The organism is Azospirillum picis (assembly GCF_017876115.1).
Lineage (GTDB): Bacteria > Pseudomonadota > Alphaproteobacteria > Azospirillales > Azospirillaceae > Azospirillum > Azospirillum picis.
Map to the genome: position 1 here is coordinate 1 of NZ_JAGINO010000035.1, position 57,372 is coordinate 57,372.

The window sequence follows — 57,372 nt, forward strand, 5'->3', positions numbered from 1 at the left end:
AGCGGGAACGGCGGCTTGGACGGGTAGAACGCCTTCATCGCCAGGTGCAGCAGCACCGAGCTGTCCTTGCCCACCGAGTACAGCATCACCGGGTTCTGGAACTGTGCCGCAACCTCCCGCATGATGTGGAGGCTCTCGGCCTCCAGCCTCTGCAGATGGGTGAGCCGGTCCCTGGAAAGCGGAACGGCGGGCTCGGCGGCAACGGGCTCGGGAGCGGTGGCGTGCCGCGGGACGAGCGTGTCGGGCAGGGATTCAAGCAGCATAGCCGGCCTTCTTCTGCATCTCTCCGGCCACGGCGTCGAACACCGTCTGACGCTTGCGCGGCCATTCGATCGGGCGCTTCGATGGGTCGAAGCCTTCGGGTTTCTTGACGGGGGTCCAGCTCACTTCGCCGTTGTGGCGCGAGGCGCGGGACGATCCCAGGATGGGAAGCTCGCTGATACGCTCAAAGGGGTAGCGCGCTTCATCCAGCTTCAGGAAATGCAGCAGATCGCGCGCCGCCCCATCCGGGTTGGCCACCGCATCTTCGAAGCGGATCAGGCGGCAGGCATCGGGGCTCATCCGGCTCTGCGCCTCCAGCGCCGCCGCGGTGCCGAAGCTCCATTCGCGGCAGACGTCGGCGAAGGTGCGGCCGAGGAAGCGCAACGGCCAGGTGTCGATGGTGGACTGCACCGCCCGCTTGCCTTCGCGCAGCACGATCAGGCACTGCTCGGCCGGGAACAGGTAGGGAAAATACCGCATCATCCGGGTGTGAGGCGACTTGATCACCACGGTCTTGTCGGCGGGGAAGTCGGCCTCGACACGGCGAAGGAAGCCGCTCACCATGTAGCAGAAGGTTTCCAGGTCGCGGATGCAATCCCGATTGCGATGGTAGTACCGGTAGAAGCGCCCTTCGTAGAGGCGGGCCTCCTCGATGGTGTTGAGGAAGGGCAGTTCCCGGATCCCATAGGGGTTGACCGCCACGTCGGGGTGCAGTTCGAGCAGGCTCTGGAGATAGTTGGTGCCGCTGCGCGGCATCACCCCGTGCAGGAACACGATGCGCGGCGCGCGGCGTTCGCCGGCCGGCGCATCGGCCGAAGCCCCCTCCCGCGGCAGTCCCCGGATCGATCGCGCCACCTCCCTCAGGTGACGGGCATTCTCTTCCGAGAACCAGGGATCGAAAAAGCTGGACTGCTCCGTGCTAGGGAGCCGAAGAAGCCGCTTCCCGACAAACCCAATCTCCTTCTGCAGGCGATGAGTGACGCCATCACCAAAATGATTCTTAAGAGATGTGGCGTAGTGATCGGCTGTCAGGGTCTTCGCATTCCAAAACACAAAAGCCTCCTTTTCGGCACTTCTGTGCCAGACTTCTTCGAACCTTCGGGGTATTGCCCGCTTGTGTTCAGGTCCTTCGGCGGCCATCCAATGAAGCGACCGCCACAGCCAAGCCTTGTTATGGCCCTATCGATTGAGGATTTTTAGGTCTAATAGGGATCTGGGTCTCTATTCTTAAGTATGATCCTGCAACCCATCCAATGGTGGAGCGGGCGTGATGCAAGGGATCGCTCCTAACGGAAGATTTTATATTTCCAGCGAATAAGGCGCGATGGAAATCGACTTAATGGTGGTTGAGGCGTGATTTGTTCGGGTCTCAAGTGTTTTCGAGGGAATTAGCCTGAATAATGAGAGATAATTATTTTAGACTTCTCTCCACGCTCCTCGGAATGTCCGAAAATCTAAAAGTTTTCTCTAGCAATCCGATATTTCGGATAGTGTCTACCTCAACCGCTGGCGGAAAACCTCTCCCATGCGGTGAGCAGGCTTCGCAAGGTACCCTCAAAGAACACCGGAAGCCGCTTGGCGTCAGGGAGTTGCCACCGGCCAGGAGCGTTGCTTTTGCGCCCAACCGGCTCCGAGCAGGCTTGCACTGAAAGGATGATTGCGGGAAACCACGGTGTCCCGTCACCTTTCCGGCAGGTGCAGGCATGACCTCCTCCAAGCTGCCGGCCCTTTCTCTTGAGTGCGACGCCTCGACATGGAAACGGCACGATGACCTCAGCGACCGCAGCCGGCCTCGACATCCCGGCTCTTGAGACCGCCTATCGGAGCCGCCAGGCGCGCATCGCGGTGATCGGGCTCGGCTATGTCGGCCTGCCGCTGGTGCTGGCCCTGGCCGGGGCCGGCTTTCCCGTCACCGGCTTCGACATCGACCCGGCGAAGGTCGAGGCGCTCAACAGCGGCCGTTCCTACATCCGCCAGATCGCCGATGACCGCGTCGCCGCCGCCGTGGCGACGGGGCGCTTCCAGGCGACGGCCGACCCGGCCGGGTTCAAGGCCTGCGACGCCGTCATCATCTGCGTGCCGACGCCGCTGTCGCCGCAGCGCGAGCCGGACCTGAGCTTCGTGGAGGCCTCCACCCGCCTCGTCCGCGACCGGTTGAGGCCGGGGCAACTGGTGGTGCTGGAATCCACCACTTGGCCGGGCACCACCGAGGAGGTGATGCGGCCGATCCTGGAGGAGGCCGGGCTGGCCAGCGGGCGCGACTTCTTCCTCGCCTATTCGCCCGAGCGCGAGGATCCCGGCAACATCACCTTCACCACCAGCACCATCCCCAAGGTGGTCGGCGGCGACGGCGAGGCGGCCCGGACATTGGCGGTGGCGCTCTACGAGCAGGTGGTGCCGCAGGTGGTGGCGATGTCGAGCACGCGCGCGGCGGAAGCGACCAAGCTGACCGAGAACATCTTCCGCTCGGTCAACATCGCCCTGGTGAACGAGCTGAAGGTCGTCTTTGAGCCGATGGGCATCGACATCTGGGAGGTGATCGAGGCGGCCAAGACCAAGCCCTTCGGTTTCATGCCCTTCTATCCCGGTCCCGGCCTGGGCGGCCATTGCATCCCGATCGATCCCTTCTACCTGACTTGGAAGGCGCGCGAGTACCAGATCTCCACCCGCTTCATCGAACTGGCGGGTGAGGTCAACACGATGATGCCGCGTCATGTCGTCGACCGGCTCGCCCAGGCGCTCGACCGCCGCTGCGGCCTGGGGCTCAGCCGCGCGCGCCTCCTGCTGGTCGGCATGGCCTACAAGAAGAACGTCGACGACAGCCGCGAGTCGCCCGGCCTGCGGCTGATGGAGATGCTGCTGGAGCGGGGTGCCGCCGTCGAGTACCACGACCCCTACATCCCGGTGCTGCCGGTGACGCGCGAGCACGCGGCGCTCGCCGGCCGCACCTCGGTCGCCTGGAGGCCGGCGGTGCTGGCCGGCTTCGATGCGGCGGTGATCGTCACCGACCATGACGGCGTCGACTATCAAAGCCTCGCCGCCCATTGCCCGCTCATCGTCGACACGCGCAATGCGATGCGCGGTGTCGAAGGCTATGCCAACCGCATCGTCAAGGCCTGAGGGCTGGGCTGAGGAGCGGCCCGTCGCCGCCGGCCGGGAGAGGCGGCTGCACAAACGGCAGCGCCTGCGCTATAATCGAGCGACAGACCAGCCGAAGGAAGAGAGTGCTTGCCGATGCCCGCCCACAGCCGTTTCACCCGTTGCGCCGCCGTTGCGGTGCTCGCGCTGTCCACGCTGCTCGCCGGTTGCCAGACCGGCTCGATGGGCAGCAAGGAGGGGTTCGGCACCGTCGGCGGCGCGGTGGCCGGCGGCCTGATCGGCTCGCGCTTCGGCGGCGGCTCGGGCAAGCTGGTGGCGGTCGGCATCGGCACGCTGCTGGGCGCCTTCGCCGGGCGGGAACTGGGCGCCTCGCTCGACCGTGCCGACCAGGCCTATGCTGACCAGGCCGCCACCCGCGCCTACACCGCGCCGATCGGCCAGCGGATCAGTTGGAACAACCCGCAGTCGGGCAACCAGGGTGTCGTCGTGCCGGTACGCGACGGCTATGACGGGTCCGGAGCCTATTGCCGCGAGTTCCAGCAGACCATCGTCGTCGGCGGCCGCAGCGAGCAGGCCTTCGGCACCGCCTGCCGCCAGCCCGACGGGGCGTGGAAGATCGTGGGCTAGGGGAGTCCTCCCTTCTCCATCACCTCAGGTCCAGTCTGACGCCCTTAGGCTGATCACGGGATGTTGTGGGCTTCTGCTGAAACAGCCCCATCGGGTTGTACCTGGAAGAAATTATCAGACAAAACTAGAAAATCAATCTTTGCAACAAAAGTTATTTCCCCCAAATCTTCATCAATAGAAACGATTTACTCGTTTGGTTTTGTATAGAATAGCCCATCATTTTCTAGCAGAATTCTTTATGGTGCGCCATGATTTTTCAAGAAATAATTTCATGCTATAAAATTCATGAACTCGTATGAAAAAGACGGCATCAGTGACTGTATTGCGGGAGAAAGTACCCCCCCCCGAGTTCTGAGAAGAAAATTTTTGAGGTAAAATTTGGAGGGCTTTAAAGGATTATTCACGAAAATAAAATCTCTATCTATTTCCTATGATCTCATGCCGCGGCATTCTGAAGAATGGAGTACCGGACGATATGGATTGGATTGACCGCAACGCCTTCCGGCTTTACGAGGCGGAGGTACAGGCTCCAGTAACAGCAGTGGCGTCGGTCGATATTTTTGATACGTTGCTTCTACGAGGCCTAAAACCAGAACCACACCGCTTTCTCGACATGGCCCGCCGTCAACTCCGAGTTCTGCGTGACACCGGTCACGCCCCGGGCATCAATGCCCGCACACTGATGCAGGTGCGGCTGGAGGCGGCTCGGGCGGTATATCGCCATTGCCAGCCCGTGAGCGGCATACGTGAGGCAACTTATGCAGACATCGCCGGCACCATGCTTCATCTGCTCGGTCTTCCTGCCGACCCGGCGCTCGTCGCCCAGCTTCTAGACGTGGAACAGAAGTATGAAGTCACTGTGCTGCGCCCCAACCCGGTGCTGGTCGGCATCCTAGAGCGCGCCCGCAAAGCAAGCCGCCAGGTGATCTGTATCTCCGACATGTATCTGCCAGGAGAAACACTGCGACGACTGGTGGAGCGGCGCGTCCCAAACGGTCTGATCGACCGCGTCTACAGCAGTGCCGATTTCGGTTTCGGTAAGGCAAGCGGACTGCTTTACCGCGCCGTTCTTGACGATCTCGGTGTAGCCCCCGAGGTCGTTGCTCATTGTGGGGACAATGAGCTGGCCGACGTTCATCAGGCGCAGACGGCAGGTATTCGCGCGATCCATACGCCCCGCCAGCCGGCCTGGCAGGGGTTGACCAGGATGTGGAGAACCGCCTTTCACGCTCTGCACGGAATCGCAGCATGACCATCCGTGACCCTTATGCATTTGGGCGAGATACCCTTGGCCCCATCTTTGCGCTGTTTTGCTATCGGCTCTATGCACATCTCTCGGTTTACCGCGAGGGCAACGGGGCAGCGCTGTTCGTGGCGCGGGGTGGCCTGAGACTCGGCCACTGGTACGGGCTGTTCCTCAAAGCGCATGGGCTGACCTCTCCAGTGCCCACCGGTGCCATTCATATTTCGCGTCTGGTGGTTATGAAGGCGGGCCTGAAGAACGCTCCCAATCACATGGCCGCCCAAATTGCCGCGGAGTTTTCGGGCTGGAGCACCGAGGACGCCTTGCGCTGTATCCTGCCGGAGGCGGTATGGCAGGACTGGCGCAGCGTCACAGAGGAGGACGCGTTGCGTCGTTCTTTTACCGCCGACACCTTCTGCCGCGCGCTCGCGACACGAAACGCTGCCGGAACGGTGCTGACAAATTATTTTGGCGAGCAGAACACTCTTCTGCGCGAGCATCTGCGGGGCGCCTGCAACGGGAGCCGACCAAAGACGCTGCTGCCGGTCGACACCGGCTGGTCCGGCTCTATCGTGGCAGCACTCAAGGCTGCAGTGCCGGAACAGACGATCCGCGCCCTGTTCTTCGGCCGCTACAATTACGGCCGGCCGCCGCCGCCTGTCTTCGCCCATATTGTCGGGCTGATGGCAGAAGGTGAGGGCTATGACCCGCGCAGCCCCATAACCGCCGTGTTCCGCCACCGTCACCTGATCGAAGGTCTGTGTGAGATCAAATGGCCGAGCGCGACTGGGTTTCGCCGCGATGAAAATGGCCAATGCCTACCGGAAACTGGCGTGCCGCCGGCTGGGATTGTCGCCCCGTCAGACGATGAGCCGATGGCACGTGGCGTTTCCGTTTATCTGGAGGGACGTGGGGCAGGCCGGTGCCTTGACCCTGGCCATATCGTCCACGCTGCGGCTGGCGCCGCCCGCCGTCTGCAACGGGCCATCCGTTACCCGGCAGCAGCAGAAGCGCCTTTACTGACGGTGCCTGTGCGCTCGGCTGACTTCGGCAAGACATTGCTGGTCCCGGTGCTGCTCCCTCCCGCCATGGATCCGGAGGGCAAGCAGCGCAACATAGCCCACAGCCTATGGACGGAAGGCCAGATCGCCTTGGAATTTCCCTGGAGGCGCCGGCTTTATCAATGGCGATGTCGGCGTCACACCGGAGACATGGCGCCCCCAGCATCACCTGCCGCTTCCGCGTCCCAAACCGTGAGCCTGGAGCACAACATGTCCCTGTCCTTGCCCCTCAGTGAGCATGAACCGATCCTGCCGCGCCTCTCGGCTGCGGCGCGTGACCTGTTGCCCGTTCCAGAAACAGCGCAGACGACCCTAAACGTCGATTCGATGGTCAATTTCCTCCCGCTCATTGATCCCGTGCTGGAGGCCGCCCAGCCGAAAGCGGTGTGCGAGATTGGAATGGGTGCGGGCGCGCTGACGCGGGCACTCGTCCCCTGGTGCCGAGACCACGGCGCAACCCTGGCCGTGGTCGATCCGGTGGCGAGCCCAAAGACCCTTGGTATGGAGCCGCCAGAGCACGTCGCCCTGTGCCCGGAGATTTCAGAGCGCTATCTGGAGCATGGGCCTTTCGCGAATGTCTATTTTGTCGACGGCGACCACAACCATCATACTGTCACCGCCGAATTGACCGCCATCGCACGCCTCTCCGACGCCCATCCGGAAGAACCGCTGGTCCTTTTCCTACACGATGTCGGCTGGCCCAATGGCAGGCGCGACATGTTCTATGGCCTATCCACCATCCCGGCTACGGTTACCGAGGGTAGGCTGGCCCACGGCTTACGCATGCCGCTGCTTGACCCCGCCGATCCGCCGGAGTTCGGTCTCTCGTACGAGGGAGTGATGGAAGGGATTGCCGCCAGCGACGGCGGCCCCCGTAACGGCGTGTTGACCGCTGTCGAAGACTTCGTGGCCGCTAACCCCGCATGGGCGTTCTTCTGGTTGCCCTGCCTGTACGGAATGGGAGTGGCATGGCGGCGCGACCGGGTCACGGAAGGCCTTGCCGCAGCGCTTGCCGACCTGCGCGTGTTGGTCGACCGCGTCCGTCCGCTGGCCGCAACCATGGAGATGAATCGACTGCGCCTGCTTGCTACCCTCAATCTGTCTGGCTCAATTTGGCAGGAGCATGTCGACCTCATCAATCAACAGAATGGTGTCATTGCTCAGCAGAAACGCAGCATTGATGATGCCCGCGTTGAATTGGCCCTGACGCTGGCCGACCAAGCGCGGCGCGACGGCTTCTCCGAACTGGTGCTGTGCGGCGCCGGTGGATTGCAGGGACTGGCGCCGCTGCTGCTGCCACCGCTGCGTGCGGCTGGAATTCCGATTGCGGGCTATTATGACCACCTGCCGATCGGTGCCCTGGAGATGATGTGCGAGGTTCCGATATTGGGCCGCGAGCGTCTGCGCCCCAACCGGAACCGTGCCTTCATCATCGTCTCGCCGGGTTACGGGCGCGAAATCCGCCGTACTTTGGAAACGGCTGGTGCTGCCCTCGGCACCCTGTATCTGCCCTTCGCCCAACGCTCCTGACCAGACGGACCATCATGCCCGAGAGCAAACCAACCGCCACCGTCACCATCGTCACCCGCACCAAGAATCGCCCGCAGTTCCTGCCGCGTGCCCGCGCCAGTGTGGAAGCGCAGAACTTCCGAGATCTCGTCTGGGTGGTTGTCAATGACGCCGGCGATCCGGCGGTGCCTGAGCGAGAGGTCAAGGCAGCCCAGCGCAACGGGTTGCGCGCTCTGCTGGTGAATCGCGAAGCGTCCATCGGCATGGAAGCGGCCTCCAACGATGGCATCAACCGCGTTGACAGCCGTTATATTGTCATCCATGACGATGACGACAGTTGGGATCCCGCGTTCCTGGAAAAGACAGTTCATTTTTTGGACAACAATCCACACCCACTCGGTGTCGTAACCTACAGTGCACGCATCATCGAGGACATCTCCTCTGGCGAGCCCGTTACCGTTTCAATCGACTCTTACAATGATAAGTTACGGGCGATCTATCTGTCGGACCTCTGTGAACACAACCGCTTTCCGCCAATCTCCTTCTTGTTTCGACGCCGTGCCTATGAGGCTCTCGGCGGCTTCGATGAAAGCTTACCAGTATTGGGGGACTGGGATTTCAACCTGCGCATCCTGCTCCAAGGTGAGATTGCTTTGCTGCCGGAGACCCTAGCCAACTACCATCTCCGCCTTGCGGTGCCGGATGGCCAAGGCCATCTTGGCAATACGGTGACCACCGGCCTTTCGCAGCATGCGGTTATCGATTGCCGCTACCGCAACCACATTCTGCGTGAAGACGTGAAGGCTGGCCGTATCGGGCTTGGCATGCTGCTGGCCATGGGACGCAACCTCGCCCACACCACCTCACGCATCAGCCAACGGATCGACACGCTGGAAACAGCGATCAGCAGCCACCCGGAAGACTGAGAAGAAGTCTCTTTTGCGGCGAGTTCATTGCCAGAGCTTTTCCCCCTGTCCGTAACCGGCGGGGGGCCGCCTGATGGGTCCAGGAACGGGAAGGCTGATCCAACAAGCGATGTAAGCCCTGTTTTCCTCGGTTTTCCTGAAAGCTCTATTCTTTGAAGAATAGGGGTGTTATAGGGCAATTCACATCACACGAACACGCATCCTAAATCCACTGAAACGCAGTTCAGATGTTGTCAGAGCACGAGGAGGGAAGAATAATAAAAAAAATCATAATTGCCGGTAGCGGGCGAAATTATATGTCGCTTCCAGGCGCTGAAAGGCACTCGGTCTCTTTATGCTTACTGGATATTTCTACAGATCCTCCGCCATTAGCTTAGTCTCTTGCATCCGTTTAACCAGGCTTATCCAACTGCCCAAGAAATGGAAATCAAATCCATCCCACAATGATGCCGAACAAACTATCTCTTTCAGGGAGCAACCGTCTGGGCTATTCTGCGCTTGCGGAAAAGGTGGATGCGTTTCCACCCATGGCCGTTGAAGCCGATAGCATCGCTGTCGGAGGTAATTGTTAGCTTGGCTTCAGTCGAAGGATTTCGTGACCAAAGCCCTCCCCATTTCACGCGCGTTTGCCGACAGCGAGCAAATGGCCGTCAGCATTGAGTTGACAAATGTCTGCAACTTCCGCGGCCCGATCTGTCCGGTATCTTTCCGCAAGCAAAAGGTAAAGCAACCAGCCGGTGCGCCCTATGACCGATCTTACGGTTATATGGAGAACGCAGTGTTCGAAAGAACCATTGATGAATGCCGGCGCACGGCGCGCAGCGTAAACTTTAGTTTCTTTGGCGAGCAGACCCTGCATCCCCACTATGCCCGCTTGATGCGCTCTCTGCGTGGTCAGCCTTTTTCCTGCGACATCAATACAAACATGGGCATGGTGACCGCGGATATCATGCACACCTGCGATAATACTTTGGATTGCCGCCTGTGAGTACGACTGACATTTATCTGCACATTCCAAAATGCGGCGGCTCCAGCCTCCGCACGCTGTTCGCGCAGAACTATTCCAGCGCTGATATCATCAGCTTCGCCGGCTATCGCCCGGAGTTGGACTGGTTCCGCGCCACACCGCCGGAGTACAAAGCGCGCTATCGCCTGATCCAGGGACACGTCCCGTACGGTGTGCACGAAGGGCTGATGGGAAGCCTGCCCGGCGTCCGCTACGTTACTCTGTTTCGCGATCCGGTAGAGCGGCATTTCTCAGAAATCAAGTATGGCCTTCGATCGCCCTACCATCCGCTTCATGGGGAGTTCGCCAGCGGTCGACTATCGCTGGACAGGTGGGCCACCTATCCGGAAACCGATCCCTATTTCGAGAACACAATAACCCGCTATCTGACCGGTGGCCCAGACATTCTTGACGTGGACACACGGGCGAGCAGGCTGACGCCGGTGTCCACCGCGGAGCTGGCGATCGCCAAAGAACGCCTGCTGGGTTTTGCCGCCTTTGGTTTTGCTGATGACTTCACGCGGTCGGTCCTACTGATCGGCAAGGCGCTTGGTTGGAAGACGGTGGCATATGCGGTGCGCAACGTCAGCCCAGAAACACCGATTGCACCTGAAGCGTACGCCGCCGCAAAATCTCACTTTGCGATGGACATGGACTTGCTCCGATTTGCGCGCGCGCTCTACGAAGAACGGGTGCGAATGGCCGGCACCTTGTTGGAGGATGCTGCGGTAGAATTGGACGCGGCAATTGCGTGCGCTTTGAAGAGCGCTCCCGACCAAAGATATCAAGAATATGTGTTGGGGGTGTCTCCGGTTCCACCCTCACCAGAAATCAGCGCTGTGCCCAGGCAGAGCGCCATTGATCGATTCCTGGTGGAGGCCTCATGATTTGCCAGTCATGTTCGATCCCGTTTCGCGCGAGAACCCCCATGCTTGATTTCAATGCAGCTGCCAAAACCATTGCCGACAATCTGCGGAGCAACCCGCCTGCGTCCCTCCCCCCCATTCCCATGATGCAAACGATTGGCAGCAACGATGCGCAGCATTTTATCGATAATATGGCCTTCTACACGGGCGATATCATACGCTTCTGCCAAGTTCCGTTGGAAGGCAACGTCCTCGACATCGGATCAGGCTGCGGTCGGCTGGCCCTCGGTTTCGAGCGCTATCTTGCTCCTGCAGCAGAGTATGCTGGCTTCGATGTATGGGAGGACGGCGTTTCCTGGTGCCGCAACACCATCACTGCACGACGCCCGAACTTTCACTTTCAGACCATAGCGGCTCAAGACAATTACTATTTCGAAGACGCTAGAAACACGGCGAAGAACAACTTCGACTTGAATTTTCTTCCTGATGCGCGTTTCGATGCTGCTTTTGCGTTGTCGGTTTTTACCCATCTGACGCGCTCCGACGCCCGACAATACCTGCACATGCTGGCACGTGTGCTGAAACCGGGCGGGTTCGCTTACCTGACCTTCTTCGTCATTGATGAGGCTTTCCACCGCTTTGTTAAAGCATCCGGCCAACACCGTGCCGTGACAGAAGAGGAGCCCGGCGTCTGGCACGCCTATGCCCGCCAACATTTCTTTGCAGGCTTTAGCAGTGAACGGGTGCAGGAAATAGTCAGCGAGGCCAACCTGGAGATCGTTCACAGTGAACCGGGATCGTGGGCACATAAGCCCAACGCCCGTATTTACCAGGATCTTTTCCTGGTTCAAAAGCCGGTGAGCGCCGCATAGAAAATTTGAAAGCGTATGGTGTCTAGGGAATACTGGATCTTCCTACCAAGTTTGAAGGCAGGAAAAAATAAAAGTCATCTAAATTGGGTAAGAGCACCCAAGATAGGACAAAACTTATCTATATTTTTAGCCGCTATATCGAGCATATTTATGGCATGCATTTTATCTGACATTTTGTCCTACTCGGGATGGAGCTGATGACATAGATGGAAATTCTTGCGAAGCACGTAAGATGCGGAAATGGTAAAGCAGTTTGATCGGCTGATCGAAGAGGCAACAATGACCGCAGACGAGACTGTCGGGACGGCGGAGATTAATTACGACGCTTGGCGTACCGCCATCCGGCGCGACGCGCTGTCAAATTATCATTACTCCATGGCTCGTGCCATCACTCGGGAAGGAAATGCCTCAGCCGCTATCGAGCACCTGCACCATGCCATTGCCGCTGATGGAAGGATGATCCCCGCATATGCCGAACTGGCCATGCTGCTGCGTGCAGAGGGCCGCGTGAGCGAAGCCGAGGCGGCGGAATTGACCGCCAAGACCCTATCACCTGACTGGTCCACCGAAGCACTGCTACGGCGGGGCAAAGAACTGATGGCGGTCGGGCGATCCGAGGAGGCTCTCCAGAGTTTGGAAGCAACGGCCAATTGGCCTCCGGCCCTGCGTTTGCAAGCAGAGGAGATCGCTGCCGAAATTCGTTTTGCCCGTGTCCTGCAATACAGAAGTGCCGGCGATCCAGACGGTGCGGCAACAGCTCTTCGGAGCATGATCGGCTATGAGGGGAACAACCCTCTCTTCCTGGGTGAGTTGTGCTTGCGACTGATAGAGGACGGCGATTGGAGGAAAGCGACGACATACGCGATGAAAGCTGCCCGGCTGTCGCCGCCGGATCGCCGCCCCGAGTTCGACTGGCATGCGGCAAATCTGCTTTTCAATCAGTTTCGTTTTCAGGAGAGCGTGTCCTTTCTGGAAGAACGGATTGAGATGGATCCCGATTGGACAGCACTTTTTGTCTTGTTGGGTAGTGCACGCATTATGCTTGGCCAGTTTTCTGGCGCAGAACGTGTCCTGCGCCAAGCCATCGCCCTTGATCCAGCACGGCCGGTCGGATGGTTACACCTCGGCTACGCCTGCTCTGGCACAAACAGCGCTGCTGTAGCAGAGTTTTTCCAACGAACGCTGCGATGCCTTCCTGGACATTTTGTTGCTCAGGCTGAGTTGGCGATGCTGCTGGCGCAGGCTGGACGGCATGAGGAGGCGATCGCTCAAGGCGAAGAAGCGCGATCCAAGGTTCCGGATGCCGCAGCGACTCCACTCGTTGCTGTGCCGCAGGTCATCACTTTGCTTGTTGCCAATCGCCCTGAATTGGCCCGCGCAGTACTCCAAACGGCAATCGCCGCAACGGAGCCAAAAGACCGTGTTCTTTTCTGGCTGCGCGCCCGGTTCCACCCCAATCATCTGGCCCCCCTGACAGCTCTCTTTGCCGAGGTGAGATTGGATTGTCCGGTGACAATGCTGTAGCCAAGCTGGTCGGAAGAGTCCGGGCTTCCATCAGTACCGTATCGTTAAGCTCGATAGACTAAGGTAAGAAGTCAATATATCGTGTGGATCATTAGCATTACGCCGATGCATATCGGTAGATGAATGCTTGAACGTCACGGTATCGAGATTTGTACCAGTCGGGCCATGACTGGAAAAGGTAAGCGTCGTTTGGCGATCGGGGCGTGTTTTCATTTCCCAGCGCCGTTCTTCCCTGTTTGTATTGGAGTAGTAAATGTCTATAGCCAACAGCATTCGATCCGGGTTTGAAGACATTGTCCGTGAAGATGGCCCTTGGACCGCACATTACTTTGAGTTGCCTGGTGGAGTTGAGACTATGCCTGGCCAATTTTCTACGTGGACCAGAAACCGGGCGATGTTTTCACTTCGCTGTGCTCAGCTTGCGCTAGGAAAACCAACCTCTTCTATTCGGGCTTTAGATCTTGGATGCCTCGAAGGAGGCATAGCAATTGCGCTTGCCCAAGCTGGCTGCGAGGTCATAGGACTCGAGATCCGTGAGCAGAGCATCCGAAAAGCACGGTTTGTCGCCAATGCGTTAGATGTTCAACGCGTCACCTTTGTTCAGGGTGATATGCTTCGCCTCGCTGATCTTAACCTTGGAAATTTTGATCTGATTGTATGTGCGGGTACGCTTTATCACGTAGACGCTCCCGAGATTTTGCACTTTATGCAATCGCTTAATGCCTCTTGCCAAGGAATCACTGTATTTGATACCCATGTGGCTATGGAGGCCAATGAGCAGTATAGCCCAGTCCCTGGGCTTGAGGTTGTTGGTAAGTCCATCGTCGAGCATGCCCCGAGCGATCAAGCGCGCAAATCCGAAAAGTTGTGGGCATCCGCTGAGAACAATCACTCTTTTTGGCCAACTGAACGTTCACTTGCGAATCTCGCAATCGCAGCAGGATTCGCGCAAATCACACGTCCACTTGCTCCTATTCCTGAATGGAAATGGCAGGACCGTGCCTTCTGGGTAGCGTACTCCTCGGCACACGCCGCAGCAGTAGGCGCTGTTCCATATTATGGCACACAGTATCTACCCGATCCGGACAGGCGAGAGGCAATGTGCCCAACAATTAACTTGCAAGCCAATGATCAATATCCCAATCCAAATACTACCCGCTTGAAGTAGATAAGTATATGGACTGCAGGAGCTCATCGCGGCGGAGACTGTGTATCGGCGCGGAATATTGGGGCAGTTTCGGGAATGATTATTAATAAAACCCAACCATCACTTTGTATAACATTGCAGTTTCGTTTTTCTGTGATGGGCCTGGTAGGCGAATGCTTGATGGCATCGCCTCCACGTCGACTGGGCGATGACGGTTGAGGGTTCGATCAGCCGGCGGGCCAAGCGGCCAACAATACGACAGATTGAACCGCGCCGGCCTCCGGAAATACCGGCGCGGTTCACTCCAGATCAGGCCGTGCAAGTGCCACGATTGTTGGTGTCAGGCCCATAGGCACACACTGCTGGCGAACCAATTCCGCCAAGCGCTCGGCATAGCCTAAGGTGACGAGAGCCAAAGGCGTTGACGCCAGAGATGCCAAGCAATCCATTCTTGCAACCGGAACGCCATGGAACAGAGGCGAAGACATCAAATGCCCCATAAGATCGGCATAGGCAACCAGTTCAAGCCCCTCCTCCCGGGCAATACGGATAAAGTCCGGTCCCATGCCGCCATCACCTCCCACTGCCAGAACGACCACACGCCTCATCCCAGACCCCAGAAGACGAGCGACCAAGGCGCGGCAGACCGGAGCATGACCGACCTCAATCCCAAGCATGTCTGCAGGCCGCCGAAAGACGGCCGGATCAAGACGGGTCAACGCCCCCTGTGGCCAGGGCACCCGAACCGGACGCAAGCCAAGCGCCAGCCCCATTACCGGCCCATCCTTCATGTCTGCCAGGGGGCGTACCATGTTGAGCGCCGTGGTATCACAGATCACGCGCTCCCCTTCGACACCGTCGTTTTGATCATAGGACAGCCCGCCCAAGGCGTCCGCTTCCCAAATGGTCGGCATCATGAGAGCTGCCGTTAAAGGCAGCAGCGCCTCGTCTCCGGGGCAGGGTTGGAAAGCGCCGGAAGACGGAGCCGTCGCAAAAACCAACGCCGCATAACGACGAATCCCCGCTTGCAGCCATTCCAGGGATACCGCTTCTTGTCCAAGAGCGGGCGGAACAGCCGTTTTCGGTGTACAACTCCCCAGATTATTGCGTTCGTACCCAAGGGTGGTTCCCGCCAGACCGGTCAAAGCGCGTTCCAGGATTTGAGGGCTGCGGTAGAGGATGCGCCCCATAGAAAGACTGCGCTCCGATCCGCTAACATAAACACTGACGTGCAGCCCATCCACGAAGGCGTTTGCCAAATCATTAACTGCATAGCAAAGATAAATATGGAAACGGGTCTTCCCATTGTGCACCAGCTTGGCCAACGCGGCCGGTGTGCTGCCACGGGCACCCAGGTCCACGAGAGCCACAGGCCCGTTCTTGCCCAGTCGGTCCGCCAAATGCTCCAGGATCAAAGCCTTCCGCTCCACGGCCCGCGCTGCCGCCGTTTTGCGCAGAGCCGGATCATCGAACAGGTCCAGCACCGTCTCCAATGCAAACGCACCTGAGGCCAGTTTCTGGCCCGCCAGCATTTCTAACGTCTGTCCGGTCAGAGATGAGAGACTCTGGGGTACTGTTCCACCGGCTTGCTCCAGCAGCCAATTCCAAACCATGTGTGGCTTTGCACTCAGAGTTTCTCGCGCACTGTCATGATTGATGTCGCAGAACTCCAGCGGCGTCAGTGCTTGACGGGAAACATGAAGCGGTACAACGCCAATGTCGTAGCCGCGATGCCGGATCCAATCCTGCATCAGGGGAGCGAAGACAGCTGCTTCGCGCATCAGTGGCGCGATCAGACCGATGCCACGCTGGTGGCAATTCTCAACGACCCACCGGCAATATTCAACCACAGCAGGCCCCAGAACCAAGCTGCCGAACTCTAGCCATGGCGCTTGGTCTTCGGGATCGTTGCGACCGGCTAAAGACACCAAACGTCTTGACGGAAGCGCCACAGCCCCCAGACCGCTGATGATCCGCTCGCGATCATGATGATGCGACAGAGTAGCGCTGGGAACATAATGAATAGCCCTCAATCCAGCAGCCCGCGCCATGGCCACATCGCCGATTGGATCATCACCGATGTGGAGAATCTGCGAAGGTGTCACGGCTGGATAATCACACAAGAGCCGTTGAAACAGTCTCCCGTCTCGCTTTGAACAGCCATGTTCGTTCGACACGTAAAGTGTGTGATACAGGTGGTCCCCAATCCCGGCCAGACGCAGCAGATGACTTATCTGCTCTGTCGTCAGATACATGTCCGACAGCAAGACAACGGTCCGCTCCTGGCGAGCCAGTGCCTCAAGAACTTTTACGATAAGAGGATTGGCGTAGATCAGAGCCGCCTCGACCTCCAGCTCCAGTTCCACAAGGATTTCAGAGTTTCTTGGGTTAAGCCGTCGGTAAATTTCAGCGAGCGTCGCTTCTCCTCCTGGGGCCTCAGCACGGACGCGGCGCTCCGCCTCCTGTCGGGCCAAGCGGAACAATGGTGGAGTGAGGCTGGAATCAACCAGACATCGCGCCACGGCCTCCTGTCCAACGGCATTGAATACCAGAGCAGGACTTGACACACGCCGCAGCAGGAGCGTGTCGAACACGTCGCATGATACGACGACGGCATCCGCTAACTCAGAGTGATCGAATGATGGGAAAAAGTCGGCAGTCATGCGCTCTGCGATCCCGCTATCAGTACCCTGCCTGCTCATCTCACACCGCCAGCACCGGATACCCCTCTGGCAAGTCCACCACCCGCGGCTCCGGTATCGGCCCCAGTTCCGCCACCATCGCCCCCCAGGACCAGCCGACCCCGAACCCGGCCATCAGCGTCTTCACCGGCCCGGCGGCTACCTGCGCCCCCATGCTGTGGCAGATCGCCAGCGGAATCGAGGCGGAACTGGTGTTGCCGAAGCCCTGCATATCGATGACGAACCTGTCGGCCGGAGCCTTGATGCGCTTGCGCAGATGCTCCAGCATGAAGGCGTTGGCCTGGTGCAGGATAAAGCGGTCGATGCCGTCGACATCGGTGCCGGCATGCTCCATCGCCTCGCGCAGCAGCGGCGGCACGGCGCGCAGGGTGAAGGAGAACACCTCCGCCCCGTTCAGGGTTAAACGCGAGTCCCGCTCCAACTGGGCGGCCTCCGCCTCATCGGCGATCCGTCCGCCGCTCCCCACCGCAGGGATAAGGCCGTGGCGCTTGCCGCCGGCCTTGACGAAGATGTGCGGCGCGCCGGCGCCGTCGGTGCCGGTCACCACCGGAATGGGGGCTGCGGCCTCGTCGACCTCCAGCGCGGTGGCGGAGCCGGCGTCGCCGAACAGCGGCAGGGTGGCGCGGTCCTCCGGGTGGAGGTGGCGGGTCGGGTTGTCGCCGCACAGCACCAGCGCCCGCTTGGCCGAGGAGCCGCCCAGCAGCCTTGCGGCGATCCACAGGCCGTAGACGTAGCCCGAGCAGCCCAGCGGCACGTCGAAAGCCGCCGCACTGGTCGGCAGCCCCAGCCGGTGCTGCATGATGCAGGCGGTGGCCGGCAGCACATAGTCGGCATCCTGCGAGACGAAGACCAGCACCTCCACCGTCGCCGGATCCCAGCCGAGCTGCTCCATCAGCCCTTCCGCCGCGGCAAGGCAGAGGTCCGACGCGCAATAGGGCGGGGGCAGGATGCGGCGCTCCTGGACGCCGATGGTGGCGGCCAGCTTGCGCGCCTCCTCCACCGTGAAGGGGCCGGGATCCTCGACGAAGGAATGGCGCTGCGGCGGCACCACCGCGCGCAGGCCGGCGATCCGGATGCCCTCGATGACGGCTTTCATGGAGTCTTGTCCTTCGCGTGTTCGTGCCCCTGCACCATCCCTCCCGAGAGTGGCGTGGAACTGGTTTCCGGAAGATTGATTACGGCCTCCCGTCGCCGGCATCCCGGTCCAGGATGCCACGGATCCGTTCCAGCAGGCTGCCGCCGGTGAACAGATGGCCGGGCAGGCAGGCCGCCGCGGCCGCTTCCAGGTCGGTGGGGGTGTCGCCGACCACGAAGCTGCCGGCCCGCTCGACCGGCCAGTGCGCCATCAGGTCGAGGATCATCCCCGGCGCCGGCTTGCGCCAGTCGGAGACGCGGCGGTAATCGGCGACGACGCCGTCGGGATGGTAGGGGCAGTAGCGGACATCGTCGAGGCGGGCGCCGTGGCGGGCCAACTCCTCGCCCATCCAGCGGTGCAGCGCCCGCACCTCCGCCTCGCCGTAATAGCCGCGGGCGACGCCCGACTGGTTGGTGATGAGGAAGACGTGATAGCCGCGCTGGTTCAGCAGCCGCACGGCGTCGATCGCCCCCTCGACCCACTCGAACTCGGCTTGGCGGCAGACATAGCCGCGATCGACGTTCAGCACCCCGTCCCGATCGAGGAACGCGGCCGGACGACGGGCGGCTGCGGTCGGGGCATCGGAGGAACTGGCGGGAAGCGGCATGGCGAAACGGCTCGGCTGGTCGGACCGGAGGCGCCACCATAGGCGATCCCCGGCGGAGCCGCCAGAGAGCGGGACCGGGCGGAGACGCATCCCTTTCAAAAGGCCGCAGCGACGGACCGGCGGCGGACCTGCCGATCCCGTGCTATGGTCGCCCGCCACCCGCCACAGCACCGGATCCGCACCGCCATGACCGCCGCCTACAACCCCATGGACCTGACCGGCCGCCACATCCTGGTGACCGGCGCCTCGGCCGGGATCGGCCGGGCGACGGCGGTGGTGCTGGCGCGGCTGGGGGCACGGCTGGTGCTGAACGGCCGCGACGAAGGCCGGCTGACGGAAAGCCTGGAACGGCTGGTTGGGGAGGGGCATGCCGCCGCCGCCTTCGACCTGTCGGACCTCGACGCGGTGCCGGGCTGGCTGAAGGGGCTCGCCGCCGATGGCGGGCCCTTCGACGGCATCGCGCATTGCGCCGGCATCCAGACCCTGCGGCCGGTGCGCATCTTCTCCGCCGGCTTCTTCGACGAGGTGATGCGGGCCAACCTGGGCAGCGCGTTGGCGCTCGCCCGCGGGCTGCGCCAGAAGGGCTGCCATGCCGAGCGGGCGGCGATGGCGCTGATCTCCTCCACCGCCGCCACGGCGGCTTCACCCGGCAACGTCGTCTACGCCGCCAGCAAGGGCGGCATCATCGCCGCCACCAAGGGGCTGGCGGTGGAGCTGCTCGGCGACGGCATCCGCGTCAACTGCGTCGTCCCCTCCATCGTCGAGACCGAGCTGATCGAACGCGGCAGGCAGAAGCTGACCGCCGAGCAGTACGAGCATCTGCGCACGCTGCAGCCGCTGGGCTTCGGCCATCCCGACGACATCGCCCACATGCTCGCCTACCTGCTCGCCGACACCAGCCGCTGGATGACCGGGTCGATCGTCACGGTCGACGGCGGCCGCACCGCCTGAGCCGGCCTGCAATGGTGGATCAGCCCGGAGTGGCGGCATGAACAACGGCCTCACCTTCATCGAACCGACCGAGGAGCATGCCCGGCTGCTGCTCGACTGGCGCACCCGGCCGGACATCGCCGGCCAGATGCTGACCAGCGTGCCCTACGACGTGGAGCGGCAGAAGGCGTGGCTGCGGCGCTGTGCCGAACGCGACGATTATGTCCACCGCATCCTCTGCGTCGACGGCGAGCCGGCTGGCCACGTCTCGATCACCGTGACCGAGCCGGCCTGGAGGATCGCCGCCATCGGCGTGCTGATGGGGGAGCGCGCCGGACGCCAGGGCGCCGCCCCGCTGAACTTCGCCTACATGCTGAACCACATCTTCTTCACCATGGGGCTGCGCAAGGTGGTGAACCACATCCTCGGCACCAACAGCCCGCGCCTGCTGAAGGGCCAGCCGATGATCGGCTACCGCCCGGTCGGCGTGCTGAAGCGCCAGGTGGTGAAGGACGGGCAGGAGATCGACCTGCATGTCTTCGAGATGCTGGCCGAGGACTGGCTGGCGGTGCGGGAACGCTTCAAGGTGTATGAGGACATGGACGGCCGGGAGTGGCGTTGACGGCGTGAGCCGCGGCCCCTCGGCCACCAGAGTCCCGCGGCCCCGTTTCCGACCGCCTCAGGCCCCCGTCATGGCCCGCCACACCGCATGGAACTGCTGGATGCGTTCCTCGTTCAGGCCGAGCAGGGCGGGGCGCGCGGTCTGGCGGCAGCCCCGGAAGGCCAGTTCCGACGCCTCCTGGTCCTCGCGCAGCAGGGCGACGTTGAGGTCGCAGGCCCCCTGCTCGATCAGGCGGCGGGCGGCAGCCCCGCCCTTGCCGGCGTCGCCGTCGGGATCGGCCAGGAACAGGCGGAGGCTGAGGGCGCAGCGGTCGGGGCCGAGCGGCTCATAGGTCTGGACGCTCATCACCGCCCCGCGGGTGAAGCCGATCTCCAGGTTGGGAAAGATGTGCAGGTGATCGTAGTCCCGCAGCAGCGGGCTGGGCCGGAAGCCGAGGCGGCCGGACACGCCGTCCCACCAGCGGGCGCTGCGGTCGGACACGCCGGTCACCCCGCGCGAATGGGCGCCGGCATAATCGCAGCGCCAGTCGCCCTTCACCAGCTTGCGGAAGGTGGTGGGGTGGGTGAGGTCGGCGTGATAGACCTCCAGCACGCTCTCCACCCCCATCTTCCAGTTGGCCGCCCACTCCATCGACCGCTCGTCGAAGGAGCGGACGAAGATCTCCGAGGCATGGCGCAGGACGTCGGCATAAGGCCCCAGCCACGCCTCCAGCCCCGGCCCGTCCTCTGCCACCCTCAGGAAGACGAACCGCCCGCACACCGCCACCGCCACCGGCGTGAGGCCGCGGTCGCAGCGGCCGGCCTGGTCGAGGCCGAAGTTCGCCTCGTTGCCGGGAATGCCGTAGGGCACGCCGTCGCGGTCGAAGGTCCAGCCGTGATAGCCGCAGCGCAGCATGCCGTTGCCGCGGCCGGCCCGGTGGATCAGGGCGAAGCGATGGGTGCAGACGTTGCGGAAGCCCCGGAGCTCGCCGTCGAAATTATGGACCAGGACGTCGAGCCCGCCGATCCGCCGGGTCAGGTAGTCGTTGGGCCGGGCGAGGTCGTCGGTGAAGCCGGCGAAGACCCAGGCACGGCGGAAGATGCGCTCCTCCTCCACCCGGAGGATCTCCGGGTCGTGGTAGGCGGCGGGGGCGATGCCGGGAACGGCCTTGGCGGGGGTGAAGGCGGGAAGGTCCATGGGGGCGAAGGGTAGCCTGCGCGGCGCCGGCCGGTCCAGGGCACAGCGGGTCGCAGGCGGCCGCCCTGGCCGTCACGGCCGGAACAGCGTCGCCTCGATGCCGCGCAGGCCGGTGCCGTCGCAGATGTAGTAGGCGACCATCGCCCGGCCGTCCGGCAGCAGGGCGGCCCACGGGTAGCCAAGGTCCGGCGCCGGCCCGTCGTCGCGCAGCACCAGCTCCGGCACGTCGTCGGGCTGCTGGCGGCGCGGGTCGTAGACGCGGGCACGGATGCCGTAGGGGGGATGGCGGTAGCCGCCCACCAACAGCAGCCGGCCGTCCGGCAGCGGGCAGGCGTCATAGGGATGGCCGACCACGGCATGGCGGCGCCACGGCTCCCAGCTATGCCCCAGATCGCCGGAGCGCGAGGTCGCCAGATGGTCGTCCAGGCCGGTGGTGCGGTGGAAGGCGTGCAGCACCCCGTCGGCGTCCAGATGCAGCGCCGTCTCGCAGAAGCCGGCCGTCGCCTCCGGATCGAACGCGATGACCGACCGATGCTTCCAGCTCTCCCCGCGGTCGGCGGAGGCGAAGAGATGGCTGGCATAAAGGCCGGTCGCCGGGTGGTGGGTGTAGCCGGTCTGCAGGATGGTGCCGTCCGGCGCCTCGACCGCCCGGCCGCGCACCGCCCCACCGTAGAAGGGCCGCTGGCCGGGAACGAGGTCGGGATGGCCGGGCAGGGGGGGCAGGTCGCGATGCGGCGTCCAGCTCCGGCCGCCGTCGTCGCTGTACCGGCTGTAGCCGCCCCAGAACAGGTAGAGGTCGCCGGTCTTCAGCGGGCTGCCCGCCAGGCCGAGCCCCAGGGCGCGCAACGCCTCCCCGTCGGCTGCCGGCACCGGGTACCAGCAGAAGCCGGCCAGCAGGATGCGGCCGTCGCGCAGGACCAGCAGGCTGGCATCCTGGTCGGCCGCCTGCGGGTCGGGCGGCAGGGCGACCGGCTCGCCCAGCACCTCGGCGTCGGGGCCGAGCCGCAACAGCACGGTCTGCGAGCGCGAATCCAGATGGTCGACATGGTTGAAGCCGGTCTCGCCCGCCCGGTACTCCGCGCCGCGCAGCCAGCGATGGTCGCGCGCCCGGCGGAAGGCGAGCAGCACCGTTCCGTCCTGCCCCGCTCCCGGTGTCGCCGCCAGGGAGGGGAAGGCGGCATAGAAGCGCGGGTCGCGGTACAGCACGCGATGCTCGACACCGTTCTTGGCCATCAGCCCTTCATCTCCTCGTCACAGGCAACCATATGCCCCCTGTTGTCGGCGGCCATGAGCCTCATCCGCCGGATCGCTCGCTGTCGGCGCCCCTCACGTGGAGAGAGTCCGGCGCCGCTCCGTTTCAATACCGAGCTCTTCAATTCGTCTCGACGCCCGCGCAAATCCATGTGGCCCAACAGGAAGCATCCACTTTCCCTGCTCCGCGCCGCACGCAGGGCACATCCAGAAGACAGGGAAAAAACTTGCCGGAGATTGGGAGAGCTGGTAAAAATTTGCCTTTATTAAGCTTCCTCTTGAGAAGACCCATGAGCGGTTCGATCGACAAAACTCAAAAGATGGAAGTCAATGTCGCCAAAGGGATTGGTATAATTCTTGTGGTGATCGGACACAACTCCGCTCCAGTTTTTGAGCATGTTAACGTCTACATTTATCACATGCCACTTTTCTTCTTGCTCAGCGGGATCGGGTTAAACCCAACATACAGCCTGCCTCAGACCCTCATCGCACACGCCAAAAGCCTGTTGTTGTACGCAGCCGCGATGACCTTTGTGTATTCCATCATCGGCTGGGCCATTCAAAGCGTCTATGGCATCCACCTCTTGCCGCCAGCCGGCTTTTCGCTGCGCTACGCCACCACCCGGCTGCTAACCGGGAATGGTCATGACGCCCTGCTTTTCCTGGTTGGCTGGTTTTTGATCGCTTTGTTCTTTGCCAGAAGCTTGGCCTTTCTTATCATCAAACAATTGGCGCGCCTGCGCGGGGCCTCTGGCCCGGCACTGCTGGTGGCGGTGGCCATACTGTTTTGCTACCTCGGCTTGGCCAAGCTTGCGCCGCGCTTCCAAGAGACGCACGCGCCTTATCTGAATCTGCTCTCGCAGGTCCTGGTCGGATGCGGGTTTGTCATCCTGGGCTATTTGCACTCTGCGAGCACTTGGCTTTGGCGGTGGCTACGCTCGCCGCTGACGGCGCTTGTCCTGATGGTTGCCTTGTATGAAAGCGTCGTCGGGTTGGCGGTAACGCCCATGTCCATGGCGTGGAGCCAATATCCTTCCGGTTTCGGACGCCACATGCTGACGGCATTGCTCGGCAGTTTTGCCGTGCTGAGCGTGGCCGCTGTGCTAGCCCAGACCAAGCACAGCGCTGTGTTCGCGTTTGTCGGCAAGCACAGCAAGACGGTGATGGCGCATCACCTGTTCGTCTTCACCCTGATCAATGCCGCCTTGATCCAGACCGGCCTCGTTCCCGCCGGTGATGTCACCATCTGGTACGCCTGGAAGGTCACGGTGATGTGGCCGGTCTATGTCGGGCTCGGCGTCGGCTTGCCGCTGGTCGGCCATCTCCTGCGACAGCGTCCATACATCATGGGGCCGTGGCTCGCCTTGATCGGACGGCTGCCCGTCGTCAAAGCACGCTTGAGCCCGGACAAGGCCACGGAACAGGGATGATCCAGCTTTGGCCGCCGCGGCTTGAAACCTGACGGTGCCGAATCCTCCCGCTCACCCAAGGGATCTGGACGCGGTGCTCTCCCCCGTCTCAACGCCTCCGACGCTTTCGGATAAGGATCATCAATGCCCGACCACCGCTCCTGGACCGTGCTCACCAGCCGCGATCTGCTCGATGCCGCTCCCTTCCTGAAGGTGCGGGTGGAGACGGTGGAGTTGCCGGACGGGCGGCGGATCGACGACTACTACCAGTTCGATATGCCGTCCTTCGCCTGCATCTTTGCCGAAACCGCGGACGGACGCATCGTCACCTACCGCCAGTACCGCCACGGACCGCGGCGGGTCGGGCTGGTCTTTCCCGGCGGCCATCTGTCACCCGGCGAGGCTCCGCTGGATGCCGCCCGCCGTGAACTGAGGGAGGAGACGGGGATGGAGGCGGAGCACTGGACCGGGCTCGGCGCCTATATGGTCAACGCCAACCAGGGTGGGGCCTGGTCGCACATGTTCCACGCCACCGGGTGCCGCCAGGTCGCCGAACCGGTTGCCGACGACCTGGAGGACACCGAGATCCTGCTGCTGACCCGGGATGAGCTGCTGCAGGCGATCGGCCGCGGCGAGATGCACCTGCTGACCCAGATCGCCTTGGTGGGGATGGTCTGGCAGGACGACATCGCCCGGGCGCTCGCCACGGCCAGCCGCTCAGGCAAGCCATAAGCGAGCAAGCCAGGAGCGGCGTCGCCCGCCCGCGCTTGCATCCTCACGCGCGTGCTGGCCGGGAATGGCCGCTCCTTTCCCCCGTCCGGACGGGCAGCGACCGTCAAACTGTAACATCCCCGCGCTAGCCTCCCGCCGCTCGCCAAGACGAACCGACGCCGCCCGGACACGGGCGGGCGCCAAAGCCAGCCGCTTGCCCTGATCGAGGGTTCGGGAGACATCAGCCATGACCGCCTTGCCCGCCGCCTTGTCCGCCACCCTGCCTGAAACGTCGCGCCGCTCGCTGCTCCGCGCGCTCGCCGGCCTGCCGCTGCTGCCGGTCGCCGGTGCCGGTGTCGGCAACCTGCTGTTCGCCGCCGGCGCCGAGGCCGCCGCCACCAAGGGCGCGCCGGTTGCCGTCGAGTTCGTCGGCATGGCGGCCCCCGCGACCGCCGCGGCGCAGGCGAAGACCACGGTCGAGTCCAGCATGGTCGTGACCTGGGCCGACGGGTCCAAGCAGAGCTTCGCGCTCGGCTACCAGCCGCTGTTCATCACCGGCGACCAAGTTCCCGACGGCAAGGGCGGCACCACGCTCGCCGGCGGCTATTACGATATCGAAGGCAGGCCGATCCTCGACCGCTCGCTGGCGACGCCGGCGCAGTTCTTCTCCGACTGCCCGGACGGCTGCAACGTGCTGGCGCCGATGGAGGCCAAGGTGCCGGGTGTTGCCGGCAACACCCTGTTCGCCGTGGTGCAGTTCGAATACACCACCCGCGACTCGAAGGACGCCTCGATGTACGGCCGCCTGCCGTCGCCGATCGCCGTCCTGACGCTCGACCAGAACAAGGAAACGGGCGCGCTCAAGCTGGTCCAGTACCACACGGTCGACACCAGCCCGGCGCACGGCCTGTGGATCACCTGCGGCGCCAGCCTGTCGCCCTGGAACACCCACCTGTCGAGCGAGGAGTACGAGCCGGACGCCACCGCGCTCGACGACCAGTTCCGCGCCTTCAGCCAGAACCTCTACGGCGATCCGGACAAGGCCAATCCCTATCACTACGGCCACCTGCCGGAAGTGACGGTGAACGCCGACGGCACCGGCACGATCACCAAGCATTACTGCCTGGGACGCATCTCGCACGAGCTGGTGCAGGTGATGCCCGACCGCCGCACCGTGCTGATGGGCGACGACGCCACCAACGGCGGCCTGTTCATGTTCATCGCCGACAAGGAGGCCGACCTGTCGGCCGGCACGCTCTATGCCGCGAAGATGGCGCAGGAGGCCGGCAAGGACATCGACAAGGGCGGCTCCTTCGCGCTCACCTGGGTCAAGCTCGGCCACGCCACCAGCGACGAGATCAGGACGCTGGCCGACAGCCTGAAGGCCGCCGACATCGTCGAGGTGAAGAAGGAGGATCCCAAGGACCCGTCCTTCACGGCCATCGGCTTCAACGGCAAGACCCAGTGGGTCAAGATCAAGCCGGGCATGGAGAAGGCCGCCGCCTTCCTGGAAACCCACCGCTACGCGCCGATCGCCGGCGCCACGCTGGCGCTGAGCAAGCTGGAGGGCGTCACCGTCAACGCCAAGGACAAGACCGCCTACATGGCAGTGTCCTACATGTACAAGTCGATGAGCGACGGCAAGAGCGGCATCAAGGTCGATGCCATCAACGCCGGCGCCGTCTACCATCTGCCGATGAAGGCCGGCCAGAGCGACAGCGCCGGCACCGCCATCGCCAGCGACTGGGTGCCGGTGCATTTCAGCCCGGTCCCCGCCCTGATCGGCCGCGACCTCGCCAGCCCCGACGCGCTCGGCAACACCGCCGACGCCGACCTGATCGCCAACCCCGACAACCTCAAATTCTCCGAGAAGCTGCGCACGCTGTTCATCGGCGAGGACAGCGGCAACCACGTCAACAATTTCCTGTGGGCCTACAACGTCGACAGCAAGAGGCTCTCCCGCCTGCTGTCCTGCCCGGTGGGGGCGGAATCGACCGGCCTGCAGGCGCTCGACGACGTCAACGGCTTCTCCTACATCATGAGCAACTTCCAGCACCCCGGCGACTGGGAGAAGGGGCTGCACGACAAGATCAAGGACAGCGTCGCCGGCCTGATCGACGACGCCTACCGCAACCGCCGCAGCGGTGGCGTCGGCTATATCCATGGCCTGCCGCAGGCGGTGTGATCCAGGCGTCATCGCCCCTGGACGCATCGTTGGAAAGGAACGCGGCCGGGCAACCGGCCGCGTTTTTCATGCCCTCCCGAGGGCATCGCCAAAAGAAGTAATCCTTAGGCCAAATACTTCCGAAATCGCTATTCTTGGAGGTGGTAATCAGCAATCGACCTGGGACCAATTGGTGATCTTAACACCTCGTTAACTGCGCGGATGGCTCAATAGGCTCATCGAACACGGGCAAAAGCCTCCACACGAATACGGGGACCGCCACCATGACGACGCCTGTTTTCTCCGACGAGATCTTCGCCGCCGCCTCCCTTCACCTGAACGTGGTCGATGACTTCATCGCCATCGCCCAGGCGAAGCTGGCCACCGTCACCGGCGAGTTTGCCCGCGACAGCATGGCCGACCTGCTGGCCGGCCTGGACGAGCAGCGCGAGGCCTACCGCGCCACGCTGGAGGCCACCCTTCCCGTCACGGCGCTCGCCGCCTGATCCATCCTTCGACCTTTTTACCAGGGAACCGCCAGTCATGACCGTGTCCGCCCAGACCACCGCCGCCCCCGTCGCCACCGACCTGCTGGCCGCCGCCGTCCTGCACCTGGAAGTGCTGGAGGAGTTCATCGCCGTCGTCCGCCGCAAGCTGGCGGCCACCACCGACGCCTTCGCCCGCGACAGCCTGAGCGACCTGCTGGTCAGCCTGAGCGAGCAGCGCGACGTCTACCAGGCGCTGACCGTGCCGGCCGAACGGATGCATGCCTGAGCGTCAGAACGCCTTCAACTTTCTCCAGGCGAACACCACCATGCGGGCGAGCAGCCAGCCGTGGGTGAAGCGCGAGATCTGCGTCTCGCCGTAGCTGCGGTCGGCATAGCGCACCGGCACCTCGACGACCTTCAGGTTCAGCTTGGCCGCACCGAAGATCAGGTCGAAGTCGCCGAAGGGGTCGAAGTCGCCGAAATAGTGGCGGTTGGCGACGATCGTCTGATAGTCCGCGCGCCACAGCACCTTCGTGCCGCACAGCGTGTCGGTGAAGCGCTGGTTCAGCAGGAACGAGAAGATGCGCGCAAAGGCGCGGTTTGCCAGGAAGTTCAGGAAGCGCATCGCCTCCGGCGCCATCGGATAGACCAGGCGGGTGCCGTTCACGAACTCGCCCCGGCCCGACACCATGGCGCGGTAGAATTTCCCCATGGTTTCCGGCGGCACCGTCAGGTCGGCATCCAGGATGATCAGGATGTCGCCGCGCGCCGCGTTGAAGCCGGTGCGCACGGCATCGCCCTTGCCCTTGCCGGGCTGCTTCATCACCTTGATGTCCCAGTCGGGATAGGCGTCGCGGACGCGCAGGCACTCCTCGTAGGTGTTGTCCTGGCTGTTGCCCTCGACATAGATCACCTCGATGTCGGGGGCGAAGCGGTCCAAGCGGCGGATCGCGTTCTCGATGTTGCCGCGCTCGTTGCGGCAGGGGATCAGGATGGTGACGGAGGGCGGGCGGCCGTCGATGGTGACCTCGGCGGCGGCGGGCTGCGGCCGGGCGACGACGTAGTTGCGCACGCACATCCGGCGGATGCCCGGCAAGGGCGCCAGGGTGCGGTTGACCAGGATTCCCAGCCCGAACAGCCGCTTCGGGATCAACTGGCGCCACTCGCGGCGCACCGGCTCCCAGCCGGCCAGATCCAGCAGGTTGACGATGTCGCTGGTGGACAGCCAGTTCTGCTGCCCCTGCGGCATGCGCAGCCCCAGCTTCTCCGCCACCCACAGGATCGGCTCCCAGGCGCGGGAGTGATAGCTGACGACGATGCGGGTCTTCGCGGTGGCGACCCGGCGCAGCAGGCGCAGCGTCTCCTCGATGTCGTCGAGGAAGCCGATGGTGCCCGACAGAAGGATATGGGTGAAGGGTCCCGCGATCCCGTCCAGCGTCGCCGGATCCTCGGCATCGGCGGCATGCAGCTCCAGCTCCGGGTGGCGCGTCCGTGCCACCGCGATGGTCGCCGGGCTGAGGTCGATGCCGACGCCGCGCGCCGGCTTGAGCGATGCCAGCGTGTCGCCGACGCCGCAGCCGATCTCCAGCACCGTCGCCCCTTCGGGAATCAGGAAGCGCAGGTAGGCGCGATCGGCCTCATGGAAGGCCCGGTTGCGTCCGGCCCAGCGGTCGCGCAGCGGCGCCATGGCATCGAACAGGCTGCGCACCCGTTCCTGCCGGGGAGACAGCGGGCGCTTTGCCGGCAGGCCGCCGTCGCCGGTGGCGGCGCCGGCAGCGGTGGCGGAGCGGGCGATCGTCGGGGAAGACTGGTCGGTCATCGGGTCGGATCCGTCGGAAGGGCGTCGGGCCGGGCCGGGAAGGCGGCGGGGGAGACGGCGGAAGCAGGAATTGCCTGGGGCAGGGCCGCCGCCTCGTTGCGCAGCAGCAGCCAGAACAGGCCGCCGGGCAGCGAGAGGACGGCGATCGACAGCCCGATCAGCAGCGAGACCAGGAGGGCGGCACCGGTGTCGAAGCCGAGCAGCGCGAAGCCGGCGACCATCGCCCCTTCGCGCACCCCCCAGCCGCCGAACGACACCGGCAGGGCGGCGGCGACGATGGCGGCCGGCACGATGGCCAGCCCGTCCAGCCAGCCGAGCGGCAGTCCGACCGAGCGGGCGAACAGGATCGTCGCGGCGATGGTGGCGAGATGGACGCCGATGCCGTGGCCCAGCCCGATCCAGGCGGCGCGGTTCCAGGCCATGCCGCGCATCTGCGCCGCCGCCGCCATCACCATGCCCGCAAGCTTCCGGACCACGGCCGCCTCGCGCAGGCGCCGCGGCAACGGCAGCCGACCGCCCGGGATGCCGCCCGGGATCCTGCCGGCCAGCAGCAGCAGCGCCATGCCGGCGGCCAGGATCGCCGCCCCGGCCAGTACGGTGCCGGCGACGGCGGGTGGCGCCACCTCGGCCAGATGCGGCACCCCGATCAGCCCGATCACCACCACGCCCAGCAGAGCCGTCAGCCGGTCCACGAGCAGCGCCAGCATGACCATCCCGGCCGGGTGGCCGAGCCGCCAGGTGAACCAGCCGCGCAACAGGTCGGCGCCGACCGAGCCCGGCAGGATCTGGCCGAGGAAGCTGCTGGCCATCTGCAGACGGAAGGCGCTCCAGCGCGACAGCGTGAAGCCGGCCGCACGGCCGACCGCACGCCAGCGCAGGGCCGCCAGCGGCAGGGTCAGCGCCTTGGCCGCGAAGCCGGCGGCGAGCAGCCAGGGGTCGGCGGCGGACAGGCGTCCGGCAATGCCCTGCCAGTCGGCTCCGGCAGCCAGCAGCCCCAGCACCAGAACGGTCACCGCCAGCTTGACCAGCAGGGCCCGGTGCCGGCCTGCGGCAGCCGGTATGGGCATCAAGCGCCCCGCCGGCTCCGGCGTCTTCGCCGAGCCCGGTTGGGGCGGGGCTGGATCAAGCAGAATGTGAGACATCATCCTTGCACACTAGCCGGCGTCCAGGTCAAAGAGCGCCGAACGCGCCGTTGTACCGGCTTGTGCTGTGCTTGTCACCCGTGCGCCGCCGCCTCTGCCGGAAGAGCGGCTTTCCCCGTCCTACCCGCAGGTGGTGATCCAGGCGGGGTCGAAGGCGTCCCGGCGCACCCCGGCGAGGGTGACGAACTGGTCTGGCGTGAAGACGATGACCGCCTCGCCGGCGGCGTTGGCGGCAAGGCTGTAGGCGAGTCCGGGGGCAAGCGCGATGCGGTCGCCCTCGGCGGCTTGGAAGTCGGTGACGAGGTCCTGGCCGGCGGGGCCGGCGAAGGCGAACAGGTCGGCGCCCGCCCCGCCGGTTGCCGTGTCGTTGCCGAGGTCGCCTGACAGCCGGTCGTTGCCGAGGTCGCCGAACAGGCGGTCGTCGCCCTGGCCGCCGTACAGCGTGTCCTCGTCGCGACCGCCATAGAGCGTGTCCGACCCCGCATTGCCGACCAGACGGTCGCGCCCGGCCCCGCCGGCCAACGTGTCGCTGCCGATGTCGCCCATCACCCAGTCGTCGCCCTCGTCGCCGCTCAGGAAATCCTCGTCGCGGCCGCCGTAGAGCCGGTCGTCGCCGCGACCACCATGCAGCACGTCCGAACCGGCGTTCCCGTAGAGGCTGTCGTTCCCGGCATTGCCGTACACCTGGTCAACCCCGTCCCCGCCGGCCGCCCAATCGTCGCCGCCGCCGCCCAGCAGGGTTTCATTGCCGGCGCCCCCCTGCAGGATGTCGACCCCGTCATTGCCCACGATCATGCTGGCGACCGGTGCCGCGGCGGTGGGGGTGCTGCGGATGGTGGCCCTGGCCGCCCCGGCCGCAGCCACCATGCTGGCGCCGGTCGTCACTCCGGACGATGCCGACACCGGAAAGGACACCGCCCCGCCAAGGCCGATCGCCGCCGCCTGTGCCGAGGGCAGCATGGTCGGCAGCGCGATCGCCGGCACGCTCAGGCTGGCGGTCCCCACACGGCCCCAGTCCAGGTCATGGATGCCGAGCCCGGCCGCCCCCTCCGAGGCGAGGCGGTAGTCCCCGGCCGCCGGATCGGCGAACAGCCTGGTGGTGGCGGTGTCCCCGCTGCTGCGCACACGCGTGCCCTGCACCAGATTGCCGGAAACGGTGTAGGAACCGGGGGTCCAGAATTCCCAGTAATCCTGCCCGGTTGAAGAGGCGATCGCGTTGGCGGTGATGGTGTTGTTGCCGAGCAGCCCGGCGTCGCCACCGCTCGGGACCCATTCCAGGCGGATGAAACGCTCGCGCGGGTTGGACAGGACCGCGAGGTTGTTGGTGACGGTGTTGGAATCGCCGCCGTGGATGAAGACGCTGGCCCAGCCGGTGTCCCGGATGAAGTTGTCCTGGACGGTGACGCCGTTGGCCATGTCGTCGAGATAGATGCCGAAGCTCTTGTAACGCTCGAGCCACCCCGACCCGTCGGTCGCCACCCCGCCGACACCGCGGATGTCGTTGCCGCGGATCAGGGTGCGCGTGTCGATGTTGGACCGCCCCAGCATCTCGATGGCGCCGCCGTCGGCGGTTTCGGTCATCGTGTTGTAGAGGCGGTTGTACTCCACCACCGTGCCGGTGTTGACCGTCGCGGCATCCCAATTCTTGATCGAGATGCCGTAGCGCGCGCTGTTGCGGATGTCGTTGCCCGAAATCAGCGTGTCGGCGGTGCCGTAGAGCTGGATGCCGGCGGAGTCCTTCAGCACCTCGCCGACCCCGTCGATGCGGTTGGCGTCGATGCGGTTGGCAGTGCTGCCGTAGGTGACCTTGATGCCGCTGGCCCCCAGATGCTCCATCCGGTTGGCCTCGATGATGTTGTTCGACGAGCCGGTGAGCGTCAGCGCCGTGCCGACATCGACGAAGCGGTTTCCGGCGATGGCGTTGCCGGACGCGTTGGTCAGCGTCAGCGCCGAGCCGTTCCAAGTGGTGTCGGAGAAGGTCAGGCCCTGGATGGTGACCCCATTCGCTCCGTTCAGCGCGATGAGCGTGCCGAGCCGCGCCACCACCGCACCCTGCGCCAGCAGCGCGCCGGCATCCTGGGGCTTGACCACCAGACGGCCGGTTTCAGCCTGCCAGGCGAATTCGCCGGCGTCGCGGAGGAAGGCGTCGTCGTTCAGCAGCCGGTAGGTGCCGCCGCTGCGCAAGGCGTACTTCACCCCCTGGGTGAAGCTGATGGTCCGGCTGGCCGCATCGACACCGGCAACGCCGACGATGTTGTCGGACAGCCTTTCGGTGTCGAAGGCCTGGATCATCGTTCCGGGTTGGATCCCGGAGGTCACGGCCGCCGCCATGGCTGCATCGCCGGCTCCGTAACGCAGGCTGGTCTTGCTGGCCCCTCCCGCCGCCGCCTCCAGGATCGACCAGCCGGACTTGGCATCTCCTGCCGCCCAGTCGCCGGTCTGCGCCACCTTCTGCCGCACCCCGCCTATGGAGAGGTCGAGCCCGGTCGCGGCAGTGGCGGCGGCATAGAGCCCGCCACCGATGGCGCTGAAGCCGGAAACCCGCTCGCCACCGCTGAAGACGGGGGTTTCACCGGGATAGGCCATGATGCGCACGCCGCTGTCGGCTCCGGTCAGCGTGAGGGTGCCGGACAGCCTGTAGGTCCCGCCGCGGACATAGGTGTCGCGCACGCCGGTTTCCCGCATCGCGTTTTGCGCGCGCTGCAACGAGGAGAAAGGACCATCGGTCCCATCCGCGTTGGGGGTTGCCAGACGTCCCGACCAGGCGTCGTTGCCATTGGTCGCGACGTAGAAAGCCTGGGTGCTGTCTGTCATTGCCGGATCGCCTTGTCGATACACAGGCGATCACACCGCACAACCACTTAATAAAGGGGTACAGATATCCGTTCGCGCAGGAGATTTCGTTCCAATCCTCTGTGTTATTTTCGTGATAAATTCTCGCACCATCGCACTTGTCGCTTGCCCTGTCCTGAGGGCTGTTTTCGAGCGCACCAGCACAACTCACCTTGGGTGAGCTTTGCATGGTGTTCCCCTTTGCCTGACAGCAATGCCGGCTCGCGGCGAAGCCATCGGCCGATCGATTTTTATGCGACGTCGCATAAAAATCGACCGGCCGCCTGTCACCGATCAGCCTCATCCTTATCATCCGCAGGCCACACGGCGCCTGCCCATACTCCCCTGCGGACGGTGGCGCATGACAAGGGAGAGATGGACAGATGGCGAACAGCACCCATACCGGCGGCAAGACGGTCGTCGTCATCGACAGCGGCTGGTCGCCGACCTGGAACGACCCGGCACGCGTGGTCTATCAGCACGATTTCGCCGACAAGGACGGCGACGCCCGCACCCTCACGGCCGACAGCCATGGCGCCTTGGTGACCTCCCGCATCCTGTCGCAGGCACCGGACATCGGGATCATCGCGTTGAAGGTGATGGCCGACGGCTCGGCCGATGCGGCCGGGGCGACGATCGAACAAGCCCTGCAATGGGTGGTCGACAACGCCGAGGCCTATCATGTCGTCGGCGTCAATCTGTCGCTGGCCGGCGGTTCCGCCACATCGGAAATGACCACCGCGCTGTCCGACGAGCTGGCCAAACTGTCCGCCCAGCGTGTGCTGGTCTCGGCCGCAGCCGGCAACGCGGGACAGAACGGGGCCGCCACCGACGTGTCCTATTTCGCCGCCGACCACAACAGCATCTGCGTCAGTGCATCCGGCGGCGACGGGACGATGCCAGGCTGGGCTCAGCGCAACCCCGGCATCACCGACCTCTGCGCCGATGGGACCGACATCCGGCTGACCGACCTGGCGGGGCGCACCGTGACGGTCAACGGCTCCTCCTTCGCAACCCCGGCGGTGACCGCGGCGGTGGCGCTCGCCCAGCAGGAGGCGCTGGACCTGCGTGGCAGTGCCCTGGCCCAGGATGAGTTCCTGTCGCTGGCCCGCCAGAGCGGAACGCCGATCGGCGCCACCGGCTACACCGACCTCGACACCCCGGCGCTCCTGTCGAAGATCGCCCAGCTTTACGGCCAGCCCGACACGGGCACCGACAGACCGGCCACCGTGGCCGCCGCCATCCAGGTGACCGCCAAGGGCACCGCGGTGGCAGGGACCAATGCCCATTTCACCTTGCTGGTCGACGGCAAGACGATCGGCGACGCCACCGTCGGCGCCACGGCCCAAACCCATGCCTTCACCACCATGGTGGCGGCCGACAGTGCCCATAAGGTCCAGGTCCAGTACGACAACGACACGGCCACCGGCGGGCAGGACCGCAACCTTTTCATCGACGCCGTCACCGTCAACGGCCACGCCTACGCCGCCACCGATGTGGCCGCCACCTACGACAAGGGGGCGCTCGACGGCCGTGACGTGACAAGCGGGCAGGACGGGTTGTGGTGGAACGGCACGCTGGTGGTCGCCGCCGACAAGAGCCTGTTCGCCGACCAGGCGGCCGCAGCGGCCCGGGCCGCCGAACTGCAGGCGAGCGACGGCGTGTGGCGCCATGCGGTGACGGCCGCGATGGCCGGCACTGAGGGGCAGGAGATGGTGCTTGCGACCGATTCCCTGACGAGCTGGCCGCCCGGCTCGGCTGCCGGCGTAACAGCGATCAGCCACGGCCTGTCCGGTCTCCCCGACCATGGCACAGGCCCGCTCGATGGGGCGGCGCCTTACGATCTGGCGGCCTGACGGGCACCATCCCTGCCACCGGATGGGGTCCTGTCCGAGGGAGTCCGCCCTATCCGCGACCGGACGCCGGTTTCAGGTAGAACACCGCCTGATCCCCCGCCCCGGCGCGGTTGAGGCGTTCCGAGTCCTCCTGCCATTGCCTGATCTGGGCGGGCGAGAAGATCGGCGCCCCGCTGCCCCAGCGGAAGGAGCCGTCGGCGAACAGGGGAATGTCCTGCCGGTACTGCTCGCTTCCCCAGAACTGGAACTCGTAAGAGTCGTGCGCGACGCCGACCACCCGCAGGCCGGCGCGGGCCGCGAGGATGTCGATGCTCTTGCGGGTGAAGAGATGCAGGTGCCGCGGCGCATCGAGCTGCACCCAGTCCGGACCATAGCGGCGCCACGCTTCGCAATCCGCCACCGGAATGCGCAGCAGGCAGGTGCCGGTTTGCGTCAGCCGCCGTGCTGCCGACCGCAGGCTGGCCAAGGGATCGGGGACATGCTCGAAGGAGTGGTGGAACATGATGAGATCCCAGCCGCCATCGACCTCGTCCAAGGTGCCGCGCTGGACCGTCAGGCCGTTGGCATAGTGCAGATCCTCCTTCAGGAAAGGATCGACCCCGTGCCCCCGCCGCCAGCCCGCCAAGGACAGCAGGTAGAGAAGGCGCCCAGCCCCGCAGCCGACGTCGAGAATGCGGCCGCGGCGCGGGGGGAGCACGGGCCGAAGCGACCACAACGGGCGGCGCATGTCGGCGAAGCGGACCCGCTTGGCGAGAACTTCCGGCAGGGTCAGCAGGAGCCTTGCGCGCAGACCATGGCTCCGGCGCCGTTTGGGATCCGAGAACTCCTGATCGAAGCTCCCGCTCAGGCTGTAATAGGATTCGCTGTAATAATCGGCCAGGTTGTCCGGAATGGCCTCGATCTGCAGGCACCCGCAGCCGGCACACTCAACATAGTCGAAACGGTCGCGGCGGCCGAACATCATCTCGCGCGCCGTGTGACGGCGGTTGCCGTCGCTATGGCCGCACACGCGGCACCCCAGCGGAGCCGGGAGCGCCAATGGCGGGATCACGGTCGGCGACGGAAAATCCTGAGACGGTGGCGCCCGCATCCTCATCCAATGCCAACCCGAAGGTTTCGCTCTGTGGCCGGCAGGCAAGGCCCCGAAGAAGCCTATACCTCAATATGAGAGTACCCTATAGATGGGCTCCTGCCTACCAGAGAGCTTAGACCTTTGGATGCGGCCTTATCGTTCGTGCATCGCCTCCTGGGTGCTGCGGGACAATGGCGAGAGCAGGTAGTCGGCGATGCGGCGGTTGCCGGTCTTGATCTCGGCGCTCACCGTCATGCCGGGCTGCAGTCGCGTCTGCTTGCCGTCGACGTCCAGGCTGTCGCGGTCGAGGGTGATGCGCGCGACATAGACCGACCCGCCGTCGCCGGCCTTCGGCGCCTGCTTGTCCTGCTCCTTGCCAGCCTGCTGCTGCACGGCATCGCCCGACAGCGAGGCGACGCGGCCGGGGATCAGGCCGTACTTGGTGAAGGAGAAGGCCTCCACCTTGACCTCCGCCACCTGCCCCTCCTGGACGAAGCCGATGTCCTTGTTGGGGATGAAGGCCTCGACCTCGAGCCGGCTGTCCTCCGGCACGACGACCATCAGCGGCTGGGCGCTGGTGACGACGCCGCCCACCGTGTGCACGGCGAGCTGCTGGACATAGCCGTCGACCGGGGCGGTCAGCCGCAGCAGGCCGAGGCGCTGCCCGGCCTTGGCCAGATCCTGCTCCAGCGAGGCCGCCTTGCGCTCGGCCTCGGCCAGCCCGGTGTAGAGGGTGCGGCGGAACTCCGCCTCGGTCTGGCGGCGCTGCTCGGCGTTGGCGGCGATCGCCGCGTCGGCCTCGGTCAGCTTGATCTTCTGGACCAGCATCTCCTGCTCCTGCCCGACCAGGTCCTCCTGGAGCTGGAGATACTGGAAGCGCGAGGAGGTGCCGCGCTGGGACAGTTCGTGCAGCGCGTCGGCCCGCTCGCGGATCAGCGGCAGGGTGGCGGTCAGCTTGGCGATGGTCTGCACCACCGTGGCGCGGTCGGCGACGCGCCGGGCCTGCTCGCGGTCGAGCGAGGCCAGCTTGGCGCGCTGCTCGGCGACCTGGCTGGCCAGCAATTGGCGCTGCATCCGCACGAGGTCGGGTGCCAGCCCCGCCGGGGCGGCGAAGGCGGCGCCGGGATCGTCGGCATCGGCACGGCCGTCCACCACGTCGAGGGCGGCACGCAGCCGCGCCGCCTCGGCGCGGGCCGCCGACAGGTCGGACGTGATGCGGTCGCGGTCGGCGGCAGCCTCGGTCGGGTCGAGTTCGATCAGCGTCTGGCCGGCCTTGACCAGTTGGCCGTCCTCGACCCGGATGGCGCGGATGACGCCTGGCTCCATCGGCTGGATGGTCTTGGTCCGTCCGCTCGGCACCACCCGGCCCTGGGCCACCGCCACCACGTCGACATGGCCGAACCATGCCCAGGCGCAGGCCGCGACGAAGGCCACCATGATGACCCCGCTGAACAGGCGCAGGGTGGGCGAGGGCGGCCGCTCCAGGATCTCGAGCGCATCGGGGAGGAAATCCATCTCCTCGCGGCGCCGGCGGGCCGGGCGGGGAGGGCGGGCCTGGGCCCCCGGTCCCGGCGGCGTGCCTGGGGCGTTGGCCGGAGGATTGACCGGGATCTGTGCGCCAGATCCCGCCGTCTTGGCGGCGGGAGCGGCCATCACCGCGGCGTTTGCTTTGCTCATGGCATCTCCCTCCTTCAGCCGGCGGCCCGTTCGATCAGGCCGTCACCGGGCAGGACGCCCGATGACGGCGGGGTGCCGCTGCCCGGAAGCTGCCCCATCTGGCCGCGGAACAGGGTGGCGTAGCGTCCGCCGCGGCGCAGCAGCTCGTCCGGCGCGCCGTCCTCGACGACGCGGCCGCGCTCCACGGTGACGATGCGGTCGGCGATCGCCACGGTCGACAGGCGGTGGGCGATGATCAGCACGGTGCGGCCGGCGCAGATGCGGCGCATGTTGGCCTGGATGATGCGTTCGGACTCATGGTCGAGGGCGGAGGTCGCCTCGTCGAAGATCAGGATGCGCGGGTTGGTGACCAGCGCGCGGGCGATGGCGATGCGCTGCCGCTGCCCGCCCGACAGGCTGGCGCCGCGCTCCCCCACCACCGTGTCGTAGCCGTCGGGCAGCTCGACGATGAAGTCGTGGGCACCGGCCAGCTTCGCCGCGGCGATGACGCGGGCCATGTCCATGGTCGGATCGGTCAGCGCGATGTTCTCGCGGATGGTCCCGGAGAACAGCACGTTGTCCTGCAGCACCACGCCGATCTGCCGGCGCAGCCACACCGCGTCGGCGGTGGAAAGGTCGGTGCCGTCGACCATCACCCGCCCGCGCTCGGGCACATGGAAGCGCTGCAGCAGCTTGGCCAGCGTGCTCTTGCCCGATCCCGAGGTGCCGACGATGCCGACCACCTGGCCGGCGGGGATGTGCAGCGACACGTCGCTCAGCGTCTCCGGCCCGTCATGACGATAGCGGAAGGTGACATGGTCGAAGCTGAGGTCGCCCCTGATCGCCGGCATGGCGGCGCGGCCGGCGCTCTGCAGCGGCTCGGGCGAGGTGTTCAGGATGTCGCCGATGCGGTGCATCGACAGCCGCACCTGCTGGAAATCCTGCCAGAGCTGGGCGATGCGCAGCACCGGCTGGACGACGCGGCCGGCCAGCATGTTGAAGGCCACCAGTTCGCCCACCGACAGGCTGCCGTCGATCACCAGCCGCGCTCCCAGCCACAGCACCAGCATGGTGGAGAATTTGGAGACGAACTGCACCGACTGGCTGGCGATATTGTTGAGGGTGCCGGCACGGAAGCCGGCGCGGACATAGCCGGAGAGCTGGTCCTCCCAGCGGCGCTGCATGCGCGGCTCGACCGCCATCGCCTTGACCGTCTCGATGCTCGACACCGTCTCGACCAGGAAGCTGTGGTTCTCGGCACCGCGGGCGAACTTCTCGTCGAGCCGGCGGCGCAGGATCGGCGTCGCCACCAGGCTGATGGCGACATAGACCGGGAAGGAGGCGGCGACCACCGCCGTCAGCAGCGGGCTGTACAGCAGCATCACGCCGAGGAAGACCACGGTGAACAGCAGGTCCAGCACCAGGGTGACGGTGGAGCTGGTCATGAAGTTGCGGATGGTCTCCAGCTCGCGCACGCGCGCCACGCTGTCGCCGACCCGGCGGGTGGCGAAATAGCCCATGGGGAGCGACAGCAGGCGCTGGTAGAGCTTGGATCCCAGCTCGACGTCCAGCCGGTTGGCGGTGTGGGCGAAGGTGTAGGTGCGCAAGGCGCCGAGCACCGCCTCGAACAGGATCACCGCCATCATGCCGACCATCAGCACGTCGAGCGTGCCGAGGCTGCGGTGCACCACCACCTTGTCGACCACCACCTGGAAGAACAGCGGCGTCACCAGGGCGAAGAGCTGGAGGAACAGCGAGGCGGCCATCACCTCGCCGAGGATGCCGCGGTATTTCCAGGCGACGGCGCCGAACCAGCGGGCGTCGAAGCGCGGCTGGCCCATGCCGAAGCTGCCCTTGCGCCCCAGGCAGAGCAGCCGGCCGTCCCACAGCGGCTCGAAGGCCTCGCGGTCGAGGATGCGGGTCTGGTTGGACGCCGCATCATGCACCAGCACGCGGCCGCCGCCGGCCTTGGCCAGCACCAGGACGCCGCCGTCGGGACCGGGGACCAGCGCCGGCAACGGCGTGCGCTCCAGCCGCTCCCACTTGGTCTTCACCACGCGGGCCTTGGCGCCCAGCCGATGGGCCTGGCGGATCAGTCCGGTGAGATCGGGCGTCTCGCCGCCGCAGGCGTGGCGGATGCCGTCGTAGTCGGCCGGGATGCCCAGGATGCGCAGGGCGGCGACCAGCCCGGAAACCCCCGGGTCGAGACGAGCGCCGGCGGGGCCGCCGCTGGAACCTTTGGCCAAGGAAGGCTGGCCCTCACCCAGGCCGCCCTCCTTCCGGGTGGAAGGCCCGTCCTGCGCCGCATCTCCCGGCACCCCGTCCCGCATCTGTTCCATGAGACTTCCCGGTTCCAAAACTTTAAGGAGAGGCGCCGAAAGACGGCCTCCAGCCGAAGGTGCGCATCAGGAGGGCGGGAGGCCACCCGAACGATGGGGTACTCCCTCCCCATGCCGGGGGAGTGCCCCATGGGGGCAGGCATCGCGGTGATTGCTTTTCCTGGACCGATGCGCGTCCTTGGGAGTACGCATTCGGCCATCGCCGGCCGATGGGCAGGGGTTGGGAACACCTGCGTCCTGCCGGCCGGCACCTTTGGCCTCCACCCTTGCCCAATGGATGTGCCGCCTTGCCCCGGATCGTCCCCTTGCTGCGCCTTCTGCTCCTGCTGCTGACGCCGTTGTGGCTGTCGCTGGCGGTGGATCGCCTCGGCTTGGTCCCGACGCTGCCGGCCTCGCTGTCCGGCTGGCGGCGGGCCTCCACAGCCGATACCACGGTGGCACCGCCGTCGAGCTGGTACGAAAAGGGCTATCTGGCCGCCAATCCGGATGTCGCCGCCGCCGTGCGCAACGGGGAGATCACCAGCGGCTACACCCATTATGTGCAGTTCGGCCGTGCCGAAGGGCGGGGCGGCGGCCTGCCGGGCGACCATCCCTCTCCCCGGCCGCCGGCCGCTGCCGCCGCGCCCACGCTGTCGGCGGTACCGCCAGCGGTCATCCCAACGGTGCCGCCGCCCGTGCCGGCGGCGAGGGTGGAGACAGCGGACGCCGCCGAGCCGCCGCTGCCGGCGGTGAAGCCGTCGCCCGCCCCGGCGCGCCCGCCCCAGCGCGCCGGGGACGACAGCAAACCCCTGCAGGCGACACCTGCCCGCCCGACGGTCCAGCAGGTGCAGCGCATCCGCACCGCCCACAGCGAAGCGGGGGTACGCGTCGTGCTGGACCTCGACCAGCCGCCACGCTTCCAGGCGGCGGTGGCGCGGCCCGGCGGGCGGGTGATGGTGCCGCTGCCCGGCACCCGCTGGCTGGCGCCGCCGTCGGGCTCTCTGTTTCCCAGCGCCCTGGAATACCGGCTCGAACAGAGCGGCGCCGACAGCCATCTGGTCTTCGGCTTGACGGGCATGAAAGGGACCGTCAGGCTGCTCGGCTTGTCCACCCTGCCTCCGGACAAGGAGCGCGGCCATCGTCTGGTGATCGACCTCGCCCTTCCCGCCACCTCCCGGTGACCGCCTCATCAGGCTCGCATTCGCGTGATGGTGGCGTTGCCGGAGGCCCCTCGAGGGGGAGGCTGTGGCTCGGCGCCGGCTTCCCCCCGTCCTTGGAGTCCGCGTCATGCCATGGTTCGCCGCACCGTCCACAGCGCGCCGCCAGCCGGCATGATCCGTGCTTTTCGGCAAGCGCACAGTGCTGGAAGCACTTGCCCAACCGCCTGGATCAGCCTTTCCGGCCAGAAACGCTCGACACGTCACGGCCCGTCGGACGCGCGTGACCCTCACCGGGATGGACTTCGCGACGATCCCGGGCGGAATGATTGTCGATACCCGCCGCGCCGTGGCTCCCTCCCAAGCCATGGCCCAGCCGTCCGGCGCCGTTGCGGCGGGCATTGCCGACAGCGCACAGCGCATCGTGGGCGACGTGGCCGACACCATCAAGGCGGGTGGCGGAGTCGACACGCTGGCCGGCGGCGCCGGAGCCGACCTGTTCGCCTTCCGCCGGCTCCAGTCGCGATGTCATCGCCGACTTCAATGCCGTGGACGGCGACCGCATCCGCTTGGCGGCGGACATGGCCTACACCCTACGCTCGACCGCAGTGGGGGAGGCGGTTCTCGTTTTCTCCGCCGACGACGAGGTGGTGCCGAAGGGACTGACGGCCTCGCAGGTCGACATCGCTTGGTTCGCGACATCCTGATCGGTGTGGCGAACCGCGAGGAGGGAAAAGGCGGTCCCGCTCATGACGTAGCTCATCCGGAGCTACGGCGTTCCGCACCGTCTTACGCCTTTGCCGCATTCGCTACGCCTGCAGGGCGGGCGGCTCTATGTGCCGAACGTCGGCACCGGCGAGGTGGGTTGGATCGACCAGCGCGACGGACGTTTTGAGCCGATCACCTTCTGCCCCGGCTTCCTGCACGGTCTGGCGCTGGTCGGAAACGACGCGCTGGTCGGGCTTTCGCTGCCGCGCCAGCATCGCGACGTCTCTGGCCTGCCGTTCGACGAACGGCTGAAGCAGGGGGCGTTGAGCCGCAATGCACGATGCAGGTGATCGACTTGCGGGCCGGGGGGCTGGTGCATTGGCTGAGCATCGGCGGGGTGGTGCGCGAGTTCTACGACACCGCCTGTGTGAGGTTGCCGATGGTGGTGGGCTTCGCCGACGGGCGCATCAACACGCTGATCATGCGTGGCCGTCCGCTGGACCTGAGCGAGGCGTTGGACCAAGCCCAGTAGCCTTCGAGACAAGACGGCGCCGGATGGCCGATCACCCGAGGGCTTGGCCCAGCGCCGCGACGACGCGGTCGACGTCGGCGTCCGCCATGCCGGCAAACAGCGGCAGCGACAAGGTGTGGGCGTAGTGGGCCATGGCGCCGGGCAGAGCGAGGTCGCCGTAGCGCCGGCGCCAGTAGGGCTGACGGTGGACCGGGATGTAATGGACCTGCGTGCCGATCCCCTGGGCCCGCAGCGCCGCCATCACCGCCGCGCGGGAGAGTCCGGCCGCCGCGAAGTCGATGCGCGCGGCGCATAGGTGCCAGGCCGGCCGGCACCAGGGAACCCGAACCGGCGGCCGCACCAGGGACCGGGGATTGGCGGCCAGCGGCGCCAACCGCTCGTCATAGCGCGCCATCAGCGCCCGCCGCCGCTCCACGGCCTCGTCGAGACGGCCAAGCTGGCTCAGCGCCAAGGCGGCATGGATATCTGACAATCTATGGTTGAAACCCGGCCGGGTCATCTCATAGTACCAGGGATTTGGGTCGCCATTGATATCCACCGCAGATTGTGGGTCGGCGAAGGTCTCTCCCAATCCTGGCGCGCGTATCATGCCGTGGTTGGCAAGGCGACGGACCGTGGCCATCAGGTCGCGATCGTTGCCGGTGACCGCCCCGCCTTCTCCGGCGGCGATGGTCTTGACCGGATGGAAGGAAAAGACGGTCAGCGTGCTCTCGGCACAGGCCCCGACCGGCGTCTCTCGGGCCGCCGCGCCGGCGGCGAGATCGACCGTGCCGATGGCGTGGCAGCCGTCCTCAACCACCGCCAGCCCCTCGGCCCGGGCGAGCGCGCCCAATTCCGCCATCGGCGCGCTCTGGCCGGCGTAATGGACCGGGGCGAGCGCCCGCACCCGCCAGCCGGCCGCCCGCGCACGGCCGATGGCGGCCTCGGCCTCGGCAGCTCCCATCAGGCCGGTGTCGGGGTCGACATCGGCGAAGGCGATCTCGGACCCGGTGTGATGCACGGCCGATGCGGTGGCGAGAAAGGTGTTGGAGGGCACGACCACCGCATCGCCGGCACCGATCTCCAGCGCCGCGTAGGCCAGCCGCAGCGCCGCGGTGCCGTTGGCGCAGGCGACGGCGTCCGCCGCCCCCACCCGGCTGGCGAGGGCCTGCTCGAAGGCTGTGACCGCCGGCCCCTGTGTCAGCCAATCGCCGCGCAGCACCGCCGTCACCGCAGCGATGTCCTCTTCCGTGACCGTCTGCCGGCCATAGGGCAGGAAGGGCGGTGTCCCAGCCATGAAGTTCGCCCCCCTTATCCCGGTTCGCTCAGCAGGGCCTGCAGCCTCGCCCCATCCAGCCAGTCGTCGTTGCTGTCGCTGGCGTAGCGGAAGCCGTCGGCCACCGGCCGGGCGTTCAGCCGCTCATAGGGCGCGTGCTGCCAGAAGGTGAAGGCCGGCTCGATGACGTAACGGTCGGCCAGCTCGTAGGTCTGGCGGGAATCATCCTCAGTGATCATCACCTCGTGCAGCTTCTCGCCCGGGCGGATGCCGACGATCCTCTGCGGCAGCCCGGGCGCCAGCACGTGGGCGAGATCGCCGATGCGCATGCTTGGGATCTTCGGCACGAAGATTTCGCCCCCCTGCATCATGGCGAAGCAGGACAGCACAAAGTCGACGCCATGCTGCAGGGTGATCCAGAAACGGGTCATCCGCGCATCGGTGATGGGCAGGTGATCGGTCCCTTCGTCGATCATCTTGCGGAACAGCGGCACGACGCTGCCGCGCGATCCCACCACGTTGCCGTAGCGCACCACCGCGAACCGGGTGTCGCGCGCGCCCGACAGGTTGTTGGCGGCGATGAAAATCTTGTCCGAAGCCAGCTTGCTGGCGCCGTAGAGGTTGATCGGGTTGGCCGCCTTGTCGGTCGACAGCGCGACGACGCGCCGCACCCCCGCCGACAGCGCCGCCCGCACCACATTCTCCGCACCGTAGACGTTGGTATGGATGCACTCCATCGGATTGTATTCGGCCGCCGGCACGTGCTTGAGCGCCGCGGCATGGACGCAGAAATCGACATCGCGCATCGCGAGATCCAGCCGCTCGCGGTCGCGCACGTCACCGATGAAGAAACGCAGCGTCGACGCCCATTCCTTGGGCATGCGCTGCTGCATCTCGTACTGCTTGAATTCGTCGCGGGAGAAGATGATGACCCGCCGTGGCGACGCATGGCGCATCACCGTCTCGACGAAGCGGCGTCCGAAGGAGCCAGTTCCTCCGGTGACCAGGACCGAACGTCCGTCCAGCAGGCGCAGGCCCGTTGTCAAGCCGGGGGGGGGCGCCCCGTCGGGGTCGGAGGCGGTGGGGCTGTCTCGATGCTGTGCCTTGGGATCACCGGAATTTATCGCCACAGCCGCTTTCCGTCTGTTCAAGGCGGCCTCAAACCGAAGCCACCGCGCCACCCACCCCGTCCGGACCATCCGGATCGCAGCACCACGACCGGATCCGAGAGTAGGCCTGATCGTAACCGGAGCGTTCTGACAATCGGGTTAATTCAGGATGACGGGCAGTGCAAGAGGCGTCCTGAGCGCCGCCGGAAAGAGCGGGGCGGGAATGCTCATTCGCGGCGGGGCGGCTACCGAGAGAATAGCGGTTTCAGGCATCCTCTTGCCGCATGTGCCGCCGTATCGCCCACATGCCGGTAAGGGCGGCACGATGCTTTGCATGCCATCTTGGCAGATGGGCTTGATTCGCCAGTTCAAGCCATGCCTGGGGCATTACCGGCAAGTCGGGGAGAGGCGGCGGAAATGTTTGGAGTCTTGTCGCAGGCGCGGGGACACCGAAAACCGGAACCCGATCCATTCAGCGACAGAGCTGGGCGAATTTGCGTTCCGGGATCGGCGGCGGCGACGGGTGCAGCATCAATCCCTGCTCGTCGACGTCGACCCGGGCGTCGGGATAGACGGCAAGGGCCAACTGCAGGGCCTCGATGAAGCGCTTGCGGAAATCGCGCAGCCGGCTGTAGCCGGCACCGAACTGCTCGAACACCGCCGGCCAGGTGATGGGGGTCGACCGCGGCAGGCTGTGCAGCCGGTAGGCCAGCCAGATATAGATGTCGATGCTGGTGCTGTTGTTCTGGATGTGGCGCAGGGCCGGTTCCCAGATCGGCACCGGATGAGCCTTCAGCTCACGGAAGAAGGACTCCGAGAGCAGCACGCGGTCTTCCCATAGTGCCCCCTGGTCGCCGCTGCCGCCATTGGCAGAGAAGTGGATGCCGCCCTTGACGATCGAGCCTTTCTCGAAGCCGATGCTGTGGGCATCCTCCCAGGCGAAGGTCAGGTTGCAGGCGGCGATGCGTGAGGCCTGCTCGCGGATGTCGCGGTAGGTCTGGCCCCCAACTGACAGGCCCATGCGGTCGAGCCACTCGTGCATGCTGCGGCCGAGTTCGACCTCGCGGCTGTCGGTCTGGATCGCCCGGGTCTGCAGGTAGAGCAGGATCATCCGGGCGCGGCTGCCATAAGGCACGCCGTAAAGCTTAAAGCCACCGTTGCGGACCGGCAGTCGTCCCGGCTCGATCAGCAAGCGGATCTTATGTCCACGCCGCTCCCAGGGCTGGTCATCGGGAAGACGACGATGGGGAAGTGCGGTCAGCGCAAAGCCCGAATAGGTGATGCCAAGCTCCTGGCGCTCTTCTTCCAGGACGGAAGCGGCGATGTCGACTAGCGACCGCTGATCCGGATCCGTCTGAAGCGCCTTCGCCTGGTCACGTCCAAGCTGGGTGATCAGGGTGTGTATCTGTCCCATAGCGAGCTGACCTTGGCACAACTTTGTGGGCAAGCCTATATCACGTCGGGATAGTCCCAGCAATTTGGAGTCTTGTCGCTCAGACTATTTGTAAGGTTATTTGATTCAGTTATTAGTTTGAGCGACAAGACTCCAGTGGAGACTCGCGAGTCGCGCGACAAAACTCCAGAACTGGTGCGACAAGACTCCAGCGGATAGTCCGGCTAAGCTGTGGATTTCCGGTTCATCGCGACAAGACTCCAGTCATGCCATTTCGATTCGAATCCGAATCGCCGCCGAGTCGTGTTTTTTGCGAGTCGCGATTGCGGATTGCCGTTCTCCGGGCTGAAGGATGGGGGCTGTCTGAGCGGGGAAAGCGGGAATTTGGAGTTCTGTCGCGCTTTCCGAGCTGAGAGGGCAGGGAAAGCGCCTTCTTGATGAAGGTGCCAGGCACAGGATGCGGGAGAGGGCGCGACAAGACTCCAAGGCCACGCGCCCGGGAATGCGGGTCGGAGCCCCCGGCGTTTGGAGTCTTGTCGCGGCTTTTCCCGGAAGGGGCGCTCCGGTCGGGGCAGTCTCGGAGGGGTGCTTGTGGCGGGAGAAGACGCTGGTCTATAACGAACCGCCATGGTGCTTGGCCGACAGGATGGCGCGCCGGTGTTGCGTGTCCCTCTGTACGGGGTCGGGAGCTTTCCGACGGCGCTTGCACGGCATGTTCACTCAACAGATGGCGGGCTGATGACCGGCAATTCCGCGCAGAAGATCATTCCGGTGCTGCTTTCAGGCGGCACGGGATCGCGTTTGTGGCCCCTGTCGCGCGAGCTGTATCCCAAACAGTTCCTGCCGCTGTGCTCGGAGCGCACGATGCTCCAGGACACCGCCTTGCGGGTCAGCGCCCGGTCCGGTGCGCCGCAGGCGCCGCTTGCCTTCACACAGCCCCTGGTGATCTGCAACCAGGAACATCGCTTCCTGGCGGCCGAGCAGCTGCGCCAGTCGCGGTGCGACGCCCGCGGCATCATCCTGGAGCCGGCCGGACGCAACACGGCCGCGGCCTGCGCGCTCGCCGCGCTCGCGGTGGAGGCCGATGATCCCGATGCGCTGCTCCTGGTGCTGCCGGCCGACCATGAAATCCGTGATGCCGATGCCTTCCATCGCGCGGTCACCATAGCCGCCGCCGGCGCCGCCGCCGGCCGGCTCGTCACCTTCGGCATCGCGCCGACCAAGCCGGAGACCGGCTATGGTTATATCCGCCGCGGCCATTCGCTGGACGAGGCGGACGGTGCCTTCACCGTCGCCGCCTTCGTCGAGAAGCCGTCGCTGGAGGTCGCCGAGCGTTACCTCGCCGATGGCAGCTATCTGTGGAACAGCGGCATGTTCCTCTTCCCGGTCGGCCGCCTGCTGGTCGAGCTGGAGCGCCATGCCCCGGCGGTGCTGGCCGCCTGCCGGGCCGCCCTCGCCGGGGGGGCCAGGGATCTCGACTTCTTCCGCCTGGATGCCGAGGCCTTCGCCAAGGCGCCGGCGATCTCCATCGATTATGCGGTGATGGAGCACACCGACCGTGCCGCCGTGGTGCCGTGCGAGATCGGCTGGACCGACGTCGGCGCCTGGTCGGCCTTGTGGGACGTCGGATCCAAGGACACGGCCGGCAACGTCGTCATCGGCGACGTGCTGCTGGAAGGCGCCCGCGACTGCTACGTGCGCAGCGACAACCACCTGACCGCGGTGGTCGGGGTGGAGAACGCCGTGGTGGTGGTGGTGGACGACGCCGTGCTGGTCGCCGACCGCGCCCAGGCCCAGGACGTCAAGCGCATCGTCGACCGGCTGAAGGCCGACGGCCGCAGCGAATCCTCGACCCACCGCCGGGTCCACCGCCCCTGGGGCTCCTACCAGTCGTTGCACACCGGCGAGCGTTTCCAGGTCAAGAGCCTGACCATCGCGCCCGGTTCGCGCCTGTCGCTGCAAAAGCACCATCACCGCGCCGAGCACTGGGTGGTGGTCAACGGCACCGCCCTGGTCACCCGTGGCGAGGAGCAGGTGATGATTTACGAGAACCAGTCGATCTACATCCCGATCGGCACGGTCCACCGGCTGGAGAACCCCGGCAAGGTGCCGCTGACCATCATCGAGGTGCAGTCCGGCTCCTATCTCGGCGAGGACGATATCGTCCGGCTCGAGGACGTCTACGGCCGCAACTGAGGCGCTTGTCCCCCGCGGGAGGGCCGTCCGGGGGGACGGCCCTCCCGTTCCGCTCAGGCGAAGAAGCGCCCGCGGAAATAGGCGATGGTGCGGGCCAGCCCCTCGTCGAGCGGCACCGTCGGCTCCCAGCCCATCAGTGCCCGCGCCTTGGAAATGTCGGGCTGGCGCTGCTTGGGGTCGTCCTGGGGCAAGGGCTTGTGCGCGATGCGCGAGGCCGAGCCGGTCAGCCGGATCACCTTCTCGGCCAGCTCCAGCATGGTGAATTCGCCGGGATTGCCGAGGTTGAGCGGGCCGGTGGCCTCGGCCGGGGTGTCCATGAAGCGCAGGAAGCCGTCGACCAGATCGTCGACATAGCAGAAGGAGCGCGTCTGCTGGCCATCGCCATAGACGGTGATCGCTTCGCCCTTCAGCGCCTGGATGATGAAGTTCGACACCACCCGCCCGTCGTTGGGATGCATGCGCGGGCCGTAGGTGTTGAAGATGCGGATGACCTTGATCGACAGCTGGTGCTGGCGGTGATAGTCGAAGAACAGCGTCTCGGCGCAGCGCTTGCCCTCGTCGTAGCAGGCACGCGGGCCGATGGTGTTGACGTTGCCCCAATACTCCTCCGGCTGCGGGTGGATCGCCGGATCGCCATAGACCTCCGAGGTGGAGGCCTGCATGATCCTGGCGCCCAGCCGCTTGGCCAGCCCCAGCATGTTGATGGCGCCATGCACGCTGGTCTTGGTGGTCTGGACGGGGTCATGCTGGTAATGGATCGGCGAGGCCGGGCAGGCGAGATTGTAGATCTCGTCGACCTCGACATAGAGCGGGAACGTCACGTCGTGGCGCATCAGCTCGAAATGCGGGTTTTCCAGCAGGTGCAGGACGTTGTCGCGGCTGCCGGTGAAGAAATTGTCGGCGCACAGCACATCGTGACCGCGCTCGAGCAGCCGCTCGCACAGGTGTGATCCCAGGAAGCCGGCACCGCCGGTGACGAGGACACGCTTTCTATTGAAACTGTGCATGAATTCTTGCTCTTTCACCAGGAGGGCGTGACCATTGCACAGGCCGGGGGGCGGCGGCCAGCCGGACCATCGTCATCCCCGCCTTGGCCATCCTCTCCGCCCTGAGGGGAACGGTCCGGTGCCAGGCCGGGCGACAGGAGCCCGATGGTGCCGCCTCAGCCAAGCAGGCTCAGCAGATACCGGCCATAGTCGTTTTTCTGCAGCGGCTCGGCCAAGCGGCGAAGCTGCTCGCCGTCGATCCACCCGGACACATAGGCGATCTCCTCCGGACAGGCGATCTGCAGGCCCTGGCGGTGCTGGATGGTGCGGACGAACTCCGCCGCCTCCAGCAGGCTGTCGTGGGTGCCGGTGTCGAACCAGCCGTAGCCGCGGCCCATCTGCTCGACCGACAGCCGTCCCATCTCCAGATAGGCGGCGTTGACCGAGGTGATCTCCAGCTCGCCCCTGGCCGACGGCCTGACCGCCGCGGCGATGTCGAGCACGTCGTTGTCGTAGAAGTAAAGCCCGGTCACCGCCCATTTGGAGCGCGGCTCGACCGGCTTCTCTTCGATGCTCAGCGCCCGGCCCTGGCCGTCGAACTCGACCACGCCGTAGCGCTCGGGGTCGCGCACGGCGTAGGCGAAGACACTGGCGCCGGCGGCCCTCTCGCCGGCGGCGCGCAAGAGGTTGGTCAGGCCGTGGCCGTAGAAGATGTTGTCGCCCAGCACCAGCGCGCACGCGTCGGTGCCGACGAAATCGCGGCCGATGATGAAGGCCTGGGCCAGCCCGTCGGGCGAGGGCTGGATGGCGTAGTTCAGGTTCAAGCCCCACTGCGAGCCGTCGCCCAGCACCGTCTGGAACAGCGGCTGGTCGTGTGGGGTGGTGATGATCAGGATGTCGCGGATGCCCGCCAGCATCAGGGTGCTGAGCGGGAAATAGATCATCGGCTTGTCGTAGATCGGCAGCAGCTGCTTGCTGATTGCCCGCGTCACCGGGTAAAGGCGGGTGCCGGAACCGCCGGCCAGGATGATGCCCTTCATGGTCTTATGCCCTCACGCCTGCGGCGGGTTGGTGAACAGCTCGTCGATCACGCGGTCCAGGCTGTCCTGCCACGGCGGGCAGGAAACACCGAGACGCTCCCTGGCGCGGCTGCAGTCCAGACGCGAATTGGCCGGGCGGCGTGCCGGGGTCGGATAGTCGGCAGTGCCGATGGCGCTCAGACGCGGCCGCTTGCCGGTGCGCTCCTCCAGCCGCCGGAAGATCTGCTCGGCAAAACCGTGCCAAGTGGTGTAGCCGCTGCCGGTCAGGTGGTAGGTGCCCCAGGCGGTGCTGCCCGTCGTCTCGATGGCGGCGGCGATCTGCACGATGGCGGCGGCGAGGTCGGCGGCGGCGGTCGGCGAGCCATGCTGGTCGGCGACCACCCGCATCTCCTCGCGCTCCTGCCCCAGGCGCAGCATCGTCTTGACGAAGTTGTTGCCGTAGGCGCTGTAGACCCAGGAGGTGCGCAGGATGACGTGCCGGGGCGTCGCCGTCCGCACCGCCGCCTCGCCCGCCGCCTTGCTGGCGCCATAGACGCCGATCGGGTTGATCGGGTCGTCCTCGGTGTAGATCCCGTCCTTCGTCCCGTCGAAGACATAGTCGGTCGACACATGGATGAAGGGAATGCCGCGGGATGCACAAGCCGCCGCCATGGCGCCCGGGCCGTCGCGGTTGATGGCGAAGGAGAGGTCGACCTCGCTCTCGGCCTTGTCGACGGCGGTGTGGGCGGTGGCATTGACCAGCAGGGCCGGCGCATGGGCGGCGACCGCCGCCTCGACGTCGCCCGGCCGGGTCACGTCGAACGCGGGATAGGGCAGGCCGACCAGCTCGGTGCCGGGAGCCCAGGCGGCCCGCATCAGCTCGAAGCCGAGCTGGCCGTTGGCACCGAGGACGAGGATCTTCACGGCGCGGCTCCTTCGGTGAGGCCCAGCCGCTCGCCGCGGTAGGAGCCGTTGAGGATCGCCTGCCACCAGCCGCGGTTTTCCAGGTACCAGGCCACCGTCTTGCGCAGGCCGCTCTCGAAGCTCTCCTGCGGCCTCCAGCCCAGCTCGCGCTCGATCTTGCCGGCATCGATGGCATAGCGCTTGTCGTGGCCGGGGCGGTCGGTGACGAAGCTGATCAAGCGGTCATGCGGAGCGCCGGCCGGGGCCATCTCGTCGAGCAGCGCGCAGATGGCGCGGACGACCTCCAGGTTGGTGCGCTCGTTGTGGCCGCCGATGTTGTAGCTCTCGCCGATCCGACCCGTCTCCAGCACCAGCCGCAGCGCCCGGGCATGGTCCTCGACATAGAGCCAGTCACGGATGTTGTCGCCCTTGCCGTAGACCGGCAGCGCCTCGCCCGCCAGTCCCTTGAGGATCACCAGCGGGATCAGTTTTTCCGGGAAATGGTAGGGGCCGTAATTGTTGGAGCAGTTGGTCAGCACCACCGGCAGCCCGTAGGTCTCGTGCCAGGCGCGCACCAGATGGTCGCTCGACGCCTTGCTGGCCGAATAGGGCGAGTTGGGGCTGTAGGCGGTGGTCTCGGTGAAGAAGCCGTCGGGACCCAGCGTGCCGAACACCTCGTCGGTGGAGATGTGGTGGAAGCGGAACGCTTCCCGGCGCTCCGCCGGCAGCGTCGACCAGTGGGCGCGCGCCGCCTCCAGCAGGCGGAAGGTGCCGACCACGTTGGTCTGGATGAAGTCGCCCGGCCCGTCGATCGAGCGGTCGACGTGGGACTCGGCGGCCAGGTGCATCACCGCGTCGGGCTGGTGGGTGGCGAACACCCGCTTCAGTTCGGCGGCGTCGCAGATGTCGACCTTCTCGAAGGCGTAGCGGGGATGGCCCTCGGCGCCCGGCAGCGAGGACAGGTTGGCCGCGTAGGTCAGCTTGTCCACATTGACGACGAAGGCGTCGGTTTCGGCCAGGAGCTGGCGGACCACCGCCGAGCCGATGAAACCGGCACCGCCGGTGACGAGAATGCGCGTCATCAAACCACCTTGCGCCCTGTCGGAAGGGAAACGGCCAAACCGGAAAAGCCCGGGTCCCGGCAGATCGGCGTTGCCGGCGGCTCCTTATTAGAACAGCTCGGCCGCCTGCGCCAAGCGCGGGTTGTTGTGATCCTTGTCGGACAGCCGCGCCGCGCCGGCGGCGACCGGCCAGTCGATGCCGAGGTCGGGGTCGTTCCACAGCAGCCCGCGGTCATGCTCGGGCGAGTAGAGGTTGGTCACCTTGTAGATGACCTCGGTGTCCGGCTCCAGCGTGCAGAAGCCGTGGGCGAAGCCGACCGGGATCAGGATCTGGTTCCACTCGGCGGCGCTGATGACCGCCGACACATGCTGGCCGAAGGTGGGCGAGTCGCGCCGGATGTCCACCGCCACGTCGAAGACCGCCCCGCGCACCACGCGCAGCAGCTTGTCCTGGGCGAAGGGGGGGAGCTGGTAATGCAGGCCGCGCACGGTGCCGATCTCGGCCGACAGCGACTGGTTGTCCTGGACGAACTCCAGCATCAGCCCGGCCGCCTCGAACGCCCGCTTGCTGTAGGTCTCCGAAAAGAAGCCGCGGTGGTCGCCGAACTTCTTCGGGCGGATGATCTTGACCTCGGGGATGGCGAGTGCGGCGATGTCCATGACTGAAAGGCTCCTGTTGCGCCGGTTCTGCCGGCGGCGTCGCGTCCGCCTTGGTATCGCCGCTTGCCGCCGCTGTCCATCGCCGAACGCCATCGGGCGGGGCAGTGTGGCACCGGCGTGCCTCTTTCCGGGGACCGCGAAAGGGACAGCCCGCCTCGGCGGAAAAGCTTGGCATGGGGCCGGGCCGGCGGGCGATAGTCGGCGTTGATCTTTGCACCGCAGCGTGAGTGGACCGTCCATGGCCGACCTGACTTCCCGTAACACCGTGCTGGTGACCGGCGGCGCCGGCTACATCGGCTCCCATGTCGTGCTGGCCCTGCGCGACGGCGGCCGGCCGGTGGTGGTGGTCGACGACCTGTCCAGCGGCCGCCGCGCCGCCGTGCCGCCGGAGGTGGCGCTGGTGGAGGGCGATGTCGGCGACCGCGACCTGATCGCCCATGTCCTTGCCGAGCACCGGGTGGGCACGGTGATGCATTTCGCCGGCAGCATCGTCGTGCCGGAATCGGTGGAAAAGCCGCTCGACTACTACCGCAACAACACCGCCAACAGCCTGGCGCTGATCGAGGCCTGCCACCGGGCCGGGGTCGAGCGCTTCGTCTTCTCCTCCACCGCCGCGGTGTATGGCATGGCCGAGTCCACGCCGATCGACGAGGAGGCGCCGACCCGCCCGATCAACCCCTATGGCCGCTCCAAGCTGATGACCGAATGGATGCTGGCCGATGCCGCCGCCGCCCACGGCCTGCGTGCGGTGGTGCTGCGCTACTTCAACGTGGCCGGGGCGGATCCGCAGGGACGCTCGGGCCAATGCACGCGCGTCGCCACCCACCTGCTGAAGATCGCCGCCCAGGCGGCGACCGGCCAGCGGCCGGAGATCCAGATCTACGGCGACGACTATCCCACCCCGGACGGCACCTGCGTGCGCGACTACATCCATGTCAGCGACCTCGCCGCCGCCCATGTCGCCGCCCTGGTCCATCTCGAGGCCGGCGGCGACAGCCGCACCCTGAACTGCGGCTACGGGCGCGGCTATTCGGTGCGCGAGGTGCTCGACATGGTGGAGACGGTGCTCGGCCGGCCGCTGCCGACCCGCATCGGCCCGCGCCGCGCCGGCGACCCGCCGGCCCTGGTCGCCGCGACCGCCCGCATCGGGCGCGAGCTCGACTGGACGCCGCGCCATGCCGACCTGCGCACCATCGTCGAGACCGCGCTCGCCTGGGAGCGCAGGCTGGTGGCGGACGCCGTGGCCGGCTGAGGCCGGCTCAGCCGGCCAGCCGCGCCTCGACCGCCTCGCACAGGTAGTGGTACAGGCACAGATGTGCCTGCTGGATCAGCGGGGTGTGGCGCGACGGCACCGCCAGCAACACGTCGCTGAGCGCCGCCAGCCGGCCGCCGCCCTCGCCGGTCAGCGCCACCGTGCTCATGCCGTGGCGGTGGGCGGCCTCGAAGGCGGCGACCACATTGGCCGAGTTGCCGCTGGTGCTCAGCCCGAGCAGCACCCCGCCGGGCTCGGCATAGGCCTCAACCTGGCGGGCGAACACCGTCTCGTAGCTGTAGTCGTTGGCCCAGGCGGTCAGCACCGCGGTGTTGGAGCTGAGGCAGATCGCCTTCAACGCCCGGCGCTCCTTCAGGAAGCGGCCGACCAGTTCGCCGGTGATGTGCTGGGCGTCGGCGGCCGAGCCGCCGTTGCCGCAGACCAGCAGCGGCCGGCCGGCGGCGAGGGCGGCGACGATGCGCTCGATGGCTGCCGCCATCACGGTGCTGTGGATGGCGTCGCGCGTCTGGAGCAGCACCTCGGCCGAGCGCCCGATATATGCGCTCAGGGACGGGCGGGGCATGGTGGGATCAGCCATGGCTAGACTCGTTTGTGGTCAAAGAAGCCTCAAGGCGGCGGTGGGCCGGCATCCCACTCCGGCGGTGGCGGCCGGCACCTGCGGGATCATCCGGAGCGGTCCTTGCGCATGTGGTAGGACAGATAGGCTTTGGTCCGCCGTGCCGCTCCGACAACCCCCTCGGCGCGCAACGACCAGATGAGCTTTCGCGTGTGGGTGCCCAGCCAGCTGTCGCGGCGTGCCGGTGTCCGGCTGTGGAGCGGCGCCGGTGCAATGCCGGCGGTCAAGCCGAGCAGGCGCACCGTGTCGTCCACCGCGGCCGACCAGCGGTAGGTGCTGCGGACGAAGCGGTAGCACAGCAAGGAGTGCCGGCGCAGCAAGCCGCGATCATGCGCGTAGGCCTGCACCAAACTCAGCATGTCGCGGGCGGTGGCGGCCAGCAGGGGCGTCATCTCCGGATGCGCCCCGGTGTCATAGGCCAAGCCGACGGTTCCGAGGGCTTGGGCCTCCAGCAGGGGCAGGTTACAGCCCTCCCATAGGCTGGGCGAGACGAAGACGTCGAGTCCGCGCAGATATGCGGCGCGCTCGTCGTCGGTGGCGTTCAGGTGGGTGTGGATGCCGGCCGTGTGGAAGGGCTTGGCGTCCTCGGCGGTGCCGCGGCCCATGATGTGCACATCGGCATGGAGACCCGAGGCGCGCACCGCTGCGGCCAGATCGAGGAAGGACTGCAGGCCCTTGTAGCGCGCCTCGCCGCGGCCGATGCGCATCAAGGTGCCGATCCTCAGCGGCGCGCCGTCGCCGAGCGGGAAATCCTGCAGGCCTTTGCTGCCGCGGTCGGGGACATGGTCGCAGCCGTTGAAGATCCGTTGGGCCTGCGGCCAACCGATGTCGTGGGCAATGAACTCGGAGATTGCCACCACGCCGGCCAGCGCGGGATAGACCCGCTCCTGCTTGTGGCGGATGACCTCCTCGCGCATGCGGCGGTCGCTGCCGAAAAAGGCCGGGCTCGGGTCGCCATGCTCCCAGGCCCAGCAGGAGAATGCCCCCTGCAGGGCCGGCAGAACCTCGAAAAACGGTGAGGTGTGGGCAACGATGACGGTGGCGCCGACCGCCTGCGCCAGGGCGGCGATGGCCTCGGCTTGCGGCTTGACCGGGCGGATGTCGAGACCTTGCATGGTGCCATCCTGCTCGACGCAGCCGATCGTCACCGCCACGCCGCGCGAGGCCAGGCCACGCGCCAGATTGTCGATGACCACGGAGACACCAAAGCCGCGGACCATGCGGTAGCACAAGAACAGCAAGGAGGAGGTAGGGTTTGGCACGGATGTCCTACAGGGCAAAGGCGTCGACGAAGGTCCCCCAGCGGCGCATGAAGAGCTGACGGTCGGCCCAGTCCTCCGACCCCCTGGGCCGGGTCGCGTTTTCCAGATGCAGCACCGGGCCGGCGTTGAGAACGGCAGTCCCCCGACCCAGCCGCTGGACGGCCAAACAGAGCGCCACGTCCTGGCATTCGGTGCGGTAGCCCTCATCGAAGCCACCGACCGCCCGGAACAGCTCGGCGCGGATCATCAGGCAGGCCCCCGTCACCGCCAGAGACTCCCAGCTCTCGGCCGTCTGCCTGGGCAGGACGGCGCGGGCGTGCGGGTGGAAGCAGAAGCCGCGCAGGGGGCCGTCGCGGAACACATCGATGCCGGCATGCTGCACCAGGCCGTCGGGGAAGAACAGGCATAGCCCGACCACCCCCAACTGAGGCCGACACTCCAGCAGCCGGACCATCCGCAACAGGCTGTCGGGCTGGTCGCGGACGATCACGTCATTGTTGAGAAACAGTGCAGTGTCGTAGCGTGCATGGCCGAAGAACAGCTGGTTGTTGCAGCGGGAGAACTGGTAGCTCAGCCCGCGCACCACGGTGACGATGGCAGGGACCTGCTCATAAAACGCCAGCACATCGGGGTCGGTGGAGCCGGTGTCGCCAATCAGCACCTCGAACCCCAGCCCAGCCTGCGCGAACAGCGGTGCCATCGCCACCAAGCTGTCGACCAGCGGAATAATCAACTCCGGTTTGTCGAGGGTGAGGATGATGATCGACAGCCCGTGCGGTGCTGGTGCGCCCTGAAGCTGCTGCGGCTCGGCCCGCCCGATGGCGTTGGCCCGCTCCAGGTTCGTCAAGGAATAGGGAGCAAGGCAGGGGTGACGCTGCATGGTGAGGGGAGACGCTTTGCAAGACCGGCCGTGGCCATAAGATCGCCGCCTCCTTGTTTCGTCAATGCATTTCACTGCGGCTCCCGCCGCCCTCCGGCCAGGACGAGTGGACGAGAATCCGCACCGATCGAAAGGCGATGGACAAATGGGCAGGAGCCTCGATGCCCCAGGGGCTCAGATGATCTTGCGGTGGCGCAGGCTGTCGAGGAGGAGGTCGATCATCTCGTCGGGGCTCTGCTCGGCGCCCTTCAGCGTGATCTCGGGAGCTTCAGGCGGCTCGTAGGCGCTGTCGATGCCGGTGAAGTTGGGAAGCTGGCCGGCACGCGCCTTC

50 protein-coding genes are annotated in these 57,372 nt (G+C 65.7%); 24 read left to right on the top strand and 26 right to left on the bottom strand.

All coding sequences use genetic code 11. The annotated features are described in order from the left end of the window. On the bottom strand, window positions 1–263 hold a 263-nt coding region (locus J2850_RS31935), incomplete at its 3' end, for a phosphoadenosine phosphosulfate reductase domain-containing protein (RefSeq protein ID WP_246513746.1). Further along, window positions 253–1,401 (bottom strand): sulfotransferase family protein, encoded by a 1,149-nt coding sequence (locus J2850_RS29390; protein ID WP_246513747.1) that lies wholly within the window; start codon window positions 1,399–1,401, stop codon window positions 253–255. The genes J2850_RS31935 and J2850_RS29390, both read right to left, overlap by 11 nt. Before the next feature lie 627 nt (window positions 1,402–2,028). On the opposite strand from J2850_RS29390, the gene J2850_RS29395 reads away from it, so the two are divergent. The 10 genes from J2850_RS29395 (at window position 2,029) to J2850_RS29440 (ending at window position 14,162) form a co-directional block, all read left to right on the top strand. Beyond that, window positions 2,029–3,381 (top strand): nucleotide sugar dehydrogenase, encoded by a 1,353-nt coding sequence (locus tag J2850_RS29395; RefSeq protein WP_209990509.1) that lies wholly within the window; start codon window positions 2,029–2,031, stop codon window positions 3,379–3,381. Between the two features lie 114 nt (window positions 3,382–3,495). Next, window positions 3,496–3,987 carry an RT0821/Lpp0805 family surface protein gene (locus tag J2850_RS29400; protein ID WP_209990642.1) on the top strand — a complete coding sequence of 164 codons (492 nt, stop codon included), beginning with the start codon at window positions 3,496–3,498 and terminating at the stop codon, window positions 3,985–3,987. Window positions 3,988–4,462: 475 nt separating this feature from the next. After that, on the top strand, window positions 4,463–5,239 hold the full coding sequence (locus J2850_RS29405; protein WP_209990512.1) for a hypothetical protein: 777 nt from the start codon (window positions 4,463–4,465) through the stop codon (window positions 5,237–5,239). Then, a complete protein-coding gene (locus tag J2850_RS29410) occupies window positions 5,236–7,821 on the top strand; it encodes a hypothetical protein (protein WP_209990515.1) in 2,586 nt (861 codons plus the stop codon). Before J2850_RS29405 ends, J2850_RS29410 begins: the two co-directional genes overlap by 4 nt. Window positions 7,822–7,835: 14 nt before the next feature. Next, window positions 7,836–8,726 (top strand): glycosyltransferase family 2 protein, encoded by an 891-nt coding sequence (locus J2850_RS29415; RefSeq protein ID WP_209990518.1) that lies wholly within the window; start codon window positions 7,836–7,838, stop codon window positions 8,724–8,726. Between the two features lie 595 nt (window positions 8,727–9,321). Further along, the gene (locus J2850_RS29420; protein ID WP_209990521.1) at window positions 9,322–9,714 is read left to right on the top strand and encodes a hypothetical protein; all 393 of its coding nucleotides are present in this window, start codon (window positions 9,322–9,324) and stop codon (window positions 9,712–9,714) included. After that, window positions 9,711–10,619 (top strand): hypothetical protein, encoded by a 909-nt coding sequence (locus tag J2850_RS29425; protein WP_209990524.1) that lies wholly within the window; start codon window positions 9,711–9,713, stop codon window positions 10,617–10,619. Before J2850_RS29420 ends, J2850_RS29425 begins: the two co-directional genes overlap by 4 nt. Window positions 10,620–10,660: 41 nt before the next feature. Continuing rightward, entirely contained in the window at window positions 10,661–11,470 is an 810-nt protein-coding gene (locus J2850_RS29430) for a class I SAM-dependent methyltransferase (RefSeq protein ID WP_209990527.1), read from the top strand. 240 nt (window positions 11,471–11,710) lie between these two features. Then, a complete protein-coding gene (locus J2850_RS29435; RefSeq protein WP_209990530.1) occupies window positions 11,711–12,994 on the top strand; it encodes a tetratricopeptide repeat protein in 1,284 nt (427 codons plus the stop codon). A gap of 253 nt (window positions 12,995–13,247) precedes the next feature. Beyond that, complete coding sequence (locus J2850_RS29440) at window positions 13,248–14,162, top strand: class I SAM-dependent methyltransferase (RefSeq protein ID WP_209990534.1); 915 nt, start codon at window positions 13,248–13,250, stop codon at window positions 14,160–14,162. A 278-nt stretch (window positions 14,163–14,440) separates the two neighbouring features. Here the strand turns inward: J2850_RS29440 and J2850_RS29445 are convergent, their stop codons facing one another. From J2850_RS29445 to J2850_RS29455, 3 genes are all read right to left on the bottom strand, one after another. Further along, window positions 14,441–16,804 carry an HAD family hydrolase gene (locus tag J2850_RS29445; protein ID WP_209990536.1) on the bottom strand — a complete coding sequence of 788 codons (2,364 nt, stop codon included), beginning with the start codon at window positions 16,802–16,804 and terminating at the stop codon, window positions 14,441–14,443. A gap of 40 nt (window positions 16,805–16,844) precedes the next feature. After that, on the bottom strand, window positions 16,845–17,939 hold the full coding sequence (locus J2850_RS29450; protein ID WP_209990539.1) for a 3-oxoacyl-ACP synthase III family protein: 1,095 nt from the start codon (window positions 17,937–17,939) through the stop codon (window positions 16,845–16,847). A 79-nt stretch (window positions 17,940–18,018) separates the two neighbouring features. Next, window positions 18,019–18,585 (bottom strand): D-glycero-alpha-D-manno-heptose-1,7-bisphosphate 7-phosphatase, encoded by a 567-nt coding sequence (locus tag J2850_RS29455; RefSeq protein WP_209990543.1) that lies wholly within the window; start codon window positions 18,583–18,585, stop codon window positions 18,019–18,021. Window positions 18,586–18,771: 186 nt separating this feature from the next. On the opposite strand from J2850_RS29455, the gene J2850_RS29460 reads away from it, so the two are divergent. Both J2850_RS29460 and J2850_RS29465 read left to right on the top strand, forming a co-directional pair. Beyond that, window positions 18,772–19,536: an SDR family NAD(P)-dependent oxidoreductase gene (locus tag J2850_RS29460; RefSeq protein ID WP_209990546.1), complete on the top strand. Its 765-nt coding sequence runs from the start codon at window positions 18,772–18,774 to the stop codon at window positions 19,534–19,536. 37 nt (window positions 19,537–19,573) lie between these two features. Then, window positions 19,574–20,137 carry a GNAT family N-acetyltransferase gene (locus J2850_RS29465; protein WP_209990549.1) on the top strand — a complete coding sequence of 188 codons (564 nt, stop codon included), beginning with the start codon at window positions 19,574–19,576 and terminating at the stop codon, window positions 20,135–20,137. A gap of 57 nt (window positions 20,138–20,194) precedes the next feature. Here J2850_RS29465 and J2850_RS29470 read toward each other — a convergent pair whose 3' ends face one another. Beyond that, on the bottom strand, window positions 20,195–21,313 hold the full coding sequence (locus J2850_RS29470) for an aromatic ring-hydroxylating oxygenase subunit alpha (RefSeq protein ID WP_209990550.1): 1,119 nt from the start codon (window positions 21,311–21,313) through the stop codon (window positions 20,195–20,197). 72 nt (window positions 21,314–21,385) lie between these two features. Further along, entirely contained in the window at window positions 21,386–22,546 is a 1,161-nt protein-coding gene (locus J2850_RS29475) for a sialidase family protein (protein WP_209990553.1), read from the bottom strand. A gap of 308 nt (window positions 22,547–22,854) precedes the next feature. Between J2850_RS29475 and J2850_RS29480 the strand changes: the two genes are divergently transcribed. The 5 genes from J2850_RS29480 to J2850_RS29500 all read left to right on the top strand — a co-directional run bounded on the left by J2850_RS29480 (window position 22,855) and on the right by J2850_RS29500 (window position 27,622). Then, a complete protein-coding gene (locus tag J2850_RS29480) occupies window positions 22,855–23,994 on the top strand; it encodes an acyltransferase family protein (RefSeq protein ID WP_209990555.1) in 1,140 nt (379 codons plus the stop codon). A 123-nt stretch (window positions 23,995–24,117) separates the two neighbouring features. Continuing rightward, window positions 24,118–24,705: an NUDIX hydrolase gene (locus J2850_RS29485; protein WP_209990558.1), complete on the top strand. Its 588-nt coding sequence runs from the start codon at window positions 24,118–24,120 to the stop codon at window positions 24,703–24,705. A 226-nt stretch (window positions 24,706–24,931) separates the two neighbouring features. After that, window positions 24,932–26,869 (top strand): PhoX family protein, encoded by a 1,938-nt coding sequence (locus J2850_RS29490; RefSeq protein ID WP_209990562.1) that lies wholly within the window; start codon window positions 24,932–24,934, stop codon window positions 26,867–26,869. 263 nt (window positions 26,870–27,132) lie between these two features. Then, the gene (locus J2850_RS29495; RefSeq protein ID WP_209990565.1) at window positions 27,133–27,354 is read left to right on the top strand and encodes a hypothetical protein; all 222 of its coding nucleotides are present in this window, start codon (window positions 27,133–27,135) and stop codon (window positions 27,352–27,354) included. A 37-nt stretch (window positions 27,355–27,391) separates the two neighbouring features. Continuing rightward, a complete protein-coding gene (locus J2850_RS29500; protein WP_209990568.1) occupies window positions 27,392–27,622 on the top strand; it encodes a hypothetical protein in 231 nt (76 codons plus the stop codon). Window positions 27,623–27,625: 3 nt separating this feature from the next. Here J2850_RS29500 and J2850_RS29505 read toward each other — a convergent pair whose 3' ends face one another. The 3 genes from J2850_RS29505 to J2850_RS29515 form a co-directional block, all read right to left on the bottom strand. Continuing rightward, window positions 27,626–29,155, bottom strand: coding sequence for a glycosyltransferase (locus J2850_RS29505; protein WP_209990573.1), 1,530 nt, complete (start codon window positions 29,153–29,155; stop codon window positions 27,626–27,628). After that, entirely contained in the window at window positions 29,152–30,222 is a 1,071-nt protein-coding gene (locus J2850_RS29510) for a lysylphosphatidylglycerol synthase transmembrane domain-containing protein (protein ID WP_209990576.1), read from the bottom strand. The genes J2850_RS29505 and J2850_RS29510 overlap by 4 nt, the downstream gene beginning before the upstream one ends. A gap of 195 nt (window positions 30,223–30,417) precedes the next feature. Continuing rightward, complete coding sequence (locus tag J2850_RS29515) at window positions 30,418–33,111, bottom strand: right-handed parallel beta-helix repeat-containing protein (protein ID WP_209990577.1); 2,694 nt, start codon at window positions 33,109–33,111, stop codon at window positions 30,418–30,420. A gap of 401 nt (window positions 33,112–33,512) precedes the next feature. On the opposite strand from J2850_RS29515, the gene J2850_RS31940 reads away from it, so the two are divergent. Continuing rightward, window positions 33,513–34,985 carry a carbohydrate-binding domain-containing protein gene (locus J2850_RS31940; protein ID WP_246513748.1) on the top strand — a complete coding sequence of 491 codons (1,473 nt, stop codon included), beginning with the start codon at window positions 33,513–33,515 and terminating at the stop codon, window positions 34,983–34,985. A gap of 49 nt (window positions 34,986–35,034) precedes the next feature. On the opposite strand, the gene J2850_RS29525 is transcribed toward J2850_RS31940, so the two are convergent. From J2850_RS29525 to J2850_RS29535, 3 genes are all read right to left on the bottom strand, one after another. Further along, a complete protein-coding gene (locus J2850_RS29525; RefSeq protein WP_209990581.1) occupies window positions 35,035–35,994 on the bottom strand; it encodes a class I SAM-dependent methyltransferase in 960 nt (319 codons plus the stop codon). Between the two features lie 216 nt (window positions 35,995–36,210). Beyond that, the gene (locus tag J2850_RS29530; RefSeq protein ID WP_209990584.1) at window positions 36,211–37,734 is read right to left on the bottom strand and encodes an HlyD family type I secretion periplasmic adaptor subunit; all 1,524 of its coding nucleotides are present in this window, start codon (window positions 37,732–37,734) and stop codon (window positions 36,211–36,213) included. A 14-nt stretch (window positions 37,735–37,748) separates the two neighbouring features. Continuing rightward, window positions 37,749–40,052, bottom strand: coding sequence for a type I secretion system permease/ATPase (locus J2850_RS29535; RefSeq protein ID WP_246513749.1), 2,304 nt, complete (start codon window positions 40,050–40,052; stop codon window positions 37,749–37,751). Between the two features lie 287 nt (window positions 40,053–40,339). On the opposite strand from J2850_RS29535, the gene J2850_RS29540 reads away from it, so the two are divergent. Continuing rightward, the gene (locus tag J2850_RS29540) at window positions 40,340–41,212 is read left to right on the top strand and encodes a hypothetical protein (protein ID WP_209990587.1); all 873 of its coding nucleotides are present in this window, start codon (window positions 40,340–40,342) and stop codon (window positions 41,210–41,212) included. Window positions 41,213–41,420: 208 nt separating this feature from the next. Here J2850_RS29540 and J2850_RS29545 read toward each other — a convergent pair whose 3' ends face one another. Next, entirely contained in the window at window positions 41,421–41,771 is a 351-nt protein-coding gene (locus J2850_RS29545; protein ID WP_209990590.1) for a hypothetical protein, read from the bottom strand. Between J2850_RS29545 and J2850_RS32155 the strand changes: the two genes are divergently transcribed. From J2850_RS32155 to J2850_RS29555, 3 genes are all read left to right on the top strand, one after another. Continuing rightward, entirely contained in the window at window positions 41,770–41,895 is a 126-nt protein-coding gene (locus J2850_RS32155) for a hypothetical protein (RefSeq protein WP_281415102.1), read from the top strand. The two genes, J2850_RS29545 and J2850_RS32155, sit on opposite strands and share 2 nt — an antisense overlap. Window positions 41,896–41,985: 90 nt before the next feature. Next, the gene (locus J2850_RS29550; protein WP_209990592.1) at window positions 41,986–42,246 is read left to right on the top strand and encodes a DUF4915 domain-containing protein; all 261 of its coding nucleotides are present in this window, start codon (window positions 41,986–41,988) and stop codon (window positions 42,244–42,246) included. Further along, window positions 42,237–42,428 (top strand): hypothetical protein, encoded by a 192-nt coding sequence (locus tag J2850_RS29555; protein ID WP_209990594.1) that lies wholly within the window; start codon window positions 42,237–42,239, stop codon window positions 42,426–42,428. Before J2850_RS29550 ends, J2850_RS29555 begins: the two co-directional genes overlap by 10 nt. A gap of 31 nt (window positions 42,429–42,459) precedes the next feature. On the opposite strand, the gene pseC is transcribed toward J2850_RS29555, so the two are convergent. From pseC to J2850_RS29570, 3 genes are all read right to left on the bottom strand, one after another. Beyond that, window positions 42,460–43,704, bottom strand: a complete 1,245-nt coding sequence (pseC, locus tag J2850_RS29560) for a UDP-4-amino-4,6-dideoxy-N-acetyl-beta-L-altrosamine transaminase (protein ID WP_209990597.1) — start codon at window positions 43,702–43,704, stop codon at window positions 42,460–42,462. Window positions 43,705–43,718: 14 nt separating this feature from the next. Then, window positions 43,719–44,813, bottom strand: a complete 1,095-nt coding sequence (gene pseB, locus J2850_RS29565) for a UDP-N-acetylglucosamine 4,6-dehydratase (inverting) (RefSeq protein ID WP_370878974.1) — start codon at window positions 44,811–44,813, stop codon at window positions 43,719–43,721. 451 nt (window positions 44,814–45,264) lie between these two features. Next, window positions 45,265–46,206 carry a replication protein RepA gene (locus tag J2850_RS29570; protein WP_209990600.1) on the bottom strand — a complete coding sequence of 314 codons (942 nt, stop codon included), beginning with the start codon at window positions 46,204–46,206 and terminating at the stop codon, window positions 45,265–45,267. A gap of 717 nt (window positions 46,207–46,923) precedes the next feature. On the opposite strand from J2850_RS29570, the gene J2850_RS29575 reads away from it, so the two are divergent. Then, on the top strand, window positions 46,924–48,381 hold the full coding sequence (locus J2850_RS29575; RefSeq protein WP_209990603.1) for a mannose-1-phosphate guanylyltransferase/mannose-6-phosphate isomerase: 1,458 nt from the start codon (window positions 46,924–46,926) through the stop codon (window positions 48,379–48,381). Between the two features lie 53 nt (window positions 48,382–48,434). Here J2850_RS29575 and J2850_RS29580 read toward each other — a convergent pair whose 3' ends face one another. The 5 genes from J2850_RS29580 to rfbC all read right to left on the bottom strand — a co-directional run bounded on the left by J2850_RS29580 (window position 48,435) and on the right by rfbC (window position 53,010). Then, window positions 48,435–49,388 (bottom strand): UDP-glucuronic acid decarboxylase family protein, encoded by a 954-nt coding sequence (locus J2850_RS29580; protein ID WP_209990606.1) that lies wholly within the window; start codon window positions 49,386–49,388, stop codon window positions 48,435–48,437. A 155-nt stretch (window positions 49,389–49,543) separates the two neighbouring features. Beyond that, the gene (gene rfbA, locus J2850_RS29585; protein WP_209990609.1) at window positions 49,544–50,407 is read right to left on the bottom strand and encodes a glucose-1-phosphate thymidylyltransferase RfbA; all 864 of its coding nucleotides are present in this window, start codon (window positions 50,405–50,407) and stop codon (window positions 49,544–49,546) included. Window positions 50,408–50,419: 12 nt separating this feature from the next. Then, on the bottom strand, window positions 50,420–51,310 hold the full coding sequence (gene rfbD, locus J2850_RS29590; RefSeq protein WP_209990614.1) for a dTDP-4-dehydrorhamnose reductase: 891 nt from the start codon (window positions 51,308–51,310) through the stop codon (window positions 50,420–50,422). Next, on the bottom strand, window positions 51,307–52,371 hold the full coding sequence (gene rfbB / locus J2850_RS29595; RefSeq protein ID WP_209990616.1) for a dTDP-glucose 4,6-dehydratase: 1,065 nt from the start codon (window positions 52,369–52,371) through the stop codon (window positions 51,307–51,309). Before rfbB ends, rfbD begins: the two co-directional genes overlap by 4 nt. Window positions 52,372–52,458: 87 nt before the next feature. After that, entirely contained in the window at window positions 52,459–53,010 is a 552-nt protein-coding gene (rfbC, locus tag J2850_RS29600) for a dTDP-4-dehydrorhamnose 3,5-epimerase (RefSeq protein ID WP_209990619.1), read from the bottom strand. Window positions 53,011–53,248: 238 nt separating this feature from the next. Here rfbC and galE point away from each other — a divergent pair, with 238 nt between their 5' ends. Beyond that, complete coding sequence (galE, locus tag J2850_RS29605; RefSeq protein WP_209990626.1) at window positions 53,249–54,262, top strand: UDP-glucose 4-epimerase GalE; 1,014 nt, start codon at window positions 53,249–53,251, stop codon at window positions 54,260–54,262. A 7-nt stretch (window positions 54,263–54,269) separates the two neighbouring features. On the opposite strand, the gene J2850_RS29610 is transcribed toward galE, so the two are convergent. From J2850_RS29610 to J2850_RS29625, 4 genes are all read right to left on the bottom strand, one after another. Then, window positions 54,270–54,860 carry a D-sedoheptulose-7-phosphate isomerase gene (locus J2850_RS29610; protein ID WP_209990628.1) on the bottom strand — a complete coding sequence of 197 codons (591 nt, stop codon included), beginning with the start codon at window positions 54,858–54,860 and terminating at the stop codon, window positions 54,270–54,272. A gap of 86 nt (window positions 54,861–54,946) precedes the next feature. Further along, complete coding sequence (locus J2850_RS29615) at window positions 54,947–56,119, bottom strand: glycosyltransferase family 4 protein (protein WP_209990631.1); 1,173 nt, start codon at window positions 56,117–56,119, stop codon at window positions 54,947–54,949. A 49-nt stretch (window positions 56,120–56,168) separates the two neighbouring features. Next, window positions 56,169–57,041: a glycosyltransferase family protein gene (locus J2850_RS29620; protein WP_209990633.1), complete on the bottom strand. Its 873-nt coding sequence runs from the start codon at window positions 57,039–57,041 to the stop codon at window positions 56,169–56,171. Between the two features lie 174 nt (window positions 57,042–57,215). Then, window positions 57,216–57,335, bottom strand: coding sequence for a hypothetical protein (locus J2850_RS29625; protein WP_370878975.1), 120 nt, complete (start codon window positions 57,333–57,335; stop codon window positions 57,216–57,218). Window positions 57,336–57,372 lie beyond the last annotated feature (37 nt).

Bases quoted from the DNA above. Each gene is read 5' to 3' on its own strand.
- J2850_RS29390 (WP_246513747.1), bottom strand. From the start codon at position 1,401: ATGGCCGCCGAAGGACCTGAACACAAGCGGGCAATACCCCGAAGGTTC.
- J2850_RS29395 (WP_209990509.1), top strand. From the start codon at position 2,029: ATGACCTCAGCGACCGCAGCCGGCCTCGACATCCCGGCTCTTGAGACC.
- J2850_RS29400 (WP_209990642.1), top strand. From the start codon at position 3,496: ATGCCCGCCCACAGCCGTTTCACCCGTTGCGCCGCCGTTGCGGTGCTC.
- J2850_RS29405 (WP_209990512.1), top strand. From the start codon at position 4,463: ATGGATTGGATTGACCGCAACGCCTTCCGGCTTTACGAGGCGGAGGTA.
- J2850_RS29410 (WP_209990515.1), top strand. From the start codon at position 5,236: ATGACCATCCGTGACCCTTATGCATTTGGGCGAGATACCCTTGGCCCC.
- J2850_RS29415 (WP_209990518.1), top strand. From the start codon at position 7,836: ATGCCCGAGAGCAAACCAACCGCCACCGTCACCATCGTCACCCGCACC.
- J2850_RS29430 (WP_209990527.1), top strand. From the start codon at position 10,661: ATGCTTGATTTCAATGCAGCTGCCAAAACCATTGCCGACAATCTGCGG.
- J2850_RS29435 (WP_209990530.1), top strand. From the start codon at position 11,711: ATGGTAAAGCAGTTTGATCGGCTGATCGAAGAGGCAACAATGACCGCA.
- J2850_RS29440 (WP_209990534.1), top strand. From the start codon at position 13,248: ATGTCTATAGCCAACAGCATTCGATCCGGGTTTGAAGACATTGTCCGT.
- J2850_RS29445 (WP_209990536.1), bottom strand. From the start codon at position 16,804: ATGACTGCCGACTTTTTCCCATCATTCGATCACTCTGAGTTAGCGGAT.
- J2850_RS29450 (WP_209990539.1), bottom strand. From the start codon at position 17,939: ATGAAAGCCGTCATCGAGGGCATCCGGATCGCCGGCCTGCGCGCGGTG.
- J2850_RS29455 (WP_209990543.1), bottom strand. From the start codon at position 18,585: ATGCCGCTTCCCGCCAGTTCCTCCGATGCCCCGACCGCAGCCGCCCGT.
- J2850_RS29460 (WP_209990546.1), top strand. From the start codon at position 18,772: ATGACCGCCGCCTACAACCCCATGGACCTGACCGGCCGCCACATCCTG.
- J2850_RS29465 (WP_209990549.1), top strand. From the start codon at position 19,574: ATGAACAACGGCCTCACCTTCATCGAACCGACCGAGGAGCATGCCCGG.
- J2850_RS29470 (WP_209990550.1), bottom strand. From the start codon at position 21,313: ATGGACCTTCCCGCCTTCACCCCCGCCAAGGCCGTTCCCGGCATCGCC.
- J2850_RS29475 (WP_209990553.1), bottom strand. From the start codon at position 22,546: ATGGCCAAGAACGGTGTCGAGCATCGCGTGCTGTACCGCGACCCGCGC.
- J2850_RS29480 (WP_209990555.1), top strand. From the start codon at position 22,855: ATGAGCGGTTCGATCGACAAAACTCAAAAGATGGAAGTCAATGTCGCC.
- J2850_RS29485 (WP_209990558.1), top strand. From the start codon at position 24,118: ATGCCCGACCACCGCTCCTGGACCGTGCTCACCAGCCGCGATCTGCTC.
- J2850_RS29490 (WP_209990562.1), top strand. From the start codon at position 24,932: ATGACCGCCTTGCCCGCCGCCTTGTCCGCCACCCTGCCTGAAACGTCG.
- J2850_RS29495 (WP_209990565.1), top strand. From the start codon at position 27,133: ATGACGACGCCTGTTTTCTCCGACGAGATCTTCGCCGCCGCCTCCCTT.
- J2850_RS29500 (WP_209990568.1), top strand. From the start codon at position 27,392: ATGACCGTGTCCGCCCAGACCACCGCCGCCCCCGTCGCCACCGACCTG.
- J2850_RS29505 (WP_209990573.1), bottom strand. From the start codon at position 29,155: ATGACCGACCAGTCTTCCCCGACGATCGCCCGCTCCGCCACCGCTGCC.
- J2850_RS29510 (WP_209990576.1), bottom strand. From the start codon at position 30,222: ATGCCCATACCGGCTGCCGCAGGCCGGCACCGGGCCCTGCTGGTCAAG.
- J2850_RS29515 (WP_209990577.1), bottom strand. From the start codon at position 33,111: ATGACAGACAGCACCCAGGCTTTCTACGTCGCGACCAATGGCAACGAC.
- J2850_RS31940 (WP_246513748.1), top strand. From the start codon at position 33,513: ATGGCGAACAGCACCCATACCGGCGGCAAGACGGTCGTCGTCATCGAC.
- J2850_RS29530 (WP_209990584.1), bottom strand. From the start codon at position 37,734: ATGAGCAAAGCAAACGCCGCGGTGATGGCCGCTCCCGCCGCCAAGACG.
- J2850_RS29535 (WP_246513749.1), bottom strand. From the start codon at position 40,052: ATGGAACAGATGCGGGACGGGGTGCCGGGAGATGCGGCGCAGGACGGG.
- J2850_RS32155 (WP_281415102.1), top strand. From the start codon at position 41,770: ATGGCCTACACCCTACGCTCGACCGCAGTGGGGGAGGCGGTTCTCGTT.
- J2850_RS29545 (WP_209990590.1), bottom strand. From the start codon at position 41,771: ATGTCCGCCGCCAAGCGGATGCGGTCGCCGTCCACGGCATTGAAGTCG.
- J2850_RS29555 (WP_209990594.1), top strand. From the start codon at position 42,237: ATGCAGGTGATCGACTTGCGGGCCGGGGGGCTGGTGCATTGGCTGAGC.
- pseC (WP_209990597.1), bottom strand. From the start codon at position 43,704: ATGGCTGGGACACCGCCCTTCCTGCCCTATGGCCGGCAGACGGTCACG.
- J2850_RS29570 (WP_209990600.1), bottom strand. From the start codon at position 46,206: ATGGGACAGATACACACCCTGATCACCCAGCTTGGACGTGACCAGGCG.
- J2850_RS29575 (WP_209990603.1), top strand. From the start codon at position 46,924: ATGACCGGCAATTCCGCGCAGAAGATCATTCCGGTGCTGCTTTCAGGC.
- J2850_RS29580 (WP_209990606.1), bottom strand. From the start codon at position 49,388: ATGCACAGTTTCAATAGAAAGCGTGTCCTCGTCACCGGCGGTGCCGGC.
- rfbA (WP_209990609.1), bottom strand. From the start codon at position 50,407: ATGAAGGGCATCATCCTGGCCGGCGGTTCCGGCACCCGCCTTTACCCG.
- rfbB (WP_209990616.1), bottom strand. From the start codon at position 52,371: ATGACGCGCATTCTCGTCACCGGCGGTGCCGGTTTCATCGGCTCGGCG.
- rfbC (WP_209990619.1), bottom strand. From the start codon at position 53,010: ATGGACATCGCCGCACTCGCCATCCCCGAGGTCAAGATCATCCGCCCG.
- galE (WP_209990626.1), top strand. From the start codon at position 53,249: ATGGCCGACCTGACTTCCCGTAACACCGTGCTGGTGACCGGCGGCGCC.
- J2850_RS29610 (WP_209990628.1), bottom strand. From the start codon at position 54,860: ATGGCTGATCCCACCATGCCCCGCCCGTCCCTGAGCGCATATATCGGG.
- J2850_RS29615 (WP_209990631.1), bottom strand. From the start codon at position 56,119: ATGGTCCGCGGCTTTGGTGTCTCCGTGGTCATCGACAATCTGGCGCGT.
- J2850_RS29620 (WP_209990633.1), bottom strand. From the start codon at position 57,041: ATGCAGCGTCACCCCTGCCTTGCTCCCTATTCCTTGACGAACCTGGAG.